At 61.5% G+C, this 55689-nt stretch carries 46 protein-coding genes (1 of these 46 running past the window's edge); 16 read left to right on the forward strand and 30 right to left on the reverse strand.

Annotated features, from left to right (window positions below):
• The 8 genes from gltB to ACH6CX_RS11800 form a co-directional block, all read right to left on the reverse strand.
• On the reverse strand, nt 1-341 hold the 5' end (the start) of the coding sequence (gene gltB / locus ACH6CX_RS11765; RefSeq protein WP_396675453.1) for a glutamate synthase large subunit. It extends 4123 nt beyond the left edge of the window; 341 of the gene's 4464 nt are visible here — the first part of the coding sequence; the start codon lies at nt 339-341; the stop codon falls past the left edge of the window.
• Between the two features lie 247 nt (nt 342-588).
• Nucleotides 589-1674 carry a 3-dehydroquinate synthase gene (gene aroB / locus ACH6CX_RS11770; RefSeq protein WP_396675454.1) on the reverse strand — a complete coding sequence of 362 codons (1086 nt, stop codon included), beginning with the start codon at nt 1672-1674 and terminating at the stop codon, nt 589-591.
• A gap of 127 nt (nt 1675-1801) precedes the next feature.
• Nucleotides 1802-2329 carry a shikimate kinase AroK gene (gene aroK, locus ACH6CX_RS11775; protein WP_396675468.1) on the reverse strand — a complete coding sequence of 176 codons (528 nt, stop codon included), beginning with the start codon at nt 2327-2329 and terminating at the stop codon, nt 1802-1804.
• Nucleotides 2330-2338: 9 nt separating this feature from the next.
• Nucleotides 2339-4558: a type IV pilus secretin PilQ gene (gene pilQ, locus ACH6CX_RS11780; RefSeq protein ID WP_396675455.1), complete on the reverse strand. Its 2220-nt coding sequence runs from the start codon at nt 4556-4558 to the stop codon at nt 2339-2341.
• Nucleotides 4558-5088: a pilus assembly protein PilP gene (locus tag ACH6CX_RS11785; protein WP_232940670.1), complete on the reverse strand. Its 531-nt coding sequence runs from the start codon at nt 5086-5088 to the stop codon at nt 4558-4560. The genes pilQ and ACH6CX_RS11785 overlap by 1 nt, the downstream gene beginning before the upstream one ends.
• A complete protein-coding gene (locus ACH6CX_RS11790) occupies nt 5085-5705 on the reverse strand; it encodes a type 4a pilus biogenesis protein PilO (protein ID WP_232940669.1) in 621 nt (206 codons plus the stop codon). Before ACH6CX_RS11790 ends, ACH6CX_RS11785 begins: the two co-directional genes overlap by 4 nt.
• Nucleotides 5706-5717: 12 nt before the next feature.
• A complete protein-coding gene (locus tag ACH6CX_RS11795; RefSeq protein ID WP_232940668.1) occupies nt 5718-6311 on the reverse strand; it encodes a PilN domain-containing protein in 594 nt (197 codons plus the stop codon).
• Nucleotides 6312-6313: 2 nt separating this feature from the next.
• Nucleotides 6314-7390 carry a pilus assembly protein PilM gene (locus ACH6CX_RS11800; protein WP_232940667.1) on the reverse strand — a complete coding sequence of 359 codons (1077 nt, stop codon included), beginning with the start codon at nt 7388-7390 and terminating at the stop codon, nt 6314-6316.
• Between the two features lie 155 nt (nt 7391-7545).
• Here ACH6CX_RS11800 and ACH6CX_RS11805 point away from each other — a divergent pair, with 155 nt between their 5' ends.
• A complete protein-coding gene (locus ACH6CX_RS11805) occupies nt 7546-10230 on the forward strand; it encodes a penicillin-binding protein 1A (protein ID WP_334079153.1) in 2685 nt (894 codons plus the stop codon).
• A 107-nt stretch (nt 10231-10337) separates the two neighbouring features.
• Here the strand turns inward: ACH6CX_RS11805 and ACH6CX_RS11810 are convergent, their stop codons facing one another.
• From ACH6CX_RS11810 to pilG, 6 genes are all read right to left on the reverse strand, one after another.
• Complete coding sequence (locus ACH6CX_RS11810; RefSeq protein WP_232940665.1) at nt 10338-10820, reverse strand: chemotaxis protein CheW; 483 nt, start codon at nt 10818-10820, stop codon at nt 10338-10340.
• A 34-nt stretch (nt 10821-10854) separates the two neighbouring features.
• The gene (locus tag ACH6CX_RS11815) at nt 10855-16992 is read right to left on the reverse strand and encodes an Hpt domain-containing protein (RefSeq protein ID WP_334079154.1); all 6138 of its coding nucleotides are present in this window, start codon (nt 16990-16992) and stop codon (nt 10855-10857) included.
• Nucleotides 16993-17061: 69 nt separating this feature from the next.
• Nucleotides 17062-19206, reverse strand: coding sequence for a methyl-accepting chemotaxis protein (locus ACH6CX_RS11820; RefSeq protein WP_232940663.1), 2145 nt, complete (start codon nt 19204-19206; stop codon nt 17062-17064).
• Nucleotides 19207-19365: 159 nt separating this feature from the next.
• Nucleotides 19366-19908, reverse strand: a complete 543-nt coding sequence (locus ACH6CX_RS11825) for a chemotaxis protein CheW (protein ID WP_232940662.1) — start codon at nt 19906-19908, stop codon at nt 19366-19368.
• A 15-nt stretch (nt 19909-19923) separates the two neighbouring features.
• Nucleotides 19924-20286, reverse strand: coding sequence for a twitching motility response regulator PilH (gene pilH, locus ACH6CX_RS11830; RefSeq protein WP_232940661.1), 363 nt, complete (start codon nt 20284-20286; stop codon nt 19924-19926).
• Between the two features lie 244 nt (nt 20287-20530).
• The gene (gene pilG / locus ACH6CX_RS11835) at nt 20531-20926 is read right to left on the reverse strand and encodes a twitching motility response regulator PilG (protein WP_091515145.1); all 396 of its coding nucleotides are present in this window, start codon (nt 20924-20926) and stop codon (nt 20531-20533) included.
• Between the two features lie 330 nt (nt 20927-21256).
• On the opposite strand from pilG, the gene gshB reads away from it, so the two are divergent.
• The 11 genes from gshB to ACH6CX_RS11890 all read left to right on the forward strand — a co-directional run bounded on the left by gshB (nt 21257) and on the right by ACH6CX_RS11890 (nt 34054).
• Nucleotides 21257-22213: a glutathione synthase gene (gshB, locus tag ACH6CX_RS11840; RefSeq protein ID WP_237064140.1), complete on the forward strand. Its 957-nt coding sequence runs from the start codon at nt 21257-21259 to the stop codon at nt 22211-22213.
• A gap of 167 nt (nt 22214-22380) precedes the next feature.
• Nucleotides 22381-23289, forward strand: coding sequence for an energy transducer TonB (locus tag ACH6CX_RS11845; protein WP_232940659.1), 909 nt, complete (start codon nt 22381-22383; stop codon nt 23287-23289).
• A 65-nt stretch (nt 23290-23354) separates the two neighbouring features.
• Complete coding sequence (locus ACH6CX_RS11850; protein ID WP_232940658.1) at nt 23355-23939, forward strand: YqgE/AlgH family protein; 585 nt, start codon at nt 23355-23357, stop codon at nt 23937-23939.
• On the forward strand, nt 23939-24370 hold the full coding sequence (gene ruvX / locus ACH6CX_RS11855) for a Holliday junction resolvase RuvX (RefSeq protein ID WP_232940657.1): 432 nt from the start codon (nt 23939-23941) through the stop codon (nt 24368-24370). Before ACH6CX_RS11850 ends, ruvX begins: the two co-directional genes overlap by 1 nt.
• Nucleotides 24371-24440: 70 nt before the next feature.
• A complete protein-coding gene (gene hemC, locus ACH6CX_RS11860; RefSeq protein WP_396675456.1) occupies nt 24441-25358 on the forward strand; it encodes a hydroxymethylbilane synthase in 918 nt (305 codons plus the stop codon).
• Nucleotides 25359-25362: 4 nt separating this feature from the next.
• On the forward strand, nt 25363-26136 hold the full coding sequence (locus tag ACH6CX_RS11865; RefSeq protein WP_396675457.1) for a uroporphyrinogen-III synthase: 774 nt from the start codon (nt 25363-25365) through the stop codon (nt 26134-26136).
• A 118-nt stretch (nt 26137-26254) separates the two neighbouring features.
• Nucleotides 26255-27622: a uroporphyrinogen-III C-methyltransferase gene (locus ACH6CX_RS11870; RefSeq protein WP_334079156.1), complete on the forward strand. Its 1368-nt coding sequence runs from the start codon at nt 26255-26257 to the stop codon at nt 27620-27622.
• Nucleotides 27619-28860 (forward strand): heme biosynthesis HemY N-terminal domain-containing protein, encoded by a 1242-nt coding sequence (locus tag ACH6CX_RS11875; protein ID WP_232940653.1) that lies wholly within the window; start codon nt 27619-27621, stop codon nt 28858-28860. The genes ACH6CX_RS11870 and ACH6CX_RS11875 overlap by 4 nt, the downstream gene beginning before the upstream one ends.
• A gap of 565 nt (nt 28861-29425) precedes the next feature.
• Nucleotides 29426-31699, forward strand: coding sequence for a TonB-dependent receptor domain-containing protein (locus ACH6CX_RS11880; RefSeq protein WP_334079157.1), 2274 nt, complete (start codon nt 29426-29428; stop codon nt 31697-31699).
• A 131-nt stretch (nt 31700-31830) separates the two neighbouring features.
• Nucleotides 31831-33414, forward strand: a complete 1584-nt coding sequence (locus ACH6CX_RS11885) for a tetratricopeptide repeat-containing sulfotransferase family protein (protein ID WP_396675458.1) — start codon at nt 31831-31833, stop codon at nt 33412-33414.
• A gap of 76 nt (nt 33415-33490) precedes the next feature.
• Nucleotides 33491-34054, forward strand: a complete 564-nt coding sequence (locus tag ACH6CX_RS11890) for a DUF3833 domain-containing protein (protein WP_237064132.1) — start codon at nt 33491-33493, stop codon at nt 34052-34054.
• Nucleotides 34055-34086: 32 nt separating this feature from the next.
• Here the strand turns inward: ACH6CX_RS11890 and ACH6CX_RS11895 are convergent, their stop codons facing one another.
• Nucleotides 34087-35958 carry a serine hydrolase domain-containing protein gene (locus ACH6CX_RS11895; RefSeq protein WP_334079159.1) on the reverse strand — a complete coding sequence of 624 codons (1872 nt, stop codon included), beginning with the start codon at nt 35956-35958 and terminating at the stop codon, nt 34087-34089.
• Nucleotides 35959-36123: 165 nt separating this feature from the next.
• Here ACH6CX_RS11895 and ACH6CX_RS11900 point away from each other — a divergent pair, with 165 nt between their 5' ends.
• Complete coding sequence (locus ACH6CX_RS11900; protein ID WP_396675459.1) at nt 36124-38193, forward strand: winged helix-turn-helix domain-containing protein; 2070 nt, start codon at nt 36124-36126, stop codon at nt 38191-38193.
• Between the two features lie 11 nt (nt 38194-38204).
• Here ACH6CX_RS11900 and ACH6CX_RS11905 read toward each other — a convergent pair whose 3' ends face one another.
• From ACH6CX_RS11905 to ACH6CX_RS11920, 4 genes are all read right to left on the reverse strand, one after another.
• Nucleotides 38205-38531, reverse strand: a complete 327-nt coding sequence (locus ACH6CX_RS11905) for a hypothetical protein (protein WP_232940647.1) — start codon at nt 38529-38531, stop codon at nt 38205-38207.
• A 374-nt stretch (nt 38532-38905) separates the two neighbouring features.
• Nucleotides 38906-39076, reverse strand: a complete 171-nt coding sequence (locus ACH6CX_RS11910; RefSeq protein WP_232940646.1) for a type II secretion system protein M — start codon at nt 39074-39076, stop codon at nt 38906-38908.
• A 90-nt stretch (nt 39077-39166) separates the two neighbouring features.
• Nucleotides 39167-39340, reverse strand: coding sequence for a hypothetical protein (locus ACH6CX_RS11915; RefSeq protein WP_232940645.1), 174 nt, complete (start codon nt 39338-39340; stop codon nt 39167-39169).
• A 139-nt stretch (nt 39341-39479) separates the two neighbouring features.
• Nucleotides 39480-39764: a hypothetical protein gene (locus ACH6CX_RS11920; RefSeq protein WP_396675460.1), complete on the reverse strand. Its 285-nt coding sequence runs from the start codon at nt 39762-39764 to the stop codon at nt 39480-39482.
• A gap of 159 nt (nt 39765-39923) precedes the next feature.
• Here ACH6CX_RS11920 and ACH6CX_RS11925 point away from each other — a divergent pair, with 159 nt between their 5' ends.
• Together ACH6CX_RS11925 and ACH6CX_RS11930 are read left to right on the forward strand one after the other, a co-directional pair.
• Nucleotides 39924-40133, forward strand: coding sequence for a hypothetical protein (locus ACH6CX_RS11925; RefSeq protein ID WP_396675461.1), 210 nt, complete (start codon nt 39924-39926; stop codon nt 40131-40133).
• Nucleotides 40134-40138: 5 nt separating this feature from the next.
• A complete protein-coding gene (locus tag ACH6CX_RS11930; protein WP_396675462.1) occupies nt 40139-40786 on the forward strand; it encodes an alpha/beta hydrolase in 648 nt (215 codons plus the stop codon).
• A gap of 10 nt (nt 40787-40796) precedes the next feature.
• On the opposite strand, the gene ACH6CX_RS11935 is transcribed toward ACH6CX_RS11930, so the two are convergent.
• The 5 genes from ACH6CX_RS11935 to ACH6CX_RS11955 form a co-directional block, all read right to left on the reverse strand.
• A complete protein-coding gene (locus tag ACH6CX_RS11935) occupies nt 40797-41495 on the reverse strand; it encodes a DUF6064 family protein (protein ID WP_334079164.1) in 699 nt (232 codons plus the stop codon).
• Nucleotides 41492-42433, reverse strand: a complete 942-nt coding sequence (locus ACH6CX_RS11940; protein ID WP_334079165.1) for an aldo/keto reductase — start codon at nt 42431-42433, stop codon at nt 41492-41494. The genes ACH6CX_RS11935 and ACH6CX_RS11940 overlap by 4 nt, the downstream gene beginning before the upstream one ends.
• A gap of 68 nt (nt 42434-42501) precedes the next feature.
• Nucleotides 42502-42924 (reverse strand): hypothetical protein, encoded by a 423-nt coding sequence (locus ACH6CX_RS11945; protein ID WP_334079166.1) that lies wholly within the window; start codon nt 42922-42924, stop codon nt 42502-42504.
• 115 nt (nt 42925-43039) lie between these two features.
• Complete coding sequence (locus ACH6CX_RS11950) at nt 43040-46186, reverse strand: efflux RND transporter permease subunit (protein WP_396675463.1); 3147 nt, start codon at nt 46184-46186, stop codon at nt 43040-43042.
• Between the two features lie 4 nt (nt 46187-46190).
• Nucleotides 46191-47264 (reverse strand): efflux RND transporter periplasmic adaptor subunit, encoded by a 1074-nt coding sequence (locus ACH6CX_RS11955; protein WP_396675464.1) that lies wholly within the window; start codon nt 47262-47264, stop codon nt 46191-46193.
• 409 nt (nt 47265-47673) lie between these two features.
• On the opposite strand from ACH6CX_RS11955, the gene ACH6CX_RS11960 reads away from it, so the two are divergent.
• Nucleotides 47674-48780: a MipA/OmpV family protein gene (locus tag ACH6CX_RS11960; RefSeq protein ID WP_334079168.1), complete on the forward strand. Its 1107-nt coding sequence runs from the start codon at nt 47674-47676 to the stop codon at nt 48778-48780.
• Nucleotides 48781-49068: 288 nt separating this feature from the next.
• Here ACH6CX_RS11960 and ACH6CX_RS11965 read toward each other — a convergent pair whose 3' ends face one another.
• The 6 genes from ACH6CX_RS11965 to ACH6CX_RS11990 all read right to left on the reverse strand — a co-directional run bounded on the left by ACH6CX_RS11965 (nt 49069) and on the right by ACH6CX_RS11990 (nt 55431).
• Nucleotides 49069-50481, reverse strand: a complete 1413-nt coding sequence (locus ACH6CX_RS11965; RefSeq protein WP_396675465.1) for an alginate export family protein — start codon at nt 50479-50481, stop codon at nt 49069-49071.
• A gap of 61 nt (nt 50482-50542) precedes the next feature.
• Nucleotides 50543-52306 (reverse strand): amidohydrolase, encoded by a 1764-nt coding sequence (locus tag ACH6CX_RS11970; protein WP_237064122.1) that lies wholly within the window; start codon nt 52304-52306, stop codon nt 50543-50545.
• Between the two features lie 145 nt (nt 52307-52451).
• The gene (ycaC, locus tag ACH6CX_RS11975) at nt 52452-53078 is read right to left on the reverse strand and encodes an isochorismate family cysteine hydrolase YcaC (RefSeq protein WP_334079170.1); all 627 of its coding nucleotides are present in this window, start codon (nt 53076-53078) and stop codon (nt 52452-52454) included.
• 1093 nt (nt 53079-54171) lie between these two features.
• Nucleotides 54172-54444: a hypothetical protein gene (locus tag ACH6CX_RS11980; RefSeq protein WP_232940633.1), complete on the reverse strand. Its 273-nt coding sequence runs from the start codon at nt 54442-54444 to the stop codon at nt 54172-54174.
• A 72-nt stretch (nt 54445-54516) separates the two neighbouring features.
• Nucleotides 54517-54993, reverse strand: a complete 477-nt coding sequence (locus ACH6CX_RS11985) for a cupin domain-containing protein (RefSeq protein ID WP_396675466.1) — start codon at nt 54991-54993, stop codon at nt 54517-54519.
• Between the two features lie 99 nt (nt 54994-55092).
• Entirely contained in the window at nt 55093-55431 is a 339-nt protein-coding gene (locus tag ACH6CX_RS11990; RefSeq protein ID WP_396675467.1) for a ribonuclease E inhibitor RraB, read from the reverse strand.
• Nucleotides 55432-55689 lie beyond the last annotated feature (258 nt).

Consider the following 55689-nt stretch of genomic DNA (forward strand, 5'->3'; position numbering starts at 1 on the left):
CCCTGGGCCTCCATTTCGCCATCGAGGATATCCCGGGCGGTGCTGGCAGTCGCATCATCCAGGGGCAACATGATCGCGCCGACAGCGTAACTATCGGTCAGCTCTGCGCCACAGGCACTGCGCGCCTCTGCACGCAGGAAGGCGTCGGGTTTCTGAATCAGCAGGCCGCACCCGTCGCCGGTCTTGCCATCGGCGGCGATACCGCCGCGATGCGTCATGCAGGTCAGGGACTCGATCGCAGTTTCCAGCAGCTTGTGGCTGGCTACGCCCTTCAAATGGGCGATCAGGCCGAAGCCGCAGTTGTCCTTGAACTCGTCCAACCTGTAAAGACCGTTACCCATAGATCTCCTCGCATTATCTTTTGGCCGGGCCCAGACAAAAAAAGCCCTCGTGCGGGGCTTTTTTCTTATTTGGCGCTTTTTCTCGGCCGCTTTTTCCAAAGGGCGCGCAATATTACTTGCGCCCTCCTGAAATTGCAAGAATTGGCAGTCTTATCTTCTGCTCAGAGGGGCAAAAACCGACTTATCTTCTTTCAGTATAGGCTTTTGTTAAATAGTCCTCAGTTGCCCGGCTTTGGGGCGCCTGCTGTCATAGCGCCCCGCAGGTTTGCAACGCCTCGACCAGCAGTTCACGGGAGGTGCCCGCAACGACATGCGCCTCGCCGAGATTGCGCAGTAAAACCAGCCGCAGCTGGCCATCGATCACCTTCTTGTCCACTGCCATCGCATCGAGGAACTGACTGACAGACATGGCCTCCGGGGCCCTGGTTGGCAGCTGCGCATGATCGAGCAGGCGGCGCAGCCGGTCGACCACTTCCGGCTCAACCTCACCGCGCAACCGGGAGAGCTCCGCAGCCATCACCATACCCGCAGCGACTGCCTCGCCATGCAGCCAGCTGCCGTACCCCTGCACCGTCTCAATGGCGTGACCGAAGGTATGGCCAAAATTGAGGATCGCCCGGCGACCGGATTCCCGCTCGTCTTCCGCCACCACTGCCGCCTTGGCACGGCAACTGCGTTCGACCGCAAACGCCAGCGCTGCAGGATCGCGGGCGAGCAGCTGCGCCATATTTTGCTCGAGCCAGTCGAAGAATGGCGCATCACAGATCATGCCGTACTTGATCACCTCGGCAATTCCGGCGGCGAGTTCCCGCGGCGGCAGGCTGGCCAGGGTATCCATATCCGCCAGCACCAGGCGCGGCTGGTAGAAGGCGCCGATCATGTTCTTGCCCAGTGCGTGGTTGACCCCGGTCTTGCCGCCCACAGAGGAGTCCACCTGGGCCAACAGGGTGGTCGGTACCTGGATAAAATCCACGCCTCGCTGGTAGCACGCGGCCGCAAAGCCGGTCATATCCCCCACCACGCCGCCACCCAGCGCCACCAGGGTCGTGCTGCGGTTATGGCGCCGCTCGAGCAGGCGGTCGAAGATACGGTTCAGGGTTTCCAGGGTCTTGAAGGCCTCGCCGTCGGGCAACTCAATCGTGTCCAGCAGGTCGCATTCCGGCAGGCCATCCAGTAACTTTTCCAGATAGAGCGGCGCCACTGTTTCGTTGGTGACGACACATACCTGGCGGCCACGGATATAGGGAGCGAGGTAACGCTTTTCACTCAACAACCCGGATCCGATAAGGATGGGATAGCTGCGCTCCCCGAGTTCGACATTCAATTCGTGCATTGCGCCCTCCGGTTGGCGATGGCAATGGCCCATAGCGGGAATCAGACAACAGGCCAACGCCTGCTGGTTGCGACGAACCGCACTTTATCACAACCGTTGGAAAGGAAATTGGCGGGTCCGGCCCCGCTCAGTCGCCCGGGGAAACCGACGAGGTCAGGCGGGCGGCAACCCTTAACGCTGCCTGCCGCGGCGTACAGTAATCGGTATCGCAGATAATATCGGCGACCTCGCGGTACAGCGGATCGCGCTCGCGCAACAGTTCCTCGATGCGGGCCCGGGGATCCGGCACCTGTAACAGTGGACGGTTGCTGTTCTTGGAAGTGCGCTCGAGTAACTGGTCGAGGCTCGCCTGCAGGTAGACCACCAGCCCGTGTTTTCGCAACTGGCGCCGGTTCTCTTCCGCCAGCACAATACCGCCTCCGGTGGCGACAACCTGCACCGGGCCACGGCACAGGTCCCGCAGCACATCGGTCTCCCGACGGCGAAACCCCTCCTCGCCCTCGACGTCGAAGATCCATGGAATATCCGCCCCGGTGCGCTCTTCCAGCACCCGGTCAGAATCGGCGAAGGGAAGTTGCAGCTCCGCCGCCAGTAGTTTGCCGATAGTTGACTTGCCGGCCCCCATCGGGCCGACAAGAAAGATAGCACGGTTGATCACCGGAATTTACTTCGTGAAGAAGAGATCGTCTTCCATGATGCGCGGAGTGATAAACATCAGCAGCTCACGCTTGTCCTCGTTCCGTGAAGTCGTCTTGAACAGGTGGCCGAGGTAGGGAATATCGCCAAGTAGCGGGATTTTGGTTTCCCCCTCGATCGTCTGACTCTCGAAGATGCCACCCAGGACGATGGTCTCTCCGTTGCGCACCAGCACCTTGGTCTGCAGTGAGTTGATATTGATGGCGGGGATCTGGCTGCCGCTGACAATATCGGTGAACAGCTCGCCGACACTGTTCTGGTCGATGGTCAGGTCCATGATGATATTGTTGTCCGGCGTAATCTGCGGTGTCACGTTCAGTTCCAGTACCGCCTCGCGGAAAGTTACTGAAGCGGCACCGGAAGAGGTCGCTTCCAGGTAGGGGATTTCCACACCGGACTGGATGCTGGCCTGCTGCTTGTCACCGGTCACCACCTTGGGCTGGGAGACGATCTCCGCCTTACCCACATCCTCGAGGGCAGACAGCTCCAGCCCCAGGAAGAAATCTTCCTTCAGGATGGCGTAGGCAATGCTGCCCGCCGGGTTGGCCACGCTCAGGTCGGAAATAACCGGGCTGAATGCTGCTTGTGGCGCACTGATGTCCGGGCCGGAACCGTCACCGTCACGAATTCCCGAGGCCTGGCGACCGGATCCGATGCCAATCGTGTCGTCACTAATATCGTGATCCTCGGTGTAATCCCAGCGCACGCCAAACTCACGCATAAAGTCAGTGTTTGCGTTGACGATTCGCGCCTCGATCATCACCTGGCGGATGGGCACATCGATGGCCTCAATCAGCTGGCGGAACTGGGCAATTTTCTCCTCGGTATCAGTCAGGATGATAGTGTTGGTACGCTCATCGACGATCGCGCTGCCGCGTGCCGAGAGAATGCTGCGCTCATTTTCATCGTCGCTACCCCCGGCAAAGTTGCCCTCCCCCAGGCCGGCCTGGCCTCCACGCCGCTCACCTCGAAACAGGTTGAAGAGCTCTTTCGCATCCGCGTAACGCACCTGGATGTACTCGGTCCGCAACGGGGCCAGCTCCTGCAACTGCCTGCGGGTTTCCAGCTCCTGGCGCTCGCGCTCGGCGATCTCTGCCGCCGGCGCCACCATGATCACATTGCCCTCCTGGCGCTTGTCCAGGCCCTTGGCGCGCAGGATCAGCTCCAGCGCCTGGTCCCAGGGCACGCCGTCCAGGCGCAGCGTAATGCGGCCCGACACGGTATCACTGGCCACCAGGTTCAGGTCGGTGAAGTCCGCGATCAGCTGCAATACCGACCGCACCTCGATATCCTGGAAGTTCAGCGACAGCTTCTCCCCGCTGAACTGGAACTCCTGGGCTTTCTCACGCTGCTGGGCCACCGTCAGCGGCTTCACGCTCAGCACATACTCGTTGTCCGCCTGGTAAGCCAGGTAGTCGTAGTCAGATTCATTGGGATCCACGGTTATGACTGTATTGCGGCCATCGTAATCCACGGTAATTGCATTGACCGGCGTAGCGAAGTCAGTGACATCCAGTCGCTGGCGCAGGGAGTCCGGCAGGTCGGCACCCAGGAACGTCAGGTAGATCTTGCCCCGGGTACGCTCCACATCAATATTGACCGCAGGGTCGCTGAGACTGACGATCACCTTGCCCTCGCCGCTTTCACCGCGACGGAAATCCACATTGTTGATCGCCACATTGGAAGCCGCCCGGAAACGCTGCTGGCCACCCAGGTCAATGGCACCACTGGAGCCTGTGCTCGCAGCGGCAGCCGGCGCCGAAGTCGCGCTGGCGGTGGCAGCGGAGTCGGCGCCGATTTCCATCACCACCTGGTTGCCCTGGCGTTCGCTGGTATACACCGGCAGCTCATCGAGATTGACGATCAGGCGGGTCCGGTCATCACTGGAAACCACCACGGCACTGCGTGCCGCCCCCACACCGAGGGAGTATTTCTTCTGTGGCAGGACACTCTCGACCCCGGCGAAATCCATCACGATTCGCGCGGGTTCCTCAATGGTGTAGCCTGTGGGTTCGGGTGGGGTGTCCGAAAACGATAGACGCAGCTGTAAGCGGCTGCCCGGCAGTTCCGAGAACTGGATGTCAGTCAACTGGTTCGTCTGAGCATGAAGCGCAAGAGGAAACAGCGCCAGTCCCAGCAACAGCGCCTTGAATGGAGCCAAAACCTTGGCGAGCTGCTTGTTGTTCATTAGTTGTTGTCCTTCTCTTCCAAAGTCAGAGCGCGGGGCCGTTCAATCCAGCCCCCGGTGCCATCGGGCACGATCTCCAGTACATCCACTTGTGATTTCGAGGCATTGACCACCTTGCCGTGGTTCTTGCCGACATAATTACCCACGGTGATCCGGTGAATCCCCCCATCACCGTCGTCGATCAGTGCCCACAACTGCCCGCCACGGGCAAGCGTACCGACCATTGACAGCGCGTCGAAGTTGAACTGCTCGAGCAACTCTTTCTGGCGATCCGAGTCCGGGGCCACATCGAGCCGCCGGCCCACCAGGCGCTGGTCTGACTCCAGTACCGGGCGCGCGAAGGGGCTGCGCTCAGCCGCGGCACTGTAGACATATGGGCTGTAAGGGGTAAACGTCGGGATGGGCTCAATCTGGCCCTTGGGCTTGTGCTTGATCTCGGTCATTTTCTGCCGCAGATCACTGTGCCCGCCATCCAGGCTGCAACCGGAGAGGACCATCAGGCCCAGCAATGGGATCCAATGCCTGCTCATCCTTCACCCTCCTGCTCTTTGTAGCGGTAGGTCTTTGCATTGATGGCCATATTGAGCAGGGCACCACCATCCTTGCTGGTTTGAATGGTGAAATCGTGCAATGTCACGATCCGCGGCATCCCGGCGATACCACTCACAAAGGCGCCAAACTCGTGGTAGCCACCCTGCACCTCAATGCGGATCGGCAGCTCGACATAGAATTCGCCCACCTGCTCCTGCTCCAGCGCAATTTTCTGGATGGTGAGGCCACTGCCGCGGCCAAATTCGTCGATATCCTCCAGCAGGCCAGGAACCTCGGTATCCTTGGGTAGCTGCTGCAGCAATGCGCCAAAGGTCTCCTCCATCTCGGCCAACTGCTCCCGATAGGCGTCCAGGTTGGCGGCCTCAAATGATTTCTTCTCAAACTCGACAAACAGCTCTTTTTCTTTTTTCTGCGCGAACTCCAGCTGCTGGTAGCGGTCACTGATAAGGAAGTAGTAAGCCAACCCGACGATCAGGGCCGACACAAGAGTGAGCAGTGCCACGCGACCAGCCACTGGCCAGACACCCACGCGGGAAAAATCGATATCACTGATATCGAGCTCGTTGAGCTGTTTGAGCGTATCCTCCAATGCCATGAACCGGTTCCTTTATTTACCCGCTTGCGCGTTCTGTTCTTCTTCCGACTCTTCGCCGTCTTTTTTGCGCCCGGTCACGTCCACGGTCAGCTGGAAAGCGCTGGCCTGCTCGCCAAATTCGGGACGGGCGGTGACCCCCGTCAGGTTGGGCGATTGATACCAGTCCGAGCCGTCCAGGTTGCGCATAAAAGAGGACACCCGGTTGTTGGACTCGGCCACGCCGGCGACCTGGATGGTTTTGCCACTGCGCTTGAGGCTGTCCAGCCACAGCCCCTCTGGCGTAGCGCGGACCATCTCATCGAAATAACGCACTGACAGCGGGCGATTACCCTGTAACTCCTGGATAACCCGCATGCGGTCGATCAATTCCTGGCGTCGCTTTTTCAGGTCCTTGATTTCGCGGACCTGCTTGTTCAGCACGTTGATCTCGGCCTGCAGTATCTGGTTGCGCTCGTTCTGGTTGTCGATCTGTCCATCGACAGCCTTCATCCACAGGAAGGACGCCACACCGGCAGCCAGGACTACTGCCACCAGCACCTGGGAGAATTCTTTCTGTTTCTGCTCGCGGTATTCCTGGCGCCAGGGCAACAGGTTGATATTTGCCATGGTTAGAACTCCCGTTCGCGCATTGCCAGGCCGGCTGCAATCATCAGTGAGGGGGCCTCGCTCGCCAGCGCCTGGCGGTTAACCCGCGAGGCCACTGCCATATCGTGAAAAGGATTGGCCACGACCGTGGGCTTGCCCAGCTTCTCACTGACCAGGTCGGCCAGCCCGTCCATCGCCCCCACGCCACCGGCGAGCAGGATGTAATCCACGTCACTGTATGACGTAGAGGAATAGAAAAACTGCAGGGAGCGGGTCACCTGCTGGATCACCGCGTCCCGGAACGGCTCCAGCACCTCCGGGTAATAGTCATCGGGCAGGCCGCTGCCGCCCTGGCGCTTGGCCAGCCCTGCCTCTTCCGCGGACAGGCCGTAGCGGCGCTGAATCTCATCGGTAAGCTGGCGGCCGCCGAACAGCTGCTCGCGCGTGTATACAGTCTTACCATCAACAAGTACCGACAGCGCACTCATGGTGGCGCCGATATCCACGACCGCCACCACCAGTTGCTCCTGCGGCGGGAACTGGCGCTCCAGCAGGGTATAGGCGCGCTCGATTGCGTAGGCCTCTACGTCCACCACGGCTGCCTGCAGGTCGGCCCCCGCCAGGGAGGTGACCCGCTGGTCGATATTCTCGCTGCGACAGGCCGCCAGCAGGACCTCTACCTGGCCCTCACCGCGACTGGAAGGACCCTGCACTTCAAAATCCAGGTTCACCTCATCCAGCGGGTAGGGGATATACTGGTCCGCCTCCAGGGCGATCTGCGCTTCCAGTGCGTCGTCATTGAGGTCGGAGGCCATTTCCAGGGTCTTGGTAATCACTGCCGAGCCCGACACGGCAACCGCGGCGCGGCGCAGGCGGGTCTTGGAGCGACGCACAACTTTGCGGATTGCTTCCGCCGTTGCCTCGATATCGTTGATATTCTTATCCACAACGGCATTGGGCGGCAGCGGCTCGACTGCATAGCATTCGACCCGGTATTTGCTGCCGTTGCGACTCAGCTCCAGCAACTTTACCGCGGTCGAGCTAATATCGAGGCCCAGCATGGCTCTGGGACCTTTATTGAGAAAAGGGAGCATCCCCATTTTTCTTATCTTTTCCGTGGGTTATGAGGGTTTGATGTTATAGCACTTTAAATTAAAGCTGCAACCAGCATTTTCATAGGTAATAGCGCACAATCTTCGTATAATTGTTAATCTGACCCGGTTAAGACCTGAACAGACTGAACAGAAGTACTTTCATGACCGAAAAAGCCCGCAACCGTCTGCTATCGTTGCTCTGGCTCGCCCTTGCCGGGGTCGCTGCCGCCAGCATGGCGTTTTCCAGCATTTATATCTACCTGAAGCCCGGGCTGCCCTCGATTGAGAGCCTGCGCGATATTCGCCTGCAGACTCCCCTGCGCGTTTACTCCCAGGATATGAAGTTGATCGGAGAGTTCGGCGAAAAGCGCCGAACTCCGATAACGATCGAGCAAACCCCGGAGATGTTTATCAAGGCGGTGCTGGCGGCAGAGGATGCGGGATTCTACTCCCATAAGGGCGTTTCCATTAAAGGCCTAATGAGAGCTGCCTCACAAATCCTGCAAACGGGCTCCATTCAGTCCGGTGGCAGCACCCTGACCATGCAGGTCGCCCGCAATTTCTTCCTCAGCCGGGAGCAGCGCTTCCTGCGCAAGTTCAATGAAATCCTGCTCTCACTGCAGATCGAGCGCGAGCTGAGCAAAGACCAGATCCTCACGCTCTATATCAACAAGATTTTCCTCGGCAACCGTGCCTACGGCTTCCAGGCCGCAGCACAGGTTTACTATGGTCGTGAGATCAGTGACCTGAGCCTGGCGCAGTGGGCGATGATGGCCGGCCTGCCCAAGGCACCGTCGACCTACAACCCGATTGCCAATCCAACCCGGGCGCTGGTGCGCCGCAACTGGATCCTGAAGCGGATGCTCGACCTGGGCTATATCAGCCAGGCGGAATACAAGAACTCCATCACCGCGCCCGTATCCGCCCGCTATCACGGCCGCGACCTCGACCTGCACGCCCCCTATATTGCCGAGATGGCCCGCAAGGAGGCCGTCGACCTGTTCGGGGACAGCGCCTACACCGAGGGCTACCAGGTCATCACTACCGTCAACAGCCGCCTGCAGGAGGCGGCCCAGGACGCGCTGCAGAAAGGCCTCGAGTCCTATGACAGCCGGCACGGGTACCGGGGCCCCGAGCAGCGCCTGGAGAAAGAGCTACTGGATGACAACGACCAGATGGTCGACCTGCTCAATGAAATTCCGGTCCTCGGCGGGCTGGAGCCGGCAGTGGTCACCGCCGTAGAACCCAAGCGCCTGCAGGTACAGCTGCGCGATCGCAGTGTGGTAGAGGTGCTCTGGGAAAATGGCCTGAGCAGCATCCGGCCCTACATTTCCGAAAATGCCCGCGGCGCCCGCATTGAATCGGCAGAGGAGATGTTCGCACCGGGAGACGTGATCCGGCTGCGTCGCGTGGAAATCGACCCCCGGGACCAGGAGGCGGTAGCCGTCGACGCGACCGAGGAGCTTACTGATGCCGATGACCGCCAGCCGGTAGCCGATCCCTTTGCGGATCCCGGCGAGCCGGCGGCAGTGCTGGAGGAGCCGGAGGTACGTGTCGAGTGGCACCTCGCCCAGGTACCTGCGGCCCAGGGCACCCTGGTCTCGCTTGCCCCGGAGGATGGCGCCATCCGCGCGCTGGTTGGTGGTTACGACTTCCGCCAGAGCCACTTCAACCGTGCCACCCAGGCAGCGCGGCAGCCGGGCTCCAGTTTCAAGCCATTCATCTACGCAGCGGCTCTGGAGAAGGGCTACACCGCCGCCAGCATGATTAATGACGCGCCAATCATCTTCGAGGAGACCAACCTGCAGGATGTCTGGCGTCCCGAGAACGATACCGGCACCTTCCTCGGCCCCACCCGCCTGCGCAAGGCCCTGTACCGGTCCCGCAACATGGTGTCGATCCGCCTCCTGCAGGCGCTCGGCATCGACTATGCCCTGGATTTCGCCGAGAACTTCGGCTTCGAGCGCAGCAAGCTGGCCCGCAACCTCACCATCGCCCTGGGCAGCTCGGCGCTCACGCCGCTGGAGATGGTGCGCGGCTACGCGGCCTTTGCCAACGGCGGCTTCCGGGTAGAGCCCTACCTGGTCGACCGGGTGATGGACGTCAATGGTGAAACCATTTACCAGGCACTGCCGCTGACAGTCTGTCGCGATTGCGACGAGCCCGGGGACCTGGCCGAAGAACCGGGGGAAGGAGGACTGGCGGCGGAGCCCATCGACCTGGCCGAGGCGCAGGACGAAGAGGTGCTACCGGAGGAGGAGCCGATCGAGCTGCGCACGCTGCAGGTTAATCCGCTCAATGCCGATCCCACCGCCCAGGCTCTGCCGCGCGCCCCGCGCGCCATGACCGAGGAAACGGCGTTTATCATCGACTCCATGCTCAAGGACGTGGTCAAGCGCGGCACCGGCCGCAAGGCACTCTCCATGAAGCGCGGCGATATTGCCGGCAAGACAGGTACCACCAACGGCCCGCGCGACGCCTGGTTCTCCGGCTACAGCCCGCACCTGGCCACCAGCGCCTGGGTGGGCTTCGACTCCAATACTGAACTCGGCAAGAACGAGTACGGTGGCTCCGCCGCCCTGCCAATCTGGATCGACTTCATGTCAACCGCTCTCGAGGGCCTGCCGGAACGCCACCTGCCACAGCCGGACAATATCGTTACTGTGCGCATCAACCCGCGCACCGGACTGCGCACCTCCCGTGGCGGCATGTTCGAGGTCTTCCGTGAGAACCGCGTGCCCGGACACGAGTCCTACAGTTCCTACCGGCCCGGCTACCCCTCTTCCGGTAACAGTGCCGGTGACAATGAAGAAGAAGAGGAGTCCCTGCCCGAGGAACTGTTCTGATCGGGCCGGAATCGCAGTCGCAGCCCCGATCAGGGGCTCTATCCTGCCAATAAAAAACGGGGCCAGCTGGCCCCGTTTTTATTGGATGGTACCGGTGAGGAGTAAGGCTAGTTACGGCTCCGGTACTCGAGGCAGGCGCGCTCGAGGGCAGTAAAGTCCGGGATCACCGCTTCTTCGCCAGCCAGGGAAACATGCATCAACTCACCCATGGCGCAGGGACGGTCCCGCCCCATCAACTGGTCTGGCGTAACCCGTACCAGACGCGGCGTGCCGCGCAGCACCATGGCGAAAAACGGCAGGCGCCCGGCGGGGTTACCGGTGGCCAGCACGGCAATGCGACCGCTGTCGTCCATGGATGACAGTGACTGGCCGCGCATTACCTCGAAAGACAGCACTGGCAACCGCTGCTCACGCCAGTTGATCTCGCCCAGGTACCAGTCCGGCGCGTCGTAAGCCGATACCGGCGCCTGCAGGGCAATTACCTCGGACAGGATATCCACCGGCACCAGCAGCTGGCCATCCGCCAGGGGCAGCAACAGGCTGCTGACCTCCTGGGGCGTCTCCAGCGAGAGCGCTTCTGTTCCACTCATACACCCACCTCTCTCACGATCGTCTCTGTCCCCGTCACTGGCCGGCCGTCTCTGCGGTGTACTCGCGGATTGCCTCCAGCAGCACCTCTTCCTGGTAGGGCTTGCCCAGGTAGTGGTTTACCCCCAGGGAGAGCGCATGCTCACGGTGCTTCTGGCCGGTCCGCGATGTGATCATAATGATGGGGATGTCGCGCAGGAGGCTGTTACCGCGAATATGGCGCGCCACCTCAAAACCATCCATCCGCGGCATCTCGATGTCCAGCAGGATGACATCGGGCTGGATATCCTGCAGCTGGATCACGGCGTCCTGACCGTCCTTGGCGGTATTCACCAGGTAACCCTCACGCTCCAGGAAGCGCGTGGTGACCTTGCGCACGGTAACCGAGTCATCCACCACCATGACCCGCTGTTGTGCCTGTTCCGCTTCCTGCCTCACCCGCGGCGCCAGCGCCAGGGTCGGCTCCGGGGGACGTGCCAGCAGGGCGGCCTGCTGGCGCAACAGCGCGTGGGCATCAAGAATCACTACCACGGTACCGTCACCGGTTACAGTGGCCCCGGAGACCCCCTGCACCGCGGCGAACTGGGGCCCCAGGCTTTTTACCACGATCTCGCGACTGCCCAGCACGGCATCCACCTGCAATGCCATTGCATGCCCTTCGGAGCGCACCAGCAACACTGGCAGCTGGGATTCATCGAGTCCCAGCTTGGGCCGCGCCTCGGATTGCAACAGGGTACCGAAGTAATTCACCTGGTAGGGTTCACCGGCATACTCGAAACGGGCATCCGGGGATTTGTAGTAGTGCTCCAGCTCGTAGGGGCTGAGGCGCACGATACCCTCAATGGTATTAAGCGGCAGGGCGAAAACATCATCCCCCACACTCACCATCAGTGCCCGGTTGACCGACACGGTAAAGGGCAGACGCACAGTGAAGCTGGTTCCGGTGCCGTATTGCGACTCAATATGCACGGCGCCACCGATCTGCTTGATCTCGGCGGACACCACATCCATACCCACGCCGCGACCGGAAATCTGCGTCACCTGGTCGGCGGTGCTGAAGCCCGCCTTGAGAATGAATTGCAGGATCTCGTTGTTCGAAAGCTCCGCATCGGCACGCATCAGGCCGCGCTCGATCGCCTTCTCACGCACTTTCATCAGGTTGATACCGGCACCATCATCGCTGATGGTGAGCACCACCTCACTGCCCTCGCGCTCCAGTGCGACAGTGATCCGACCGCGCTCGGGCTTGCCAGATTCCGCGCGCAATTCCGGCGACTCAATCCCGTGGTCCACCGCATTGCGGAGCATATGCTCCAGCGGTGCCACCATACGCTCGAGCATGGAACGGTCCAGCTCCCCCTCTACGTTGGAGAAGACCAGGTCGACCTGCTTGCCCAGCTCAGCGCTGACCTGCCGTACGATACGGCGCAGGCGCGGCACCAGGCGAGAGAAAGGCACCATGCGGCTGCGCATGAGGCCTTCCTGCAACTCGGTGTTTACACGGGACTGCTGCAGCAACAGCGTTTCGGTATCACGGGCCTTGTTGCCCAGGGTGTTGCGCAACTCCAGCAAGTCCGAGGTGGACTCCAGCAGAGAGCGCGACAGCTGCTGGATGGATGAGTAGCGGTCCATTTCCAGCGGGTCGAAGTTGTCATCCTGCTCGGCGAGCTGCTCCTGGCGGAACAGGATCTGCGCCTCGGTTTCCATATCCAGGCGGCGCAGCTGTTCGTTCAGGCGCGTGATGGTCGAATCCATCTCGTCCAGCGCAAAACCGAACTCACTCACCTGCTCCTCAAGGCGGCTGCGGGAGATTGAGGTTTCCCCCGCCAGGTTCACCAGTTCCTCAAGTAGCTCCGCCGCGACCCGCACCATTTCCTGCGGCTGCCCGCGGTTTCCGGAGCGCTGGTCGCTGTCCTTCAGGCTGTCTTTCTTACGTACAAACGGCAGCACATTGGCAGCCGACTCGACCGTAGTGGCCGGGGCCGGACCCACTTCCACAGCACCCAGCAATGCCGGCACCTGCTGCTCGTCCTTTTCCTGCTCCGGTTCAACCGCTCCGTCGTCGTCGGCAGCCTGGCTATCGCCTTCCGGCTGGCCGGCTTCGACCGGGCTTACCCCGTCTTCCTCGATGATCTCCGCCACCTGCGGCAGATCGGCCACCTGGCTGTCGGCCCAGGCAGTTTCGAGCAGGAGGGCAAACTCTTCCAGGGAATCACCGCCCATCCACGCGCGCACGGTCTCAACACCGGCAGCGATGCGATCATAGATGCCATGGGCATCGGTGAAGAAACCGCCGGTTGGGTGCTCGCGGGGAGGCATAGCCTCAATTACGGTTTCGAAACGGTGGGCCACTTCACCCAGCCCCATCAGGCCAGCCATGCGTGCGCCGCCCTTGAACGTATGCAGTACGCGTTTGAGTGCTTCCGCACGACTGTAGTCCGCGGGATCGGCCTCCCAGCCCTGGATCAACTCTTCCAGTTCATCGACCAGGTCACCGGCCTCCTCCATGAATACATCCACCACATCCGGGTCGATGTCAGCCAGGAGGGCATTCAGGTGCGCGGTTTGGTCACTGCCAGTGGCTGGTGCCGCCGTGCTGGACGGCTCCACAACCGGCGCAGCAGGCTGCTCCTCACCGGCTGTAGCAGGTTTGTCCCCGTTGCCGGACTCGCCCAGGAGTTCCGGGTCGAGCCCCAGGTCACTGAAGTCATCCTGCCCGGCCAGGTCGTACTCCTGCTCACCGCCCCGGGTTGTCGGCAGGTCGCCGCTATCGATACCCAGACCGGCCCAGTCGCTTCCGGCCGAGCTGCCTGCGGCATCATCACTGCCGGCCGCCGGTTCAGCTTCCGTTTCGCTGTCACCGGTTAACGGCAGGTCGGCCCGGTCGATTCCAAGCTCAGCCCAGTCAAAGTCGTCATCCTCGCTGACGCTCTCACCGTGCGCCAGTGAGCGCAGGGCCTCGCCCACCGCATCGCTGACGTCCGGCAGGTCCTGGGCCGCGGCCACCGCATCCACCAGGTCGAGCAATTCGCTGTGGCCCTGGTCGAGCGTCGACCACAGGGCCGGTTCGCCCTCCAGCCGTCCGTCGAGGATGCGCACGTAAACTTCCAGCAGTAACTGGGACAGCTCTGCCAGGGTTGGCAGCTGCGCACGGCGTGCGGCCTCACCCAGCACTTCCAACTCTTCCGCCACAGGTTTCAGCTGCGCGGTATCCTCCGGGGTCCGCCGCCATGCGTTCAGCACCTCGTCCGCATCCAGCAGGACCTTCATGCCATCGGCCATAATGACCGCCAGCAGGTGCGGATCGACCTCCCGCGGTTCGCTCGCTTCGCGCTCGCGGATCAGGTGACCGACGGAGCGTTCCTGCAGCTCTTCGGTGCGGGCGAGGAACTGTTCAGCCTTCTCGATGTGGATCGGCTGTTGGCCGCGTATCTGCTCGAGCACGATGCGCACGTAACTGGCGCCATCCGCGAGCAGCTCGTAAATGTCCTCGTCGATACGCACCTGGTAAGTGCGCAGCTCTTTCACGAATCGCTCCAGCGGCGCGACCAGCTCTGCCACCGGGGTGACTTCCGCCATATGGGCAGACCCCTTCATGGTGTGAAGGGCGCGGTGAAGTGGATCCGAGGGCACATCGTAGACCGGCGCGGCCTCGCGCATTGCAGCAAGGTACTCATCCAGGGTGGCTAGATGCGTCTCGGTCTCCTGGGCAAAAATCTCCCACAACTGCGCATTGTCATCAAAATCGGAATCCTCGGGCGCCGGAGGCACGGGCTCTGCGGCAGGCTGGTCCTCCTGCGGGACCGCAGCACCTTTTTCGGGGGCGGACAGGCCTGCGGGGACTTCGCCGCGGGACAACTGGTCGGCCCACTCCTGCAGCTGGCTGGTACGCTCGGGCTCCGGATCGCCGGTCTGCAGGCGAAAGCCCTCGATCATCGATGGCAGCTTGGCGCAGACATGCTCTATCAGGTGGACATGGCCACGCTGCGGCTTGACCGTCTCATCGATCACGCGGTTGAGCATGTTCTCAACCGACCAGGCCAGTTCGCCGATATCCAGCGCCTCGACCATGCGGCCAGAACCCTTGAGGGTGTGGAAGCCCCGGCGAAACTCGATCAGGGCATCGTGGTCGCTGAAATCTTCAGCCCAGCGGGGGAAGTACTCGCCGATTGTTTCCAGGACCTCGGCGGCCTCTTCCAGGAAAATCTCGAGGATTTCGTCGTCGATCAGGCTCTCATCGTCGTCATCGACAAACGAGGCGGATGCGGCGGTCTCGGCCGGGGGTTCCGCTTCAGCCGAGCCTTGCTGCAAATCGGCAGCCGGGAATTCTGTCGCTTCCTCTGGCGAGGGCGGCCCTGCCTCCGCGACCGGGATTTCTGTCGCAGCACCTGCGTCCCCGCTGAGGGATTCGTCCGCATAGTAATCCGCTGTAGGAGCGGTGGGCTCTTCCACCGCCGGCACAGCTTCCGCGGCAACCCCTGCGTCGTCCTGCAGTTCCGATACGCTTGCGTCGGCACTGTCACCCTTAACCTGGAAGCCCAGGGCGGTGACGCTGTCCTCCGCCAGGGCCAGCAGCATATCGGCATCCTCGATGCCGTCCGCGCGCCGCTCGAGGTAGTACTCGACGCTGGTAATGGCATCTGCCAGGGTATCCAGCAGCTTCCATTCAGGCTGCTCGGCTGCCTCGATCAGGCGCTCGGAAATATAGCGGGTGCAGGCAGAGACAATGTCCGCTGCGCGGCGGTAACCCACCATCTCCAGACCACCGCCTACTTCCTGCAGCCGTTCCGGGACCCTGTCCAGGTGCCGCACATCCCAGTGACTGGCGATGTACTCGACTACCGATTCCTTTACTGACTCAAGGCCCGCGCGCGCCTCCCTCAGTACCGAGTCGGTGGCGTCGCCCATCAGGGGCTGTTCCGCATGCTCCTGGTGCTGGCGGCTGACTGTCGCAGCCAGTGCCGAATCCAGCTGTACCACTTCACCCGCGGCCTGCAACAGGAGTTCCTGTGGATCCCCGCTGCGCGACGCATCGCGCAGGCTTTCGTAGATACCCCGGGCGCGTATGCGATGATTTTCCAGCCCCAGGACCCCCAGGGTATCGGCGATACGCTGGGCGATCGTAGCGGTGTCAGCGAGGGAAACCGTTTCGGCTGCAGCGACGGTGGGGTCCAGAGCCTCGCGCACACTCTGCAACTCTTCGCGCAGGGCGGCCACGGCGGTGCCCATGGCCTCGGGGCCCATGGCAAGCGCCTCGCCAGTATCGGGCCGTGGTGTTCCCGGCACCGCCCGATCGAGGGCAAAAGTGTCGTACAGCTGCTGGCAGCGCGGGCCGTTTGGCCCGGCCATGTAGACGTAAAACAGGAGGTTGCGGACCAGGCCGCGGTCCAGGGGCGCATCCAGCACCTGGCCGCCACGGCCCTGCAACAGGCGGAATTCCACATCAATCCGCCGCAGCAGCTGGCGCAATGCCGGCTGCACGGTGATACGGTGTTCACCGATGGCCTCCAGCAGGCCCTCGAGGATCTGCCAGAGTGGCTGGCGCACACTGCCGCTGTAGAGCAGCAGCATTTTGTCAGTGACTTTCTGCAGGTAGGCCAGGTTATCGCCACTGTTGACGTCCCGGATCAAACCGGCCGCCGCAACGTGATACATCTTGCGTAACTTGGTCACCAACTCCTGCAGCCGGGCCTTGTCTGAGAGCAGGGGTTGGCGGGCACCGGCGGCACGCTCGAGCGCTGACAGCTCGGGCGAAAAGAGTCCGCCCTCGGTAATCAGGCGCTCGCGGCGGACCGCGCGCAGGTCATTGAGCAGGGGGAGTAACAGCACCGCATTATCGCGGCGCTGGTAGGCGACCTTGTCCAGATACAGCGGCAGCTCCAGCAGGGCACGCATCAGGAATTCGCGTGTCTCCTCGCTGTTCTCCACCTCGTCAGACGCCAGTGCCTGGATCAGCTGTTCCATTTCCTCGGCCAGCATGGCAGCGCCGGTCAGCTCTGCCATATGCAGGCTGCCGTGGACCTGGTGGATCAGCTCGAGACAATTCTGCAGGAGCGAGGGCTCCGTGCTGTCGGCCGCATAGCTCTCCAGGGCGTGACGTGCCTGGGCCAGCGTCTCGTTGATCTCTCCGGTCAGCCAGTCAAGGGCCTGGAAATTCGGATTGTCGTGACTCACGCCAAGTCCTCAATAATTCTGTATTTCGCCGGGTACCCGCGGCTTGCGCACGGGCTACCCGTCCGGGCTTCAGGCCAGGGCGCGATCCTCGCGGGCAGTCGCGTCGTCTTCCTCGCCGTCGAGCATCGGGAAATCATCCTCGCCCACATCCGGCAGATCGACATCGTAGAGGTCGTCACCGGTCTCCACACCGGTATCCTCGGCGGGCAGCTTGAAGCCGGCAACGGACTCACGCAGGGCGGTAGCGGTTTTGGCCAGGTTACCAATGGACTGGGCTGTCGCCTGGGTACCCGCGGAAGTCTGCGAGGTAATCTCCTGAATCACGTTCATCGTGTTGGAGATATGGCCGGCAGAGGAGGCCTGCTGTCGTGCCGCGTTGGAAATGTTCTGGATCAGGGCCGCCAGGTTGGTGGATACGCCCTCAATTTCCTCCAGGGCAACACCGGCGTCCTGGGCCAGGCGCGCACCGCGCACCACCTCGGTGGTGGTCTGCTCCATCGAGGTCACCGCCTCGTTGGTGTCGGACTGAATCGCCTTTACCAGGCCTTCAATCTGCTTGGTGGCGCCGGCGGAGCGCTCGGCGAGACGCTGTACTTCGTCCGCTACCACCGCGAAGCCCCGACCCGCGTCGCCGGCCATAGAGGCCTGGATCGCGGCGTTAAGTGCGAGGATGTTGGTCTGGTCGGCAATGTCGTTAATCAGGCTCACGATATCGCCAATTTCCTGGGAGGATTCACCCAGGCGCTTGATCCGCTTGGAGGTGTCCTGGATCTGCTCACGGATATTGTCCATGCCCTTGATGGTGTTCTGTACCACCTTGGCACCATTGCTGGCGATCTGTACCGAGCGCTCGGCTACCTGGGCAGACTCGGCGGCGTTGGCGGATACCTGGTCAATCGTTACCGCCATTTCGTTAACGGCCGCAGAGGCACCGGCAATTTCCTGGGCCTGGTGCTCAGAGGCCTCCGCAAGGTGGAGGGCAGTCTGCTGCGTCTCCTCGGACAGGCCGGATACTTCCTGGGCGGTACCGTTGATTCGCGATACCAGTACGCGCAGCTGGTCAATCGTGTAGTTGATGGAGTCGGCAATCGCACCGGTAAAGGCCTCGGTTACCGTGGCACTGGTGGTAAGGTCACCATCGGCCAGGTCGGCGAGCTCATCCAGCAGCTGCATAATGGCCTGCTGGTTACGCTCGTTGGTCTCGGACTCTTCACGCAGGCTGCGACGGGTGCCGGAGAAGGCGGTAACCATCATGCCGAAGATCAGCAGCACGAACACACCGGCAAGAATAGCGATGGTCTGGTTATTCGGCTGGCGCTCTGCGGAAAGGTTAACGATACGGTCGTTAAGGGTGTTGAGGGACTCGAGCAGCTGCGGGGAAGAGGCGAGGATACCGTCTGCCGCCTGGCGAGCCGCGAACAGTGCCGGGGTGGCCTCGAAGATCTCCCGTACAGAGGAGCTCACAAATTCAAACAGTTCGGTGATTTCGTCCAGCGACTCGCGGGCCTCCTCGTCGGTTACGCGGGAGATTCCCATCACCACGTCACCGCCTTTCATGCCCTCTACCACCTTACCAAACAGGCTGGCATCGGTATTGAACTGGTCGGCAGCAGACTCGGCATCCTCACCACCCTGCAGCATCTTGTCGATGTTCCGGCCGATACGCTCGGCGCGCCAGACCTGCAGCTGGGCCTGCTCCACCTGGTTCGCGGGGGCGTTGTTGGCCAGCAGGATTTCCACAATGTTGTTGTGCTCTGCCTGCAGTTCCGGCAGCGAGTCGTTCAGGGTACTGGCAACGTCATTCAGGAAGATAATGGTGTCGCGGTTGTCAATGATGGTGTCCGCCTGGGCCCTCACCTGGCGCCAGATCTCACCATACTCAGCCAGCTCACTCCGCAGCACCTCGCGGGTGGACTCATCGGCCCCCTGCAGCTGGTTCCAGGTACTGGTCATGTCGTCGATAACACTCTCCAGCTCGACAAATGCCTGCTCGTCACCGGCGGTGGCAGCGGGGGCGTATGTCACCACCTGGTAGGCCAGGGCCCGCAGCTCGGCAACCTGCTGGAGGTATTGCTTGTCCTGGTCTCCCCGGGACTGCACCAGGAAGATACTGACGATCAGGCCCGCCAATGCGGCGAGCACCAGTAGACCCAAGAACAGCGCGGCCGGGTTGCGGCGTAGCGCGGAAAAGGAACTCTGGGAGCCTGTTTTCATAGTTTACTCCTGGCGGGCCCCGTTTATTGTTGAGGCCGTCTTATTTTCACCACTGTTGAACCGAAGATCGATAGATGCCCCGGCAATACACAATACCAGCCTGCCGGCGACACCTGTTGTGCGTTCATCCCCCGCGGGACAAACAGGAATGCCGCGTACTCAGTGAGCCGCGGCATCCATAAACTGATAATCATTGATCAAGGCGAGCATATCGAACACGAGCCAACGATCCTGCTGCCGCAGGAACTGCCCGCTGATCATGGGTGCGAAAGGCTCCAGCAAATCTCCCGGCGCACGGCGGGCATATTCCAGGGCCAGGTGCTGCATACCGTGCAGCTCATCGACGATCAGCCCGGCATAAACCTTTTCATGCTCCACCACCAGCACCCGGCGCTGGTGGCGGCCACTGCTCAGGCTACCGCCGAAAAACATTGCCAGGTCGAACAGGGGCAGCAACCGCCCGCGGACATTGGCCACCCCCCGCACCCACGGCTGGACACCAGGGATAAAGGTATGCGGCGGCACTTCCAGCAGCTCCACCACTTCATCCATGGGAGCGACAAAGCGATGCCCCAACAGGGAAAAGCCAATACCACTCCAATAGGGTTTTACTTCCTGGCGGCCAGGCAGGCCTGCGGCCTGCGCCTTGGCGCGGTTGGCAATATCAACCAGCGCGAGATAGGGGGACTGTTCAGACTGCACCGGATTGCCGCTGGCTTAAGCCAACACCTCCTCGATCACACCCAACAGCTTGCTCTCAGCCACCGGCTTGGTCAGGTAGGCGCGCGCACCCTGGCGCATGCCCCAGACGCGATCGGTATCCTGGTCCTTGGTAGTGACCATGATGATCGGGATACCGGTAGTGTGGTTGTCCTTGCTGAGCTGGCGCGTAGCCTGGAAACCATTGAGGCCCGGCATAACGATGTCCATCAGGATGACATCCGGACGCTGCTCGCGTGCCACATCCACACCGGTTTCGCCACTGGTGGCGGTAAGCACCGAGTGCCCGTTCTTTTCCAGAATGGTAGTCAGCTTGTGCGTCTCTGTCGGAGAGTCGTCAACAATCAATACCTTAGCCATTTCTTCCCCGTGACATTCTCTGGCCACACAGGCCACTTATTCCCCAAAGTGCCTAGTGCCTGCGTGACTGTTTTGGTCTTGCTGGGCGGGCTGGAAACCGGAAACCGGTACCCGCACACCCTGTTAAGTTTTTTATTGTTGCTTTTTTATCCCGGCTGGAACCGTGATCGGGCCCCGCCGGACAGCGGACAAGCCGCCTATCTTACGCTACCTGGGAGCGCAAAGTCACAATCCGCAACCAGCCCTATGCCGCATGATGGGGCTTCGCGTGAGCGGAAATCGCCCCCATCAGCTCACTCTTGCTGAACGGCTTGGTTAAATATTGATCACAGCCGACAACACGCCCTTTTGCCCGATCGAACAGGCCATCCTTACTGGAGAGCATTACTACCGGGGTTGCGCGGAATTCGCTGTTGTTTTTGATCAGTGCGCAGGTCTGGTAGCCGTCGAGGCGCGGCATCATGATATCGACAAAGATGATATCGGGGCGGGAATCGGCAATTTTTGCCAATGCATCGAAGCCATCGGTGGCCGTGACGACGGTACAACCCGCTTTTTGCAGTAGAGTTTCTGCGGTGCGGCGGATCGTCTTGCTGTCGTCGATCACCATTACCGTCAGGCTTTCCCAGTTCAGCTCCATAGTGTTGTTGTATCCCCTGAATATTTATTTTCGGCACTGGTAACCGTTCTTATTTGCTGCCGCGCCGTTTCTTTGAACCACTAGCAGGGTCTGGGCGCCCCGCGCCACTTTTCCAGGGCACTCGCCGGGGTCGCACGCCAAGGGGAACTTTTAACATAGAACTATCGCACAATCCACCGGTCCCAATCCTGTTCGACGGCATGCACAATTTATCGTCACCCCACCCCAGAGCACTTTCGCGTATATTGTCGCCCGAAACGGTTGCCTCCCCATTGATCAGACCTTACTTTAGCCACGGGCAAAGACGACCAGCAACGGAACCCCCTACCTATGAGCCAGACCCTCGGCGTGGTGATGGACCCCATCGCCAAAATCCAGTTCAAGAAAGACACCACCCTGGCCCTGCTTTTGGCAGCACAGCGCAGCGGCTTCCGGCTCTGGTATTTCGAACAGGGCGACCTCTACCTGGAGGACGGCCGGCCCATGGGACGCGGGCGCCCCCTGGAAGTGTTCGACGACCCCGGGAACTGGTTCACACTCGGCGATGTACAGGACATGCCGCTGGGCGACCTCGACACCCTGCTGATGCGGGTCGACCCGCCCTTCGATAATGAATTCCTCTACTCTACTTACATCCTGGAGGGTGCCGCGCGTGAGGGCTGCCTGGTGGTCAACCGGCCCCAGTCCCTGCGCGATTGCAATGAAAAGATTTTTGCCACCAGCTTTCCCCAGTGCTGCCCGCCCCTGATCGTCAGCCGCAATATCCAGCGCCTGCGGGATTTCCATGCCAGCCACCGGGACGTTATTTTCAAACCGCTCGACGGCATGGGCGGTACCGGTATCTTTCACTGCAAGCCGGACGGCAGCAACCTGGGCGCGATACTGGAAACACTAACCGATAACGGCCGCCGCCAGATTATGGGGCAGCGCTACATCCCCGAAATCAAGGACGGCGACAAACGCATCCTGGTGGTCAATGGCGAGGCGGTACCCTACTGCCTCGCCCGGATCCCGGAAGCCGGCGAGACCCGCGGCAACCTCGCCGCAGGCGGACGGGGGGAAGCACGACCGCTGACCGACCGCGACCGCTGGATCGTAGAGCAGGTGGCTCCCAGCCTTAAGGAAAGGGGACTGCTGTTCGTGGGCCTGGACGTGATCGGTGATTACCTCACCGAGATCAATGTCACCAGCCCCACCTGCGTGCGCGAAATCGATGCGGCCTACGGCACCGATATCGGCGGGCTGCTCATGGACGCGATCACAGACCTGCTGGGGAAAAAGGGATAGACTGGCCAACGGCCGGTAGATGCGGCCCCGGGGATCAATCCCCGGCAAGGTAACCGGGGCATCCCGTGCCGCGTCATCCCGCACCATCACTGCAAACCAGTGATTGCAGTCACCGGGATACCTGACGAGCACAGCGGGCAAATAATAAGCAGTACACAATCACCGGAATGAACTCGACCGCCAGTAATAACCATCCACAGGCAGCCCAGGGCGAGCGCTTTGTCTTCGCACTGTTCCTGGCCTGTGCATTTCACGCCATAGTAATATTCGGCGTGGCCTTTGCCGCGCCGGAAGGTCGCCAGGCGCCGCCGACCCTGGAAGTGACCCTGGCACAACACCACACCACGCAGGCGCCGGAAGATGCGGATTACCTCGCACAGCACAACCAGCAGGCCAGTGGTACCGCCGAGACACCAAGGGAACTGTCGAGCAACCGCCGCGCCGAAATCGCCGATACCCGCATCCAGGAAGTAAACCCGCTGCCACAGCAGCAGGCCGCCCGGCCGGCGGACCAGCGACGCCAACTGGTCACAACCATCGGCGACAGCCCGCGCGAAGCGCCGGAGCTCCCGGCCGAGGACAAGCGCTCCGACGAGAAGCGCGGTGATGCACCCACCGACCTGCCGCAGGTGAATCCGGAGATCGCCAGCCTGCAGGCCCGCCTGGACAAGATCCGCCAGACAATCGCCCAGCGCCCACGGGTCCGCCGGCTTACTTCGGTGGCTACCAAGGCTTCAGCCGACGCCGCCTACCTGCACGGCTGGCGGGAAAAAGTGGAATCTGTCGGCAATGACAATTTCCCGGAGGAGGCCCTGCAACAGCAGATCACTGGCAGCCTGCGGATGATGGTGCGACTCCTGCCCACGGGCGCAGTGGAGGAAGTTGTTATCCTGGAGTCCTCTGGCGAGCGCGTGCTCGACGACGCCGCCCAGCAGATCGTACGCCTCGCGGCGCCATTCGCCCCCTTCCCGGCGGAGATCCGCAAGGAGGCCGACCGACTGGAAATCATCCGCACCTGGCGCTTCGAAATGACCGGCTTCTCCACCGCCGCCGGCAAGATGCCCTCCCGGGGGTAATCCCCGGACCACGGAGCCCGGGCGTTCTCGCCGGCACCCCCGGCCTCCCCGACTAGACTGAGTTTATGCACCGAGACAATATCGACAGCGACCTGACCCACTCCAGCCTGAAGGGGCAATTCCTGCTCGCCATGCCCGGCATGCAGGATCCGCGCTTCCACCACACCATCGCCTTCGTCTGCGAGCACAACCCGGACGGCAGCATGGCGATCGTCATCAATGTGCCAAGCAAGGTGCACTGGAAGGAGGTTTTCGAGCAGTTATCCCTGCAGGATGCCAGCCTCCGAGGTGACGAGGTCGTATTGCTGGGTGGCCCGGTGTCCCCGGAACAGGGGTTTGTCCTGCACGGTACCGGGGCCCAGTTCGATTCCACTGTCGAGGTCAGTCCCGATATCAGTCTCACTGCCTCGCGGGACATCCTCGAGTCCCTGGCCACCGGTCGCGGCCCGGACGATGTGCTGGTGGCCCTCGGCTACGCCGGCTGGGGCGCCGGACAGCTGGAACAGGAACTGGTGGAGAACGCCTGGCTGACCCTGCCGGCAGAGCCGGAGATCCTGTTCGCCACGCCCATCGAGAAACGCTGGCAAACCGCCGCGGCGCGCCACGGCATTGACCTTTCCGGCATGGGCTCGCAGGCGGGTCACGCCTGATGGCCAAACCTGTCACCGCGCTGGCCTTTGATTTCGGCACCCGCTCCATTGGCCTGGCCTTTGGCCAGAGCCTCACCGGCAGCGCCCGGGAGCTGGCACCACTGCCGGCAAAGGACGGCAAGCCCGACTGGAACCGGGTGCAGGCCCTGGTCGCCGAGTGGCAGCCGCACTACCTGCTGGTGGGACTGCCGCTGAACATGGACGGCAGCGAGAGCGAGTTCTGCGCCCGGGCTCGAAAGTTCTCCCAACGCCTCCACGGCCGTACCGGCCTGCCGGTGGAACTGGTGGATGAGCGACTCAGTACCCGCGCCGCTAAAGAAGAGGCATCCGCGCGCGGCCATCGCGGCAACTACGCCGAGGACCCGGTGGACTCCATCGCCGCCCGTATCTTCCTGGAGGACTGGCTGCGCGCCAGGGCCGCCACCGACTGACCCCGCACGCCCACCGCGCCATTATGGTCTGGTAGAATTGGCGGCCCATTTCCCAACCGAACCAGGCAGTATGGCTATAGACCGCATCCGCATCGCCACCCGGCAGAGCGCCCTTGCCCTGTGGCAGGCCAATTTCGTCAAGGACCAGCTGGAGCTCCACCACCCCGGCCTCGCGGTGGAACTGCTGCCGCTGACCAGCCGCGGCGACCAGCTGCTGGATATCCCGCTGGCCAAGGTGGGCGGCAAGGGCCTGTTCGTGAAAGAGCTGGAAAAAGCGATGCTCGACGACCGGGCCGATATCGCCGTGCACTCCATGAAGGACGTGCCCATGGAGTTTCCGGAAGGCCTGCACCTGCCGGTGATTTGTGAGCGAGAGGATCCCCGCGACGCCTATGTGAGCAATCACTTCGCTCACATCGACGAACTGCCGGAGGGCGCCGTGGTGGGTACCTCCAGCCTCCGCCGCCAGTGCCAGGTGCTCGCGCGCCGGCCCGACCTGCAGGTGAAGTTCCTGCGCGGCAACGTCAATACACGACTGGCCAAGCTGGATGTGGGCGAGTTCGATGCCATTATCCTCGCCTCTGCCGGCCTGCTGCGCCTGGAGATGCGCGAGCGCATCCGTGACTTTATCGCCCCCGAGATCATGCTGCCGGCGGGCGGCCAGGGTGCCGTGGGCATCGAGTCCCGCCGCGATGCCGAGCTCGACCGCCTGCTTGCCCCGCTGCACCATGGCGACACCGCAGATCGCCTGGCGGCCGAGCGGGCGCTGGTGGCGCGCCTCAATGGCAGCTGCCAGATCCCCATCGGCTGTTACGCCGAACTCGAGGGCGACCAGCTGTGGTTGCGCGGCCTGGTGGGTGACCCGGATGGCCGCGAAATTGTCAGTGCAGAAACCCGCGGTCCGCGTTCCGGGGCGGCCGCACTCGGCACCGCCCTGGCCGAGGAACTGCTGGCCCGCGGCGCTGACAAGATCCTGGCCGCCCTCTGACCCCATGACCAGTGAACTGCGCGGTGTGCGCGTACTCACTACCCGGCCCGCACACCAGTCCACTGACTGGTGTGCGGAACTCGCCGCCGCGGGCGCCACCGTGGACAGTATCCCCATGCTGGCGATCGAACCCATTGATACCGGCCCCGCCTGCCAGCGCATCAGGGACCAGGTACTGGATTTCGACCAGGTGCAACATGCCATCTTTGTGTCGCGTAACGCAGTACGGCTGGCATTCGACTGGCTGGACAGCTACTGGCCACAACTGCCGGCCGGGCCCCGCTACTATGCCATCGGCGCCGCCACCGCACGGGACCTGGAAAGCCACGACGTGACCTGCAGCAGCGCCGGCGGCGGTATGGATTCCGAAGCCCTGCTGGCGCTGCCGGCCCTGCAGCGGGTGGAAGGCGAGCGCGTACTGGTGTTTCGCGGTGCCGGCGGCCGCACGCTGATCGGCGAGACCCTGCGCGAGCGGGGTGCGCGCGTCGATTACTGCGAGCTCTACCATCGAACCCTGCCGGGAGCCGCCGCGGGGGAGCTGGCAGGCTACAGCGTCCAACCCGACGCCATCACCGTCCACAGCGGTGAAACGCTGGACAACCTGGCCCACTGTATTCGCACCAGCGGCCGCGATGCGCTCTATCGTGCCGCCCTGGTCTGTCCCAGTGAGCGGGTGGCTGAACAGGCGCGGGCGCTGGGCTTCCAGCATGCAACCGCCGCCGCCAACGCCGGTGACCGCGCCATGCTTGCCGCCCTGCGTGCGATCTTTTCCCGCTGAGCGGTCCCGGCCGCCCCGATCGCGGTAAAAAATTTCAAATCCGCGCCAGAGATCGTATAAAGGATGCCGCGAGTCGCTATAATTTGACGACATTTTCCACTGCAGTGCCTGCCAGCTCATGACTGACGACAACTCGAAAAAATCCGGGGATCACAAGGATGTGCCTGTGGTCACGGACCAGGCGGAGCCCAAAAGCAACTTTGCCCGGGCAGCCGCGGACAAAAAAAACGGTGACAAAGGCGGCAAGAAAGCGGACAAGTCGCGCAGCGGCTCCGGCTGGCTGTGGCTGCTCCTGGCCGCCGCCCTGGTGGGCGGCGGTGGCGCATGGGCCTGGTACAACTGGCCGCAATTCCAGGCGGGTGTGCAACAGGCCATTGAACTGCTACCCGACAGCGACAAGCGCGAATCGACCGCGACCGTCGCAGCGCCAGCGGATGACACCCCCACCGCAACAGGTGAGAGCGCAGCTTCCCCCGAACCCGCAACGCCCTCGCCCGCTGAAGCAGGCTCGCGGGATTCGGCAATACCGCAGCCGGTAGCGCCGGACAGCGGCGCCCGAGTTTCCACTCCACCCCACCAGCCCGGCGCCCAACAGGCCGCACAACAGGCCCAGGCCATGGCAGACATGCTGCGCGAACTCAACCAGCAGCGCACCACGGTGGCCCAACTGCGCCAGCAGCTGGCCCAACTGCAACGGGAGCTGGCGGCGCAGTCCAGCCGCCTCGGCGAGCTGGGTAACGTCAGCCGCACCGACTGGCAGCTGGCGGAGGCCGATTACCTGCTGCGGCTGGCCAACCAGCGCCTGCTGCTCGAACGCGACAGCCGCGCCGCCCTGGGCCTGCTGGAAGAAGTGGACCGCATCCTGCGCCGCGTGGACCGACCCGACCTCTACGGTGTTCGCCAGCAACTGGCGCGAGATATTACCGACCTGAAGATGGCCGAGGATATCGACCAGCAGGGGCTGTACCTGCGCCTGGGCGCCCTGCAGGAACAGATGCTGAAGGCCAGTATCCAGCCGGAGTTCGACCTGGCAATGGGCGCTTCCGGAGAGGACGCGCCAGATGATACAGCGGATTCGACACAGCCGGCCTGGGAGCGCAGCTGGGAGAACTTCACCAGCTTTCTCAAGGATTCCGTGCGTATCCGCGACGGCGATATCGACCCGGTACTGCTCTCCCCCCAGAGCGAGGCACGTTTCCGCCAGAGCCTGCGGCTGAATATGGAGCAGGCGCAGCTGGCGGTACTGCGCGGTGACAGCACCGTCTATCGCGATTCCCTGAAAAGCGCGCGACAGCTGCTGCTGGATTACGGTATTGCCAACCAGCGCCGCGATGCCCTGGTGCGCGAGCTCGAGTCGATGGCAAAAGAGCCCATTGAAGCGGAATTGCCCGACCTGAATGCCTCGCAGAAAGCCCTGCACGACTATATCGAGAGACTGCACAACACCAGTCCCGGGCCGGCCGAAGACGGGGGGGCGACATCGTGAAGCGCTTCCTGTTCTCCGCGCTCGCGTTCCTGCTGTTCGGGGCGTTCCTCACCGAAATGATTCGCAGTTATCCCGGCTATATGCTGCTGGCAGTTGGCGGCAAGCGCATTGAAATGAACCTGTGGGTGGCGGTGGGCGCAGTGGCCCTGGCGGTGCTGCTGCTATTCCTGGTCTTCTGGCTATTGCGCAGCCTGCTGCGCGGTGTCGAGGGCGGGGTCAGCCGCATTCGTTTCGGCCGTACCCGCGTGGCACGCCGCCGCCTAACCAACGGCCTGGTGGAATTTATGGAGGGCAACTGGGCCCGCGCCCGGCGCCAGCTGCTGAAATCCGCCCCCCGGTCCGACGCCCCGCTGATCAACTACCTCGCCGCGGCACGCAGTGCCTTCGAACTGGGCTATCGGGACGAGGCCAACGAACTGCTGGCCAAGGCGGAGGCGAGCGGCGACGACACCCGCCTGGCGGTGGCACTCAGCCAGGCGCGCATGCAGCTGCTGGACAGGCATTACGAGCAGTGCATCGCCAGCCTCGAGCGGGCCAAGCAGGTGGAACCGAAACACCCGGCGGTGCTGCAGATGCTGAAGCAGGCCTACTACCAGCTGGAAGACTGGAATCACCTGCGCGCACTGCTGCCGGACCTGGAAAAGCACGCCAATATGCCCGAGGAGGAAATGCAGCAGCTGGAGCAGGAGGTGTACCAGCACCAGCTGCTGGAGGCCGGCGCCCGCCAGGATGCAGAGAAGCTGTTCGATATCTGGCAGAGTTTCAGTGGCCGCTGGCAGCGCAATATGGACCTGCGCGGGCTTTATGCCGAGCAACTGCACCTGGTCGGGCGTGACGAGGAAGCGGAAAAGCACCTGCGCTGGATCCTCAACCATGAGTGGCGTGCGAAGCTGGGTCGCCTCTACGGCTGCCTGACCGGCGCTGATGCCGCGGCGCAGCTGACTGTCGCCGACGGCTGGCTGAAGGAATACGGCGAGAACGCGGACCTGTACACCTGCCTGGGCCGCCTGTGCCTGCGCAACGAGCTCTGGGGCAAGGCGCGGCAGCATTTCGAGAAGAGCCTGACCCTGCGCTCGGACCCCGCCACCTCGGCGGAGCTGGCGCGATTGCTGCACGCGCTGGGGGAAAAAGAGCACGCGGCGGAGCTCTACAAGGAAGGCCTGGTCCAGGCTGTTTCCAGCCTGCCGCAGTTACCACTACCGGGAGAGGCGGCCTCCTTCACCCACGGCAGCCACTGATGCCAGGTACCGGGCCGGCTCATGCAACCCTGGTTCCAGCCAGCCAATCGCAGCAGGTAGCGCAACAGGACCGAATGAGTTTCCGCATGCACCGCCGCCTGAGCGCTCTCAGGAAACAGGCTTTCTGTCATTCCTGACTTTCCGCAGCGGAATTTGCATATTGCAGACAGCTCGCCAAATTGGGGGGCCTGCCTGCTTGCCAGCATGCCCGCATTTTTGTACAACGGTTTACATCGCTAACAAGAACACATGGCTATGCTGAAATACACCCACGTTGTGGGCGACCCGCTCCGCGCTCGCTCCAGCGACTTCTACCTCAGCGAATGGTTCGATAATTGAGTTGACGCTATCGGGCACGGTAGCGGAACCCCCTTTTTCCCTCTCTTGACCTGCCCACGAAAAATCATCGAGTTGTATCTGGTTTTTTAACCCGGCGGGATCAATCCCCCCAGAGCCCTCTCAACTCCCCCCTTGCAGGGAAGCCACAGGTGTATTGCGCCACCTGTGCGGGGAGCCACAGGGGCGACAAAAAATTCATAACTACACGAAAACCCAAGGTGCTCCCATGAAGAGATACAGTAAGAAACTGATTGCCCTGGCCATCGCTGCCAACGCGACACCCGCGGTGCTGCAGGCCCAGGAGGCCGGCAGCAATGCCACCCAGCTCGAGGAAATCACGGTTACCGCAAGCCGTCGTTCCGAATCTATCCAGGAGATCCCCTACAACATCACCGCGGTCACCGGTGAGGACCTGCAGAACGTCGGTGCCGACGACCTGACCAAGATGTCCCAGTTTATCCCCGGTATGCAGATGATCGACGCGGGCGCCCGCAGCACCGGCCTGGTGACACTGCGCGGCATGAACGTCGGCGGCCTGCAGGCGTCCGAGAACCAGGGTGGTAAGGACATCATCTCCCGTTACGTCAACGACACGCCGCTGCTGATCGACTTCAAACTGGTGGATATCGATCGCGTGGAAGTCCTGCGCGGCCCCCAGGGCACCCTCTACGGGCGCGGCGCCATGGGCGGCACCCTGCGCTATATCCTCAACAACCCCAACACCGAGGCAGTGGAAGGTTCTGTCAGCACAGAGATCTCGCAGAATAGCGAAAGTGACGGGATTTCAAGTGAGGTCAGCGGCGTCTTCAACCTGCCGCTTTCCGATACGCTGGCCCTGCGCGTCTCTGGCACTCGTGTCGATGACGCCGGCTTCGTGGACTATGAAAATGTGCTGGTTGAGCCGGGCGTAAGCAATGCTGAGCGCACCATCAAGGATGCCAACACCGAGGAAACCAATTCCGTCCGCGCTGCCCTGCGGTGGGAGCCCAACGACACTTTCTTCGCCCAGGCCAGCTACTACGTGCAGGACCAGACCGCCGGCGGCCGCCAGGCAGTGAACCCGGAGTTCACTGGCGGTGATTTCAGTTCCGCACTGCGCTACGAGGAAGTACGCGAGAACCGCGACGACCTGTTCAATGTGGAACTTGGCCTCAATACCGACCTGGTGGAAATCTTCTCGACCACCTCCTTCGCTGAATACGAAGGCACCGGCAACCGCGACCAGACCGACCTGCTGTGCGTGGACATCTGGCCTGGCTACTGTGACTTCCCCGAGTTCTCCGGCTTCACCGTGGACGACAACAACTCGGAATCCCTGGTGCACGAGACCCGTATCCTCTCCACCGAGTCCAATTCGCCGGACTGGCTGGACTGGATCGCCGGGGTTTATTACGAGGAGACTGACACCCTGCTGGATGCCCGTGAATACACCCCGGGCTACCAGGACTGGGCCGGCATCGATACCGGGTATGGTGAGCTTGAGTACTGGCGCTTCGCCGACAGCACCTTCAAGGAACAGGCGGTATACGGTGAAGCAACCTTCCACGCCAATGACCAGCTGCAGTTCACCCTGGGTGCACGATACTTTGAGCAGGAAGAGAATTACGCCTACGACTGCACACTCCTGCCCGTCTACTGGTACTGGACCCGCGACACCGTCGAGCCGGAATGTGATGTCCGTGACGGTTCGATCGATGACACGGTATTCAAGTTCAATGCCGCTTATGACTTCACTGCTGACGTAATGTTCTATGCCACGGTGGCCGAGGGGTTCCGTCGCGGCGGCACCAACGCCGGCGCCCAGCTGCTGGACAGCGAGAAAGCCTACGATTCCGATACCGCGGTCAACTATGAACTCGGCTGGCACACCACCCTCGCCGACGGTGCCATGATTTTCAACGGCGCGCTGTTCCGGGTGGACTGGAAAGACCTGCAGGTCCCCACCAAGTCCGAGCTTGCCGCCATCAACATCACCGGCAATGCCAACCAGGGCCAGATCGACGGTATTGAACTGTCCACCCAGGCGGCCGTCAGCGATAACCTGACCCTCAGCGGCTGGGTCACCTATTACGACCATCGCCTGGATGGTGACGCGCTGGCGATTGGTGGCTATGACGGCGATGCCTTCCCCGGCGTTCCCAACCTGCAGTTCAACGCGGCCTTCGATTACTTTATCCCGGTTCCTGTGGGTGAGCTGACCCTGCGCGGCAACGCGTATTACAAGGACGAGGTCCAGAGCCGCCTGAATGATATTACTTACGAGGATGAGCTGTACGAGTTCGACAACTCGGACAATGAGGTGCTGGACAGCTACGTTGTCTACAACCTGTCAGCGGATTACCGCCTCGACCAGTGGCGCGCTTCCCTGTTCCTCGACAATGTCACCGACGAGTACTACTTCTCAGGTGTGCGCAGTGCCAAGCGCTACGGTGAACGGGGCCAGTTCTATTACGTCGGCCAGCCCCGCACCATGGGCCTGAATTTTACTTACGAATTCTAACAACCACCTCTCACAGGATGCTTGAGCGGGGCCCGGCCCCGCTTTTTTGTGTCCGCTTTTCCCGTCCCCGGAAAAACCGCTAACATCAACGGGCAGCCGTCTCGAGATGCAAACCCAGAGGTACTGACGCCATGCCCGACACCGATATCGCCCGACGCCTGCAGCAGGTACGTGACGCCATGCAGAGGCGGGACTGGCGCACCGCCACCCGATTGAGTATCGAGGTACTGCAGCGCGACCCGGACCAGCCGGATGCGCACCTGGTGCTGGGCCTTGCCGCAGCCGAGGGTGGCAAACCCGGTATGGCACTCAAGGCCTTCGACCGGGTTCTGCAACTGGACCCCGGGCGCTTTGATGCCCGCGCCCAGCGCGCCCGTTGCCTGGTGCAGGCCGGTATGCATGTGGAGGCAGAGCAGGAGGCCGACCGCTGTGTTCCGCAGCTGGCCGACAACGCCAAGCTACTGGACCTGGTGGCAACGGTGTACAGCCATATTGGCAAGCAGCACAAGGCCGCCCCGCTGTTCCGCCGCGCCGCCGCGCTGGCTCCGGCGGATATGGCCATCCTCTCCAACGCCGCCTCGGTAGAGGTTTTCCTGGGTGAAAAGGAACGCGCACGCACCTACCTCGAACAGGCCCTGCAGCAGGACCCCGGCCACTACCGCAGCCACTGGCAGCTGTCGAAGATCCACCGGGCCGGGGACCGTGGGCATATCGAGGCGATGGAGAAACTGGTATCGGGGCTCGGCACCAACCACCCCGGCCGCCCGTTCCTGCACTATGCCATCGGCAAGGAATACGAGGACCTGCAGGACTGGGACAGCGCCTGGACCCACTACCATGCCGGCGCCGAGGCCCAGCGCCGCCGTACCGATTACACCCCGGCTGCGGACCGGGCGCTGTTCAAAACCCTGCGGCAGGGGTTCGACCGGGACTGGCTCGAGTCCACGGCCACGGGAAAAACCGCAGACAGCGATGCTGCCCCGATATTTATCCTGGGCCTGCCACGCTCCGGCAGCACCCTCGTGGAGCAGGTCCTCGGCAGCCACTCCCGGGTGCAACCGCTGGGAGAGCTCCACCAGTGGCCACTGGCGGTGAAAAGGAGCACCGGTCTCACAGTCCCCGGGCTGGTCAATGCCGAGATCGCCGCGGCCGCGGCCGGTATCAATCCGGCTGAAGCTGCCGAAACTTACCTGGGGAGCATCCGCCACCTGCGTGGTGATGAGCCCTGTTTCACCGACAAGTTACCGGGCAACTTCCTCTACCTGGGGCTGCTGGCCAAAGCCTTTCCCCGGGCGCGCTTCGTCCACGTTCACCGCAACCCGATGGACAGCTGCTTCGCCATCTACAAGCAGCTGTTCGCCGATGCCTATCCCTACTCTTACCGGCTCGACGAGCTGGCGGACTACTACCTGGAGTACCGGGCCCTGATGGATCACTGGCAGGCACTTCTTGGCGACCGCCTGTACAGCGTGAATTACGATGTGCTGGTGGCGGAACAGCGCACGCAGACGGAACGGCTGCTGGACTACCTGGGCCTGCCGTTCGAGGAGGCCTGCCTGGAGTTCCACCGCTCCGGGGCCGCCGCTGCCACCGCCAGTGCCTCCCAGGTACGCCAGCCCCTGCACGCCCGCTCCGTGGGACGCTGGCGGGAGTTTGCCGGGCAGCTGGCGCCACTGCGCCAGAAGCTCGAGCAGGCAGGGCTTGCCGTGGACTGAGTTCGGGCCACTGCCTGATCCGGATATTGCTGGCCGGCGTAGAGTCCTTTTACGAACCTCCGAGAGGAATATCCCGATGCCCGGAACTGCAATACGCCGTGTAGTCCTGCTTGTCGCGGCCAGCCTGCTGCTGGCCGCCTGCTCCAGTACCGATGTTTCCGCGTATCGCGACCGGCAACCACAGTTTGTGCCGGAAGAATTTTTCCGCGGCCCGCTGACTGCGCACGGCATCCTCAAGGATCGCTCCGGCCGCGTGACGCGCACGTTCAATGCGCAGCTTAAGGGCAGCTGGAACAATGGCGAGGGCCTGCTGGAGGAACGATTCGTGTTCGACGACGGCGAGGTGCAGTTCCGCGACTGGCGCCTTGTACCCACCGGAGCCGACAGTGCCGGCGTGCGTACCTTCTCCGGCACTGCCGGCGACGTGGTCGGCCCGGCCAAGGTCCGCGTCAGCGGCAACGCCATGTTTATCCGCTATACCCTGCAGGTGCCCTGGAAGGGAGACACCATCGAGGTGGATGTCGACGATCGTATGTACCTGGTGTCCGACAGGGTGCTGATCAACGAGTCCAGCCTGAGCAAGTGGGGCTTCAATGTGGGCGAGATCGTGCTGACCATCATCCGGGGACAGCAGCCCTGAGCTGCTGCCACTGCCCCGGCTGGCTGCAGGCACTAGGCCCACAACCGGATTCCCATCAGGCCCCAGCCGAACATATAGGCAGCCAGTGCCAGGTTCAGCATCACCATGGCAGTGGCATGCCAGAAAGTGAAACGCCCCACCTGACCAATACCCGCATCCCGGTGGCGGAACCAGACCCGCAGGCTCCACAGTGCCATTAGCGGAAACAGGACGGTACCGCTGAATACCAGCAGCGTTGGCACAGAGACACGACCGGCCTCGGCGTAGGGGCTCGGCCCACCGAATGCCAGCAACACGCCCGCTATTGCCATTCCCAGCGCCAGTACGGTGAGCATCGGCCAGGCCCGCAACGCCACCTTCGCGCCGCGGGAGCCGCGGCCCAGTAGCAACCGCGGCAGCCATACCAGTGCCATCAGCAGGCCGGCCAGGGTACAGACGAGCCAGAGAACCAACAGCAGCAATGGCGCATAGGCGACGAGCACACCGGTCTTCACCAGTGTCTGCGGCCCGTAGTGCAGCACGTCTCCCGCCACGGGATCTTCAGCCCGTACCAGGGCCACCCGCCCGCTGTCCGGCTGCAGGTAGGTATTTCCGGAACCCGCCACCAGTTCTCGCACCGGGCCACCCAGCACCGGCCCGACGGTGATAACACCGTCGTGAACCTGCAGCTTCCAGGGCAACAGGCTGGCAACAAAACCAAAGCGACCGGAGACCGGGCTGATCGAGCGGTACAGGCCCGACATGGCCAGGTCTGCCTGTGCCAGCGCACGTGCCGGCTGGACTTCAGCCGGCTGGCTGGTGCGGGCGATATAGGCCGACAGCAGCCGGTGAATTTCCGCCACCGCCGGGCCTTCACCGTTGGCCAGGATCACATAGCCCTTCTGCAGCTCCGGCTGGTAGGCAAGCAGGCTACGGGCACCGGGCAGGCTTCCCTCATGGCCGAAAAACACCGTGTCATCGTGCCGGAATACAGTGTTGCCCAGCCCCCAGGCGAGTTCCAGCCCGGCATCCGCGGCAAGCGTTGCGCGGGGACTTTCCATTTGTACCAGTGATGCCGGGGACAACAACCTGTCTTCGCCGGCGCGACCCCGCTGCAGCAGGAAACGCACGAATTTCACCATGTCCGTAAGGCTACTGTTGAGCCCACCGGCAGCGCGGTTGTTTAGGTGCCAGTAACCTTGCGGCCGCCCCCTGCGGTAGGGGGTGGCAGCGTGTGAGCGATAGTTGTCCGAATAGAAGTAACCGCTGTCGTTCATAGCCAGCGGCACAAAGAACTGGCGCCGCACGAACTCCTCGTAAGGTATGCCCGCTAACTTCTCCACGATGTAGGCGGCCACTAACGGGCCCGTATTGTTATAGGCCGAGCGGGATCCCGGCACCCAGCGTGACGTGCGTGAATGCGGGTGCAGTGCCAGGGCTGCGCGGATACTGATGGGCTCACCCCCGGCGGACACCAGTTCCGGGAAATGCGGCGCGTCCCAGCCACTGCTGTGGTTGAGCAGGTGCACCAGTCGTACCGGGTGCTTCCCTTCCCAGGGGTTGTGGAACTCGATCTCCGGCGCCAGCCGGGCGAGGGGATCCGAGAGACTGACACGGCCCTCCTCTACCAGTTTCATCACCGCCAGGCTGACAAACATCTTGGAGATGGACCCCAGCCGAAACTGTGTGTCGGCGGTTACCTGCCGTTTTGCCGCCAGGTCTGCCATGCCGGCGGTGTGCTGCCACAGCAACCCACCGTGACCTACCAGGGCGACGGCAAGGCCCGGCGTTCGGGCCCTGGCCCCGATAGCCTCAATCGCCTGCTCCAGTTCGTGGAGGTTTCGCGGCGGACCTGCTTCCGGTTGGGCGACAGTGCCGGTCGCGTATATCAGCAATACCACGGTGCAGTACAACAGTGTTTTCATGTGGGATCCCCCTGGTTTGTCGGCATGCCCGCAGGGGCATGGCTGTGATTTAATGAGGGGAATATCGGCGTGCCCGCTGCGGTCCGCAAAGGAAGGAATGTGAACACCTGTGAAGGCCGGCGCGGGACACTGGTCACAGCCGGTCACAAGGTGTAAGTGGCTGATTTGAAAAAAGAAAAACAATCCGGCGAGCCCGTCGCAGATAGCTGGCGGGTTGGCGAGTTCCATTTCGACCCGCGCACCGGCAAGCTCTCGCGCGGGGGAGAAACCTACCGGCTGGAGCCGCAGGTCAGTACCTTCCTGGCACTGCTGGTAAAGCATGCCGGTGAAACGGTGAGCCGCGATACCATCAACCGGCAGATCTGGCCGGACCGGGTGGTGAGCGACGATGCCGTGCGGGCCATGGTGAAGAAACTGCGCGAGGCCCTGGGAGACAATGCCCGGGACCCCCGCTATCTCCGCACCCTGCCCCTGAAAGGCTATGCACTGATTGCCAGGACGGGGCCAGTCACGACAGGCAGGCGCACGTCCAGAATGGCCATCGCGATCGCCGCTAGCGGTATCACAGCGGTCCTGGTAGCCGCCATCGCGATGACGGCCATTGATGGTCGTGGGGCCGGCGAACCGGAAGCGGTGATCGAGCAACTGACCGGTCTCCCGGGCTCCGAGGTAAGTCCCGACTACAGCCCGGCTGCCGAGCGACTGGTGTTTTCCCACCGCGCCAGTAAAGACGACACCCTGCAGCTTTACGCCAAGGAGCTGCCCTCCGGCCGCGTGCAGCGGCTTACCTGGGACAGCGCCAACTACGCCAATGCCCACTGGTCCCCCGACGGCACCCGGCTGGTCTATACCCGCAGCCAGGGAGAACAGCTACAGCACTACCTGGCGGGCTACGATCCGGAAACCGGTATTGTCGACCCGCGCCCGCTGCCACAGGGAGATGGCCAGCGCCGCTACCTGCAGGGCTGGTCTCGCTCCGGCGAGGCCATCTACCTGAAAGATGCCGGCCAGCCCCAGGGAATCTGGCGGCTGGAACTCACCCGGCAATCCCTGCACCAGCTAACGGCACCGAGCGTCAACGGTGTGGGCGATTACTTTGCGCGGGAATCCCATGACGGCCGCCGGCTTGCCCTGCTGCGGGGGCTTGAGGACAACAAGCGGGAGCTGCTGGTGCTGGACCTGGCCACAGGCACACTCCTGCATACCCGCCTGCTCACCACTCCTGTTGACCGGCTGGCATGGCACCCGGATGGACTGCGCATCGGGCTGTCGGGGTTCAATGGCGAACTGCTGGAATACCGGCTGGATGAAGACCGCTTTGTGCCCCGGCCCACACCGGACCGCTTTATCAACGACCTGTTTTTCCAGTGTGGCAATGACTGCTTCCTGATGCGCCGCCATAACGGCAACTTCCTCGACCTGGAGGAGCAGCCGGATCCCTTCGCCGCCAAATCATTAATGGCTGCAGATCGCTTTGACCTGCCCGGCGCGGAGGATTTCCCTCATTACTCCCGCGGCGGCGAACGTCTCTTCTACGCGTCACTGGCTCGCGACCGGCTCTACATTCAGCGCCAGGACCCGCAACAACGGCGGAAAACACTGGTATCACTGCCGGTGGAGACTCGGATACAGGCCCTGCAGGCCAGTCCCGATGGCACCATGGTGGCGGGTATCGCCGGGCGCCGCCTGTTCACGGTTTCCGGTGAAGGCGGGGAGCTGCACTACCTTACCAGCGACCTGGATCTCGCCAGCGCCCCCACCTGGTCAGCGGACAGCAGTGCCCTCTTCTACGCCAGGCGCGAAAAAGGTGCGTCAGTAATCTATCGCTTCCAGCCCGGAACCGGCCGGCACGCCCCGTTACTGCACGGATACGCCGCCCTGCGCATCCTCGCAGATGGCCGCGCGGTTGCCATCGACGAACAAAATCGGGCATGGCTGCTCGTGAGCGTGGACCAGGCCGCTGCGAGGCGGGAACTGGGCAAAGTGGCCTCAGCCCAGCCCAATCGCTGGCAGGTCCGGGGAGACTGGCTGTATTACACCGAGCATCGCGGCAACGATGCCTTCGTAGTGCGTATCAGACTGGACGATGGCAGGCGGATGGAGCGGCTGCTGGCCCACAACCGCTTCCGGCTGCACTTTGACCTGCATCCACGGGCGGACCGCATGATCGGGGTCAGGTCGATGCTGGCAGAGAGCGACCTGGTAAAACTGTCACTGGCCCCGGTCAGCGACTGACGAAAGCGGGCTTATGCCGCAAGGAGCCCGCCAAACAGGATGACTGCACCGACCATGATCAGCCCCTGCACGATGGCAATCAGGATCGCCTTGAGGAATCCGGTACCCAGCACCAGCATGTAGGCAATGGCCGCGAGCGGAATGGTGATCAGCATGCCCCATTCCGCAGTCACCCCGGGAATCATGCCGCCGACAAAACGCTGGATGATTACCGCCAGCAGTAACGCAAACAGGCAATAGAAGGCGCCGGTATTGCGGGCCCCCAACATGGCCGCCGCCATCTTGAGCGGCAGCACCAGCAGGGCGACCAGCACGATCAATAAAATCAGGAATTCCATTTTATTCCTCCACAGTACCTGCGCCGCTCCCGGGAAAAGGCGCCAGCGTCAATCCAGGTGCCAGGATTTTTTTAAGAGCGCCCCGGCTGCCAGGGCCCGCCTTCCAGCTTGACGCCCTCTTCACCGCCATCGGCGCCGATATAAACCGACACCGACCACCCTTCCCGACACTACCACGCCATCATAGTCCGCATCGGGGAAGTCCGCGCGGTGATAGATGAACGGGCATCCTGCGGTCATGCCGCCGCCGTGGACTGATAGCTAACGACGGTTGGCGTGTAATCTACCCGGGACATCCCGGAGCCGGGATCCCCGGGAAGAGAGCACCCCCCGACAACGACAGAAAATATTGAATCCGCTAACCGGGTTCTCTGCTAATTTGCCGATAACAGCATCGCAGCGATCTTGCCTGCCTGCACCCCAGCACAAAAAACCAGGACCCCGCTGAGAATCACCCCCAGGGTGATCAGGGCGCGCTGCTCGATGCTGGAGGCACTCTGCCACCATTGTTTGAATGCCTCCCTGGCGGATTGCTCATTTTGCATCAGTTGTCCCTCCTTGTTATCCAGGCACACAATTACCGATACCCGAAATACTTCGAAACTATAAACAGCCTCACCCGACAGCACGCCGGGTTAATCGCGAAAAGCCTTGACCCTGAATGTGGCAAAGGTGATCAGGCCTATCATCAACAGCAACATTGCGGACAGCCAGAAAGTATCCCGGGGCGGCAGGCTGGCCGCCTGGGCCAGGTAACCAACCAGTGCCAATAACATCCCGGAAACCATCCCCATCAAATATCTGGTCATTATCATCCCTATTTTTATTTACACCGAAAACTTCCAACAATACATGAATATGTATCGTAACAGCACACCCGGCCTGCGCTCGGAAAAACGGAGCTCTCGGTCCCGGGATCACCATGCGCCTTGCACTCTGCCATGGCACTCAATAAAACCAATTGATAAACGCTCGCCAGGCAATCGACAGCAGGCGATACAGTCTCGTCACCACAAGACAAAGCAGTGCATATATGCCGAGATCAAACAACAAACTGGATAAGTTGAAAGGATCGGAGAACATGTTGTAGTCAAAGCCCAACCTGGCAAAGATCATCTCTGACCCGATGATTGCGAGCAGAACCACAATAAAAAACTCGCGCCCGGACTGTCCTCCCAGCTTTTCAGCAGCCCCTCCCTCGGTGTCATTCGCCGAGTTATCCCCTACCCCCATTCTAAAATCCTTGATTAAGCCTGATTGAAAGTCCCTTACAAACCATTAAAGCGATACTATCACTGGAGCCCCGGGCTGAAGCAATTGCAGGAGCCAGGTCAGCCGGGAACAGTTCGCGGAGGTAGCACAGCAGTTCCAACTAATAACCAGGAGGCTTTTATGGGCCATCTCAGCTTGTTACTGGCTACGGCCATGCTTTTTCCCGGTGATGCTCATAACACCATCGATGGCTATGCACCTGTATCGGCAAATCCGGCCTACTCCGACACCACCGGCCACACCAACACAAAATTGCCTACGGCGATGACCCAAGCCAGTACGGCCTCTTGTGGCTGCCACAGAAAAACACAGAATCCAGCGGGTCGCTGATCGTATTGATCCACGGCGGTTGCTGGTTGAGCGCCTACGATATTACCCACACCTTTCCACTGGCGACGGCGCTGGCGCGCCATGGCTACCCGGTATGGAACCTCGAATACCGCCGCAGCGGCGAGACCGGAGGAGGCTGGCCCACCAGCTATGACGATATCCAGCGCGGGATCCGTGCACTGCCGGCACTCGGGGCGTTTGGGGTCTCGCCCGACCAGGTTATCCTGATAGGACATTCCGCCGGCGGCCACCTGGCGCTGCTGGCGGCGTCGGACTGGGAGCAAATGTTTCCGGGGAAAGCACCCCCGGTTTCTGCCGTGGGCCTGGCCGCGATCACGGATATCAAGCTGTACGCGGCCGGAGACAACAGTTGCCAGCAGGCGACACCGCAGTTTATGGGCAGCATGCCGGAGGTAAACGGCAATGCCTACACCGAAGCCAATCCGGCGGAACGGAAGATTACTGCCCCGGTCACACTGCTTCAGGGAGAGCTGGACCCGATCGTGCCGAGGGCACAGTTCGAGCGGCTGGGCGGACCCGAAGTAAACCGAGTGCTGGAACCGGGCGCGGGCCACTTCGACTGGATCCACCCAGGCACGCCGGCGTTCGCAACTCTGGTGCAGCAGCTGCAGGCCATCGGTGCGCCGAACTAAACCTGCCAACTCAGGCGGGAGCCCCGCCTCCGCGCAACCGCCTGAGCCCGGCCACAGTTTTCCACACCAGGCCGAGCAGCCCCGCTGCCAGGACGGTAAAGGTTAGCGGTGCCCAGGGTGCCTCGAGCACCAGTAACGTCATCCCCGAAATTGCAATCCAGGCCAGGGGTATAACCGCGGCCACCCACAGGCCGATGCCACGGAGCGCCACCAGTACCACACCCAGCGTCATTATTGCGGTGGGCGCCGGGTGGATGGCGAAGGTCTCCGCCTGGAACCAGCCGTAGCCCAGCAGCGGGGCAATCACTGGCAAGCCGAACAATCCCAGCACTCCCAGCAGCGCACCAAGCATCGCCGGTAGGGTTTTGAATCGTGGCGCGTGATCGATACCGAGCCCGCTGGCACCGACTGCGGCGAGCATGATCCCCTCAAGCACAAACCCCCAGCCGATATCCTGCCCGGCCCAGTTGAGCTCACCGTAGCGCAGCATGAAATACCCCACCCCCACAAAGACCCACGCCGGGGCGAGTAGCAGGCAGGCGAGACGCGCACGCCCACGCAGGACAAGTACAATAATTACGCCTCCCAGCAAAAGGGTGAGCAGGTGCAGCGGCCAGAAATCCTCGCCCATCCGTTCCAGCAGGCGATAATAGACATCCGCGGTAAAGGGAATGAAATCCTCCAGGCGGTAGCTGGACCATTCGCTCATAGCGACTCGATATGCCGGATCATTTTCCGGCGGCAGTCGGGGGATGGCAGCGGTTTATTGCCAGCCCGCATATTCTCGTTCAGGTGCTCGACCCGGGTGGTGGCGGGAATGGCGCAGTTCACCGCCGGGTGGCTGACAATAAACTTCAGCAGGAAGTCGGCCCAGGTCTGGCAGCCGCACTCCTCCCTGGCCCAGGCGGGGACATTTTCGCTGCGTTTCAGGCCCTTGATCAGGCGACCACCGTCGTAGGGCCGGTTGGCGATTACCGCAATACCCCGCTCCCGTGCCAGCGGCAGCAGCCGGGCCTCCACTTCCCGGTGGGTGATGTTATAGGTCAGCTGGGCGAAATCGATGTCTTCAGATGCCATTACCCGCTCGAACTCCCGGTGGCGGCGGCCGTGCGAAGTGGTGATACCGATATACTGGATCCTGCCCTCCGCCTTCAGCTCGCGCAGGGTTTCAAGCTGCTGTCGCCAGTCCACCAGGTTGTGCACCTGCAGCAGGTTGAATTCCGGCAGGCCCCAGCGCGCCGCGAGCTGCTGGAACTGTTCCCGGGCGGATCCGCCCGCCGGGCTCCAGACTTTCTCGGCGGAAAACAGTGACTCGGGCACACCCAGTTTTTTCAGGGCATAGCCCATCACATCCGGTGCCGAGCCGTACATCGGGGAGGAATCCACCAGCCCGCCACCATGATCGAAAAATGCCCGCAGCACCTCGGTACGGGCATCCAGCAATTCCGGGTCGCTGCCCACGTTGAACGTCTGCCAGGTACCCAGCCCGATCACCGGCAGTTGCTCGCCGGTGGCGGGGATCGCCTTGCGCAACAGGCCATCGGGTGCGGCTCGCAGTACCGGGGACATTGCCATGGCAGCCAGACCCGTAGACACCAGCTTGAGGAATTGCCGGCGGCCAGTCTTCGCGTGAGCGTTTGTCGTCATGCTTGCTGCCTCCCGGAATTGAGTGGCGTAGCGGGTTTAAGGGACTCAGGTTTTAAGGGACTCTGGTTTTAAGGGGCTCGGGTTTCAAGGGAGGCTGGTTTCAGTAACGCCGTGGCCAGCAACAGGATAAAACAGGCCAGTACGAACACCTTGTTTACAAACCAGTTGGTGCGCCAGATAGACCATTCGGGTTGCACGAGAAACTGGGCGAACTTGGTGCCAATAATCAGTATCTCCACCAGCGACACCACCAGCGCAAGACGGTAGAGGTAAGTGGGCCGCACCAGCAACGCCCAACCCAGCCACACATGGATCACCGGCCAGAAATCCCAGTATATGTAGCGCATCCATGGCTCGCCGTTCGCCAGCGCGTAACCGATGGGAAAGAGATACTTGATGAAAACGGTCCAGGCCGCGAGGATAAACAGGAAATGGGCGAGAAAAGTCACCCAGCCGTTTGCGTTCAGCCCGCCCGGATTTTTACTGGCCATGGCCACCTCCCGCTATCAACCAGCCTGTTCCTGTCCCGGGGAAAGGTCCAGGTAGAGAAAACTACCGGCGACAGGAAAACCACCGCCGGCACCAGGGCAAAATTCCAGGCCCGACTTAATTGCCGGTAGCCGCCTGCAGCTCTTCCTCCAGCCTGCTGCTCTCCACCGAGCGCGGCTTGTGGAAGCGCCCCAGCCCCAGGTAAACCACCGGGGTCAGGTAGAGGGTAAACAGCGCCGCCAGCCCCAGGCCACCGAACATCACCCAGCCGATCGCACCGCGCGCCTCGGCGCCGGGACCGCTACTCAGGATCAGCGGCAGCCCGCCCAGCACCGTAGAGAGCATGGTCATGGCGATGGGGCGCAGGCGCACCTGTGCCGCCTCGGTAATCGCCTCGTACACACTGTGGCCACGGTCGCGCAGCTGGTCCGCGAACTCCACCAGCAGGATGCCGTTCTTGGCCATCAGGCCGATCAGCATCACCAGCCCGATCTGGGAGAAGATGTTCACCGTGGTACCGGTGAGGAACAGCGCGTAGACCGCCGCGGCCAGCCCGAACGGTACCGTGGTCATGACGATCACGGCACTGCTGATGCCCTCAAACTGGGCGCACAGCACCAGGAATACCACCAGGGCGGCGATGGCATAGGTCATCGCCACCTCGCGGGAGCTCTCTTCCAGGGTATCGGCCTCGCCCTGGAACAGGATGCCGACATCCTGCGGCAGGATCTCGCTTCCCAGGGCACGCAATTCCTCCACCGCGCTTGCCAGCGGGTAGCCCGGAGCCAGCCCCATATCGATCTCGATCGCGCGACGCTGGCCGTGCCGGTCCAGCTCCGCGGCCACGCTCTCCTCGCGCAGGCTGACCATACTCGACAGCGGCAGCAGCTTGCCGCTGCTGCTCTTCACATAGAGGTTTACCAGGTCCTCCGGTGACGAGACGGTAGTGTTGGCGGCCTCCAGCATGATCGGTACGGCCTGGTCGCCCACATTCAGGTCCACCACATCCAGCCCATCGACCACTGCCCGCAGGGTTACGGCAATATTTTCCAGCGGCACCCCCAGGTCCGCCGCACGGCGACGATCGATCTCGATCGACAGCTGCGGCTGGGTGGGCCGGTAACTGATATCCGGCTGGCTCAGGTGGGGCAGCCGGTCCTCAATGGCGCGGGCCATCTCCCGGGCGGCCTGGTAGATGCGGTTGTAGTCATTGCCCACCAGGGCAATCTCGATCCCGCCGCCACCGCCGCGCAGGGACAGGCTGTTGGGGCTGCTGACGCGAATTCGGGCGCCGGGTATCTGTGCCAGCGGCCCGGCAATTTCCCCGGCCAGTGCCTGCTGGGAGATCTCCCGCTCCTCCCAGTCCGCCAGGGGCAGGGTCACCCGGGCCCGGTTGGGGTCGTAGCGCCCGATCAACGTAATGATATCGGTGGCATCGCCGCGCTCCACCAGCGGTCGCACCACATCCTCGATATGTTCCGCCTGGCGGGCAATGTAATTCTGCCCCACGCCATCCGGGCCGGTGGCATCGACGCGGATCAGCCCGCGATCTTCCGATGGCAGCAATTCCTTGCCCAGCACCAGGTAGAGCCCGCCCGCGCCCACAGCGAGCATCAGCGCCACCGCGAAGCTCAACCGGGCATGGCGCAGGCAGGCGACCAGGCTGCGCTGGTAAGCGTTCGCGATACGACCACCAATACCCACCAGGCGCTCGTAGACCGGGTGCGGACGCTGTTGCCGCTCATCCCGGGTAATACGCGCGGTGAGCATCGGCACCAGTGTCAGCGCCACCACCGAGGACAGCGCCACCGCCGTGGCCAGCACCAGCCCGAACTCGCGGAACATGCGCCCGGCGGTACTGGGCAGCAGCGAAATGGGGATAAACACACTGACCAGCACCGCCGTGGTGGCCAGTACGGCAAAGATCACCTGGCGTGTACCCAGCACCGCGGCCGCCCGGGCCCCGAGGCCCTGGGCGCGGCGCCGCTGGATATTCTCGAGCACCACAATCGCGTCATCCACCACCAGGCCGGTGGCCAGCACAATCGCCAGCAGGGTCAGGATGTTGATGGAAAAGCCCATCAACCAGATACCCGCCAGGGTGCCCACCAGGGCGATGGGAATGGCGGTGCTGGGGACCAAGGTGGTGCGGATATTGCCAAAGAACAGCCAGATGGCGGCAATCACGATGGCGATGGTGAAGCACAGGCTGGTAACCACCTCCCGCACCGAACCCTGGATAAATACCGCCCGGTCCTCGGTCACGGTGATTTCGAGATTGTCGAAGCGCTGGTTCAGGCTGTCGATTACCCGCCGCACGTCCTCGCTGATATCGATGGTATTGCTCTGCGCCTGGCGCACGATACCCAGGCCGATTACCGGCCGGTTGTTCAGGTACACCAGCGACTGCACATCCTCGGGCCCGAACGCCACGTGCGCCACATCGCCAATGCGGGTAGTGCCGCTGATCACGATATCGCGCACCTGTTCCTCGGTCACCGTCGACGCGTCGGTGCGCACCAGCAGTTGCTGGTCCTCCGAGCGGAAACTGCCGGAAGGTACATCCAGCGGTGCCTGCTCCAGTACCGCCGCCACGTCACTCACTGACAGGCCAAAACTGGTGAGGCGCAGCGGGTCCAGTACCACCCGCAGGACGCGCTGGCGCTGGCCGGAGATGGGCACATCGGCGACGCCGGGAATCGAGATCAGCTCCGGAACGATGTCTTTCTCGATGATGTAGGTGAGCGCCTCATCACGCAGGCGCTCGCTGGTTACCGCCAGGTTGATCACCGGCTCCGGCTGGTCTGCGGCCTTGACCACCACCAGCCGCTCCACGTCCTGCGGCAGGTCCCGCTGGGCCTGGTTCACCGCTTCGCGCACATCGGCGGCGGCGGTATCCAGGTCCACATTGGCGTTGAACTCGACATGGATACGGAAATTGTTCTCCTCGCTGGAGGACTGGATATTCCTGATGCCGGAGACCCGCGCCACCGCCCCCTCGACAATGCTGGTGACCTCGGAATCCATGGTCTCCGGGGAAGCGCCGGGCATCTCACCGCGGATCGATACCACCGGTACATCCACATCCGGCAACTCGCGCACTTCCACCGCACTGAATGCGGCGATACCGGCAATGGCAATCAACAGGTTGAGCACCAGCACCAGTACCGGGCGGCGGATCGCCAGGGAGGCCAGGTCACCCCGGTGTGGCCCGGCGTCCTGGTTCACTGCGGAATCCCTGTCGCGAGTGGAATCATTGCTCATGGGATTACAACCTCGCCATATTGGCCACCGGCATGCCCTCGCGCATTCGCTGGGTGCCCTCGGTCACAACCGACATCCCCTCGGGCAGGTCGGAATCCACCAGGATGGCACCCTGCAGCCGCTGCACCACCGTGGCCGGCACGCGGCGCACCTTGCCACTGCCGTCCACGGCCCAGACAAAGGCGCCATCATTGCCCCACTGCAGCGCCACTTCCGGTACCACCGGGTAACGGCCCGCCGCCAGCTTCAGGGTTACCCGGAAGCTCATGCCCGGGCGCAGCCGGTCGTCGCCGTTATCAACCCGCGCCCGCACCGTGAAGGTGCGGGTCTGCGGGCTCACCCGGCTGTCGATATCGATCACCTCACCCTGGTGGCCGGGGTCGCCGTTGGACCAGGTGGATACCGAGATCGGCTGCCCCTCGTCGATCTGGCCGTGAAACAACTCGGGCACCTGGAAAGTCACCAGCAGCGTGCTGCGGTCATCGATGGTGGTGATCTCTGTGGAGGGATCGACCCGCGCACCGGGGTCGATATTGCTAATGCCGATATAGCCTTCGAAGGGCGCCTCGATCGAGCGATGGTCCAGCGCCACTTCGGCCCGGTCCAGGTTCAGCCGGGCGCGCTCGACTGCACTGCGGGCATCGTCCACGGCGTTCTCGGTCACCGCGCCGGAGTCCCGGGTGCGCTGGTAGCGGCTGTACAGCCGTTTGGCATCTTCCAGTGCCACCCGCGCGAGCTGCACCGCCAGGCGCTGGTCGCGCTGGTCCAGCTGCACGATGGTCTGGCCCGCCGCGACCCGGTCGCCGGCCTTGAGGCTCACCTCCACCACCTCACCACTCACTTCCGGGTACAGGGTGACACTCTTGTCCGCACGGGAGGTACCAACGGCCTCGACCCGGACCAGCCGCGGCTGCCATGCCACGGTTTCCGTCACCACCGGCTGGGCCCGGGGCTGCTCCCGCTCCCCGGGAGACTCTGCAGCCGGTTCGCACCCGGTCAGCAGGGTGATAGCCAGTAATGCAACACCGGTGGCAACGCCCCGCTGGCGGCAGAAGCGTCCTCGTTGGACAGTTTTCAAGTTAGCTCCACAGAAGTTTTTTGATTATCAGTCAATGAGAAGTCCAGACTACTGCGAAATATTCCCGATTTCACTAATTCGGCCGCCCCGGCCATGCAGCTGCCCTCTCCCTTCCCTACGCTGAACGCGCCCGGATGGGTTAAGTCCCCTTACCTGCGCGTGCGCAACCCCCAATGCGAACCGGTCACCGGAGCAAAGCCGATGGAAGACTCTGCATTGGGGGTATTGTGAAACTCCTACACTGTTACATGGTGCATGTTGAAGCGCCAACGGGCGACACACCGCAGGAAGGCAATGACAAACGGATTGCGGGCTGTGATTCACTGCGAGCGCGGTCCGCAGTAACAGTCATCTGCTTCTTCAGCCTCTGCGTACATAGAAGTTGGAATTCCCGGGACCACCTCTGCTTATGAAACAACCAGCCGTACTTTCACTGCTGTTCTCGTTGCTCGCATCCGCGACTGCCAGCGCAGCCGATATTAATGTTCGCATGCAAAACCTGCCGCCAGAGGGAGTGGTCGTACTGCAGGTTTACGATGACCCGGATGCTTTTGGTGATTTCCGGCGTCCCGCGCGCGAGGTGCGCTATGACATCCAGCCCGGGCAGAATTACGTGATTCCCGATGCCCCTGCCGGCGAGGTCGCGGTGCTCGTGTACCTCGACTCGAACAATAACCGGGCGCTTGACCGCAACTTTATCGGCATCCCCCGGGAGCGCATCGGCCTGTCCAACAACTACCAGCCCAAGGGCCCCCCCAGCTTCCAGCAGGCAAGTTTCTACGTAGCGCAGGACCGGCCCAACGAAGTCAACATCGAGCTATACGAGATTCTCGGCGAGTCAGGCCAGTGGGGCGTGGGCCTGGGCGTGATCACCCGCAGCAGCCCGTATGTGGGTTCCGACACCACTGTGGTGCAGCCGATTCCCGCCATCACCTATTTCGGTGACCGGTTACAGTGGGTGGGCCCGGCGCTGCGTTACGGGATCCTGGGCAGCGACACCCTGCGCCTGGCAATCACGGCGACTTATCGTGTCGGTGCCTACGAAGAGGACGATTCCGACTTCCTGGAGGGCCTTGGCGATCGCGACAGCACGCTGATGGCGGGCCTGGGCCTGGTTTACGAGGGCCCCAACGGTTTCGAGTTCGACCTGGGTTATGAGCACGACGTGCTGGACCAGATCGGCGGTGGCAGTGCAGTGGCGCGGGTATCACGCGGTTTCCAGTTCGGCAAGCTGCGCCTGTCACCGGAACTGGGCGTCAACTGGCTGAGCAGCGACCTGGCCGACTATGACTTTGGTGTTCCCGTTTCCGCGGCTACGCCGGCCCGCCCGGCTTACAACGTGGGCGACACCGTCACCGTCGAGGTTGGCCTTGGCGGCCTGTATGAGATTACCGAAAACTGGCGGGTGATACTCAGTGTCGGCGTGGAAGACCTGGGCAGTGACATCACCGACAGCCCGATTGTCGACGATGACCGTGTGATCAAGGGCTTTGGTGCCGTCACTTACGCTTTTTAACGCCGGGAACACGGGCCCACAGTAGCTTCAGCATGCCCCGGGGAACCCGGGGCATGCTTGCAGGTTTTCCCTCTCCCGCTTTTATCCTCGCCTGCGCAGCCGACGATGAGGGGCATAACAGTCGCTCTCCTCGGCCTTTGCCCGATCCCGGGCAAGTTGCGCCTGGCAGCGACCGGGCGATTAATACTAATTTCGCGTCCACAACAATAAGACCAGGCACCGCCTGGAATGCCCGATCACCCCAAACAGCGAAGCGCTTCCCGAAGCAGGGGTTCACCTGGACCAGTATCAGAACCGATACTGCAATGTAATTTCGGTAAACCCGATATCCTCGGACGGCCCGGCTTCACGCAGGAACTTTTCCGGATTGCCATGGGTGTAAATCGCGGTGAATGCCAGCCCGCGGCGGAACGTGTATTCGGCAGTCAGTGACAGCGCGGTGAACGCAAAATGGTTGTCACTGCCGTTGGGCCCCCGGACTATCTGCCCGCTGGGGCTGTAGAGCCCGTCTTCCTTCTCCAGGCGCCAGAAAAGGTTCAGGTCAGTTGTAAACGCCAGTTTCTCTGAAGGCTGTAGGTAGAGAAACACGTGAAAGTTATAAAAGTTGCGCGGACCAAAAACCGCAGCTTCGGAAAAGTAGTTCCCCCGGGGATAGAGCGGATTGAAGGTGCCCAGGTCATCGTCGTCCGGGTCGCTGTCACCACTGGCAACATTAATGCTCAGCTTCAGTGCCGGCTGCAGGTGAACGGCTTGCCATCGGCGTGTCGTTTCGGTCGCCAGGGTCCAGGCGCTGATATCTCCCTGACCAAAGTGCCCAAACTGGTAGAGCGCCTCCCAGTTCCAGCGCCAGTTGCCTGCCTCGCCCCAGTAACGGGCGCCAAGGGAATGGCGATCCTCATGCGCAGTCCCCTGCACGTAGGTGGAGCCCTCATTTTCGTACCCCAGGTAGTAGAGATCCAGGTCACCCGGGAAGGGCAACGGCTGCTGTAATACGCTGTAGATGCCCCACAGCGCCTGGTTGTTATTGCTATCGTCATCAAAAACACCCCGCAGGTCCCGGCGGGGTCGAGCAGCCAGCAGGTCGATACGCCAGCGACTGTCGATGACGAACCCCCTGCCACCGTCGAAGGTTCGCCGGACGTTCGGTCCCTCGCGGACATCAACAAGCCGACCAGAGCCCAATACCATCTCCTGCCGGCCGAGGTGCAGTGTGGCTTCACGGCCGGCGCGGGTCTCCCGCCCCAGGTCCAGGAATGCGTTCTGCCACTCCAGCTCGTCTTCATCCACGGGGCTCGGGCCGGCGGCGCGACCGGTTTCCAGCGCGCTGGTGAGCTGGCCGAAGAAGCGCAGGTGTCGATTCCAGTGCAGGTCGCCGAGCAGTGAATAGCGCTGGAGCCAAACGCCATGCTTGTCCTGCTCGTCCTCACCGAAGGTGGGGCTGTCGGTGTACTCGTAGCGCTGTCGCACCTCGCCGCCGATGGTCAGGTAGCCGCCGGAGCGATTTCCAAGCGGGATATACTTCCAGCAGTCCGGCCAGCAGGATGCGGGCGGTCTATTCGCCAGTTCGGAATAGTCCTCCTGGTAGCGTAATTTTTCTATCGGGGGCAGGCCACTGGAATCCGCCATTCCCCCCACGCTCAACAGCTGGGAAATGGTAGCGAATCCGGTGGATAGAAAGTGCATCTTCCCGGAACTACGCATCCGCGCCAGCTCTGTAGGATGGGTGCAAAGCGAATGTTCGTCGGCGGCGCTGGACTATCAGCTAGCGCCTCTCCATGCTGTTCACCGGTGACCACTCGGGCAGGGCTTTTGTCGGCGGCTGGTGGTATTCCGGGAACGCCTCGGAGGCGTACCGAACTTCACCATTGACTGCGGTCAGGTCGGCCCGGGTATCCAGCAGCTTGCGCTCGTCCACCTCGAATATATCCTGATCGAGGATGGCAAAATCGGCCACCATTCCCGGCGCGATATCCCCCTTGCTGTCCTCCTCACCGGAGAACCAGGCGGACCCTCTGGTAAACAGCTTCAGTGCCGTCTTGCGGTCCAGGCGATTGTCCTTACCGTATAACTCGGTTCCGCCAACAGTTCGGCCGGAAACAACCCAGTAGTAGGTCACCCAGGGGTTGAAGCTGGCCACACGGGTGCCGTCGGTGCCAAGCCCCACCGGGATACCCATCTCCAGCATCTTGCGGATCGGCGGTGCGCGACCTGCGGCTTCTTTGCCGTAGCGGTCAATGAAGTACTCCCCGGCAAAGGCCATACGGCCCTGTACCGCGACCCCGCCACCCAGGGCCTTGATCCGCTCGAGGTTCTTGTCCGAGACGGTCTCCGCATGGTCGATGGCCCAGCGGACCTTGTTGAGTGGCTGGGTCTTGTTCACCTTCTCCAGCACGTTGAGAATATGGCCAACGGATTCGTCGTAGGTAGCGTGGAGCCTGAATGGCCAACCCTGCTTTACGTGCAGACGCACCACCGCCTCCAGCTCCTCTTCCGCGTTCTCCTTCAGGTCCGGCCGCGCCGAGGTGAAGTTCTCATAGTCAGCCGCGGACCAGACCAGGAACTCACCGCCACCCTCTACCACATAGCCATTTTCGTGGCCGCTGTGAAGGTTCTGGTCGTGATCGTAATTGGCCATCCACTTTTTGAACTGCGCCAGTTCCTTGCCGGGATCCTGGGGGAACAGGTAAGCAGAGATCCGCACGGGTAGCTCCCCATCTTTTGCCATTTTGGTGGAGGCTTTATAGTCATCCGGGAACTGGTGGCCGCCTCCCCCTGCATCCACCGAGCTTGTCTCGCCCAGGCTGAGCAGGTGGCGATAAAACTGGACCGAGGAATTGTATTGCTGCTCCGCATTCAGTGCTGGCAGTGCACCAATGGTCCGGTAGAGGATCATCGGGTTGGGATCAGCGATGAGTCTCCCGGTGGGGTTACCCTGGTCGTCCCGCTCATAGCGGCTTCCCTCGGGGGCCACACTGTCGCGGTTGACGCCCAGGGCTTTCATACCCGCCTTGTTGAGAATCCCACCGGAGTACAGGAAAAGCACAAATACCGGGGTATCGGGCGCAGCCTGGTTAATCTCCGCCACTGTGGGCATGCGCTTTTCCCTGAACTGGTAGGGGGACCAGCCGCCGATCACCCGCACCCACTGGCCTTCCGGGGTACGCCTGGCCTGTTCGCTGATCATCTCCAGCCCTTCTTCCAGGCTTTCCACGCCCTCCCAGCGGGTCTCGGTGTTGTAAAAGCGCCCACCCCTGACGGCGTGCACATGGGAGTCGTTGAGTCCCGGGATTACGCGGCGCCCACCGGCATCAATGACCTTTGTGTCCTTGCCCTTCTTTGCCAGCAGTTCGTCGGCATTTTCACTGACCTCAGTGAAGACACCATCCTTGACAGCAAAGGCGGTGAGGTTGTCGCCACCACTAAAGCTTGTCACCTTCGCGTTGGTGACAATCAGGTCGGGCGCACCCAGCGTCGTACCCGCATAGCCCGCGCAAATTGCCAGCAGAAAGTAAGCTACCGATTTCACGATATTTGTCTCCGTCGCGCCAGGACAGCGTTACCAGGCCATTGCCACAAGCGGTGCCAACCATGCCCCGGTTACACCACTCCAAAGCCCGCTATTTCGGGGGCTCGAGGCAAGCAGGATAAATTCACCTCGCCACAAGGATCCTCTACTTTCCTGAACCCGCCCTGTCATAGCTGGTCATCAGGTTGCGATAATCCGGGATATGGTTGCTAAACAGTGTGGCAAGCCCTTCTACATCGTTGCGCCAGTCCCGGTGTAATTCACAGGCGAGGCCGAACCATGTCATCAGTTGCGCACCGGCCTGCGTCATCCGGTTCCACGCCGAGTGGCGAGTAAGCTCGTTAAAGGTCCCCGACGCATCTGTCACAACAAACACCTCGAATCCCTCCTCAATCGCGGACAATGCCGGAAACGCCACACAGACTTCGGTGACAATTCCCGCAATGATCAGCTGCTTCTTGCCCGTGGCTTTTACAGCCTTGACGAAGTCCTCATTGTCCCAGGCATTGATCTGGCCCGGCCTGGCAATAAATGGCGCGTCGGGAAATTTCTCTTTCAGTTCTGGGACCAGGGGACCATTCGGCCCATCCTCAAAGCTTGTCGTCAAAATTGCCGGCAGCTTGAAGTATTCTGTCAGGTCGGCAAGGGCCAGCACATTGTTCTTGAACATGTCAGGTTCGATGTCACGCACCAGTGACATCAGGCCGGACTGGTGATCTACAAGGAGAACAGCTGCATCATTCTTATCGAGCTTTACGTAAGGCTTGTTCATGTTCGAATTCCACTGGCTTTCGTGATGCTCACATACTAGCCGAGGTTCTTTCGAACAGTGCTTTAGCCGGCACAGTTTTCAGCACTAGGGATAGCTTTAATTCACTCAGTCTGGCAGCGATTATTTCGCCTCCTATTCCGGTTAATCGACACGCCATTCGGTATGGGCTGGCAATCCCAACAGCGCGCTCTTTGAGAGAAAACGGTGCCACTGAGCTTCTTTGAATGTATCGGGACCTACGCAGGTGCATATCCAACGCCAACAGATCGACTCTTGTCATAACGGCAAGGATGAGCTCTCGGTCGAGCAGATAGTTAATCTTAGGTGGGAAACTGCCCCGGAGGCTAACCGAAAAAGTTTGGGGCATGACGCACTTAATACTGGACCTACTTTCTTTAAGCCGTGTTCGGCGCCATCCCCTCGGAGCCTGGGTTATTAACGCCCAGTATAGGTTGGTAATCTGCTACCACTTTCGGAGACACTTTATGTCTGTCAGCTTTCATACTCTGATGGTGATCGACAACCGAGAGTGAAGTGAAGCGGAGTGCAGGACATCGCAGGCCACGCTTTTTTGCGGGCGAATGCTGCGCCTTGTTATGCGTGCCGCACCCAACCGAGGCTGAGCACATAACGTGTACCTGAAACCACCCTTGATACTGAATGCTCTGACAGGTCTGGACGGAAGTACTTTACCCTCGAATTCTCAAAAATTGGCGAATCACACAGAAACTCACCACCAGAATTTGCCTTTTTTATAACTACATTCAATCGGTAGTGGCTACCTGAACTAACCCTATCTTTATGGGGTGGAATTTCTGCACCTTCTCTGAATCTCAGAAGATAACAATCAAAAGGAATTGGCCATTTCGAACCGAGCACGAAAAGCTTTTCATAGCCGGTATTCTGCCTACCTTTTTCCCATCTCCACAACTTCAATTTATACGCTCTCAATATTTCAGTTACTCAAGCGCATAACGCCCGTGTTTAGCAGCCCCGTGTAGCGCAGCGAAATGGGCGTCCGGTGTAGGGCCCCAGGCCCGAAATGTACTACAACTATTTGTTAAAGGCTTTTGAACAAAGCACTCGGTAGTCACTACAACAGCGACGATATTGTCTGGAAGACGCTCACAACCGTCAGGAATCCACCAATGAAGATCAGTCGTCTTTGAGAGAGATCGATACCCTGAATCAGAACAAAGGTTCCGACCGCGCCGCTGAAAAAGCCTCCGCTGAATTGGGAACCACCGACTGCATAAACAAACACCAAGTAAATTACCGCCAGCAGATAAAGCAATACTCGTAACGGCTTGAACTCAAAACGCTTGTAGTAGGCTTGGTCTTCTGGGGAAAGGTCTTCCTTGTTCACCGAAGGTTCCCTTTAGCTTTTAACGCTGAAGCACCGGCGGCCGCTTTGCGGCCGTCCGAGTGCCATGACTTGTTATGCCTTTTTGCTTTTGATTGTTTGGATGTCGGAGTGCTCCACTACCGTCCACTCACCGCTATTCCGGAACAATCTTTTACCGAGCCTCGAATAATCAGTCACATCCTGATCGAGACGTTGCCCAATAACCAAACAAACGAGGGGCTCGACACCATCGTTGAACATATCGTGTGCCTTACCATTGATGGGGCAGCCGATGAAATCACCAGCGTTCCCTCGTTGCCGCTCATACCCCAAAGTCGCCACACCACAACCAGACAAAATGAAAATGCACTCTTCTTCATAATGATGAACATGGTACTCCGTCGAGTAGTGGCCAGCGGGAACAGAGACTTGGTGCACGCCCATCTTCTGGAGTCCGACCGCATCACCCAGAGATTTATTGATTCTGACACCCTCGGGATACAAAAAGTGCTGTTTCTCGATACCCTCAAGCTGTTCAATTTCTCTCGCCGATAGGTACATGATTTCCATATCTCCCTTGGGCATAACGTCCGGTTTAGGGGTGGCTGGAGCGTAGTGTAAGCTGTCCCAGCCACGCTTTTCGCGGCGCCCACAACCGCTTGTTATGCATTATTCAAACATGACGCCCCAATACTCACAACGACCTCCAATATGTGCGGCTTTCTTAGTCGATTCTTCTAAGGTCGAGATAACGAATTCATAGGTCAATTTATTCCTCAACTGGAATTGGGCGTAACCAATTCCCTCTCCAAGTTCAATATCCTCTTCATCTGGATCGATAAATACTACACCCGCAAAGCTTTCAGAAATAAAGTTCTTTTCGTCTTTGCTCAGTGGCCAATGCTCAAATTCGAGCTGAAAGTCTATTTCCACCTCTTGGCTGAAATCAAAACCTTCTTTTTCTATCGATCTAAAAACATCTCCATGTACATCATTTGGCCAACTCATTATTTTCTCCTTATTGATGCATAACGAGCCTGTAGAAAAACAGGATGACAACCTGATATTCCATCGGCTCTCTTTCTTATAAGTTTAATGATCACGATTTAAACACATCCGTTTTACATAATCACTCATTTCACGTATTGAGGGCCTCTTTTGCGCAGACGAGTGTGGATATCCCTGTGAATCAGTGGATCGCCCCGTATCTCATCAACTTCTCAATGTTATGCACCAGGCAGAACATACGCCATTGCCCCTGGACCT

This window comes from Microbulbifer sp. JSM ZJ756 (genome assembly GCF_044383805.1).
GTDB classification, from domain to species: Bacteria; Pseudomonadota; Gammaproteobacteria; order Pseudomonadales; family Cellvibrionaceae; genus Microbulbifer; species Microbulbifer zhoushanensis.

Coding starts and splice junctions, on each gene's coding strand:
- ACH6CX_RS11865 (WP_396675457.1), top strand. CDS start 25,363: ATGACCAGTGAACTGCGCGGTGTGCGCGTACTCACTACCCGGCCCGCA.
- ACH6CX_RS11820 (WP_232940663.1), bottom strand. CDS start 19,206: ATGAAAACAGGCTCCCAGAGTTCCTTTTCCGCGCTACGCCGCAACCCG.
- ACH6CX_RS11790 (WP_232940669.1), bottom strand. CDS start 5,705: ATGGCATTGGAGGATACGCTCAAACAGCTCAACGAGCTCGATATCAGT.
- ACH6CX_RS11985 (WP_396675466.1), bottom strand. CDS start 54,993: ATGGAAATCATGTACCTATCGGCGAGAGAAATTGAACAGCTTGAGGGT.
- ACH6CX_RS11795 (WP_232940668.1), bottom strand. CDS start 6,311: ATGGCAAATATCAACCTGTTGCCCTGGCGCCAGGAATACCGCGAGCAG.
- ACH6CX_RS11890 (WP_237064132.1), top strand. CDS start 33,491: ATGCCCGGAACTGCAATACGCCGTGTAGTCCTGCTTGTCGCGGCCAGC.
- pilG (WP_091515145.1), bottom strand. CDS start 20,926: ATGGAGCTGAACTGGGAAAGCCTGACGGTAATGGTGATCGACGACAGC.
- ACH6CX_RS11850 (WP_232940658.1), top strand. CDS start 23,355: ATGCACCGAGACAATATCGACAGCGACCTGACCCACTCCAGCCTGAAG.
- pilH (WP_232940661.1), bottom strand. CDS start 20,286: ATGGCTAAGGTATTGATTGTTGACGACTCTCCGACAGAGACGCACAAG.
- ycaC (WP_334079170.1), bottom strand. CDS start 53,078: ATGAACAAGCCTTACGTAAAGCTCGATAAGAATGATGCAGCTGTTCTC.
- ACH6CX_RS11845 (WP_232940659.1), top strand. CDS start 22,381: ATGAACTCGACCGCCAGTAATAACCATCCACAGGCAGCCCAGGGCGAG.
- aroB (WP_396675454.1), bottom strand. CDS start 1,674: ATGCACGAATTGAATGTCGAACTCGGGGAGCGCAGCTATCCCATCCTT.
- ACH6CX_RS11950 (WP_396675463.1), bottom strand. CDS start 46,186: ATGAGCAATGATTCCACTCGCGACAGGGATTCCGCAGTGAACCAGGAC.
- ACH6CX_RS11990 (WP_396675467.1), bottom strand. CDS start 55,431: ATGAGTTGGCCAAATGATGTACATGGAGATGTTTTTAGATCGATAGAA.
- ACH6CX_RS11925 (WP_396675461.1), top strand. CDS start 39,924: ATGGGCCATCTCAGCTTGTTACTGGCTACGGCCATGCTTTTTCCCGGT.
- ACH6CX_RS11905 (WP_232940647.1), bottom strand. CDS start 38,531: ATGGAATTCCTGATTTTATTGATCGTGCTGGTCGCCCTGCTGGTGCTG.
- ACH6CX_RS11915 (WP_232940645.1), bottom strand. CDS start 39,340: ATGACCAGATATTTGATGGGGATGGTTTCCGGGATGTTATTGGCACTG.
- hemC (WP_396675456.1), top strand. CDS start 24,441: ATGGCTATAGACCGCATCCGCATCGCCACCCGGCAGAGCGCCCTTGCC.
- ACH6CX_RS11910 (WP_232940646.1), bottom strand. CDS start 39,076: ATGCAAAATGAGCAATCCGCCAGGGAGGCATTCAAACAATGGTGGCAG.
- ACH6CX_RS11805 (WP_334079153.1), top strand. CDS start 7,546: ATGACCGAAAAAGCCCGCAACCGTCTGCTATCGTTGCTCTGGCTCGCC.
- ACH6CX_RS11870 (WP_334079156.1), top strand. CDS start 26,255: ATGACTGACGACAACTCGAAAAAATCCGGGGATCACAAGGATGTGCCT.
- ACH6CX_RS11935 (WP_334079164.1), bottom strand. CDS start 41,495: ATGAGCGAATGGTCCAGCTACCGCCTGGAGGATTTCATTCCCTTTACC.
- ACH6CX_RS11880 (WP_334079157.1), top strand. CDS start 29,426: ATGAAGAGATACAGTAAGAAACTGATTGCCCTGGCCATCGCTGCCAAC.
- gshB (WP_237064140.1), top strand. CDS start 21,257: ATGAGCCAGACCCTCGGCGTGGTGATGGACCCCATCGCCAAAATCCAG.
- ACH6CX_RS11960 (WP_334079168.1), top strand. CDS start 47,674: ATGAAACAACCAGCCGTACTTTCACTGCTGTTCTCGTTGCTCGCATCC.
- ACH6CX_RS11945 (WP_334079166.1), bottom strand. CDS start 42,924: ATGGCCAGTAAAAATCCGGGCGGGCTGAACGCAAACGGCTGGGTGACT.
- ACH6CX_RS11920 (WP_396675460.1), bottom strand. CDS start 39,764: ATGGGGGTAGGGGATAACTCGGCGAATGACACCGAGGGAGGGGCTGCT.
- ACH6CX_RS11885 (WP_396675458.1), top strand. CDS start 31,831: ATGCCCGACACCGATATCGCCCGACGCCTGCAGCAGGTACGTGACGCC.
- ACH6CX_RS11940 (WP_334079165.1), bottom strand. CDS start 42,433: ATGACGACAAACGCTCACGCGAAGACTGGCCGCCGGCAATTCCTCAAG.
- ACH6CX_RS11800 (WP_232940667.1), bottom strand. CDS start 7,390: ATGGGGATGCTCCCTTTTCTCAATAAAGGTCCCAGAGCCATGCTGGGC.
- pilQ (WP_396675455.1), bottom strand. CDS start 4,558: ATGAACAACAAGCAGCTCGCCAAGGTTTTGGCTCCATTCAAGGCGCTG.
- ruvX (WP_232940657.1), top strand. CDS start 23,939: ATGGCCAAACCTGTCACCGCGCTGGCCTTTGATTTCGGCACCCGCTCC.
- ACH6CX_RS11785 (WP_232940670.1), bottom strand. CDS start 5,088: ATGAGCAGGCATTGGATCCCATTGCTGGGCCTGATGGTCCTCTCCGGT.
- ACH6CX_RS11810 (WP_232940665.1), bottom strand. CDS start 10,820: ATGAGTGGAACAGAAGCGCTCTCGCTGGAGACGCCCCAGGAGGTCAGC.
- ACH6CX_RS11965 (WP_396675465.1), bottom strand. CDS start 50,481: ATGCGTAGTTCCGGGAAGATGCACTTTCTATCCACCGGATTCGCTACC.
- ACH6CX_RS11895 (WP_334079159.1), bottom strand. CDS start 35,958: ATGAAAACACTGTTGTACTGCACCGTGGTATTGCTGATATACGCGACC.